The 56740-nt window shown below is 59.8% G+C and carries 52 protein-coding genes, 1 tRNA gene, 1 pseudogene and 1 riboswitch (2 of these 55 cut by a window edge); of the genes and pseudogenes, 26 read left to right on the top strand and 28 right to left on the bottom strand.

The window, feature by feature from the left end; all coding sequences use genetic code 11:
• On the bottom strand, positions 1 to 69 hold the 5' end (the start) of the coding sequence (locus LVY75_28775) for a hypothetical protein (GenBank protein ID XAZ22765.1). The gene continues 159 nt to the left of window position 1, outside the view; 69 of the gene's 228 nt are visible here — the first part of the coding sequence; it begins with the start codon at positions 67 to 69; the stop codon falls past the left edge of the window.
• 262 nt (positions 70 to 331) lie between these two features.
• Between LVY75_28775 and LVY75_28770 the strand changes: the two genes are divergently transcribed.
• Positions 332 to 2413, top strand: coding sequence for an EAL domain-containing protein (locus LVY75_28770; GenBank protein XAZ22764.1), 2082 nt, complete (start codon positions 332 to 334; stop codon positions 2411 to 2413).
• Here the strand turns inward: LVY75_28770 and LVY75_28765 are convergent.
• A complete protein-coding gene (locus LVY75_28765; protein XAZ22763.1) occupies positions 2405 to 3283 on the bottom strand; it encodes a LysR substrate-binding domain-containing protein in 879 nt (292 codons plus the stop codon). The genes LVY75_28770 and LVY75_28765 overlap by 9 nt on opposite strands.
• Positions 3284 to 3390: 107 nt before the next feature.
• On the opposite strand from LVY75_28765, the gene LVY75_28760 reads away from it, so the two are divergent.
• Together LVY75_28760 and LVY75_28755 are read left to right on the top strand one after the other, a co-directional pair.
• Complete coding sequence (locus tag LVY75_28760; protein ID XAZ22762.1) at positions 3391 to 4515, top strand: TDT family transporter; 1125 nt, start codon at positions 3391 to 3393, stop codon at positions 4513 to 4515.
• A 300-nt stretch (positions 4516 to 4815) separates the two neighbouring features.
• Entirely contained in the window at positions 4816 to 5916 is a 1101-nt protein-coding gene (locus LVY75_28755; protein ID XAZ22761.1) for a mechanosensitive ion channel family protein, read from the top strand.
• A gap of 2 nt (positions 5917 to 5918) precedes the next feature.
• Here LVY75_28755 and LVY75_28750 read toward each other — a convergent pair whose 3' ends face one another.
• On the bottom strand, positions 5919 to 6875 hold the full coding sequence (locus tag LVY75_28750) for a DMT family transporter (GenBank protein ID XAZ22760.1): 957 nt from the start codon (positions 6873 to 6875) through the stop codon (positions 5919 to 5921).
• Between the two features lie 265 nt (positions 6876 to 7140).
• On the opposite strand from LVY75_28750, the gene mnmA reads away from it, so the two are divergent.
• From mnmA to LVY75_28735, 3 genes are all read left to right on the top strand, one after another.
• Entirely contained in the window at positions 7141 to 8340 is a 1200-nt protein-coding gene (gene mnmA / locus LVY75_28745; protein XAZ22759.1) for a tRNA 2-thiouridine(34) synthase MnmA, read from the top strand.
• 131 nt (positions 8341 to 8471) lie between these two features.
• Positions 8472 to 8548 (top strand) — tRNA-Met (locus LVY75_28740).
• Between the two features lie 91 nt (positions 8549 to 8639).
• Positions 8640 to 8891 carry a hypothetical protein gene (locus LVY75_28735; GenBank protein ID XAZ22758.1) on the top strand — a complete coding sequence of 84 codons (252 nt, stop codon included), beginning with the start codon at positions 8640 to 8642 and terminating at the stop codon, positions 8889 to 8891.
• Positions 8892 to 9283: 392 nt separating this feature from the next.
• Here the strand turns inward: LVY75_28735 and LVY75_28730 are convergent, their stop codons facing one another.
• Positions 9284 to 9538, bottom strand: coding sequence for a recombinase family protein (locus LVY75_28730; protein ID XAZ22757.1), 255 nt, complete (start codon positions 9536 to 9538; stop codon positions 9284 to 9286).
• A 531-nt stretch (positions 9539 to 10069) separates the two neighbouring features.
• Here LVY75_28730 and LVY75_28725 point away from each other — a divergent pair.
• On the top strand, positions 10070 to 11128 hold the full coding sequence (locus tag LVY75_28725; protein ID XAZ22756.1) for a hypothetical protein: 1059 nt from the start codon (positions 10070 to 10072) through the stop codon (positions 11126 to 11128).
• Between the two features lie 163 nt (positions 11129 to 11291).
• Here the strand turns inward: LVY75_28725 and LVY75_28720 are convergent, their stop codons facing one another.
• Positions 11292 to 13292 carry an acyltransferase gene (locus LVY75_28720; protein XAZ22755.1) on the bottom strand — a complete coding sequence of 667 codons (2001 nt, stop codon included), beginning with the start codon at positions 13290 to 13292 and terminating at the stop codon, positions 11292 to 11294.
• A 238-nt stretch (positions 13293 to 13530) separates the two neighbouring features.
• Between LVY75_28720 and LVY75_28715 the strand changes: the two genes are divergently transcribed.
• Positions 13531 to 13782, top strand: a complete 252-nt coding sequence (locus LVY75_28715; protein XAZ22754.1) for a hypothetical protein — start codon at positions 13531 to 13533, stop codon at positions 13780 to 13782.
• Between the two features lie 118 nt (positions 13783 to 13900).
• Positions 13901 to 14338: a universal stress protein gene (locus LVY75_28710; protein ID XAZ22753.1), complete on the top strand. Its 438-nt coding sequence runs from the start codon at positions 13901 to 13903 to the stop codon at positions 14336 to 14338.
• A gap of 4 nt (positions 14339 to 14342) precedes the next feature.
• On the opposite strand, the gene LVY75_28705 is transcribed toward LVY75_28710, so the two are convergent.
• Complete coding sequence (locus LVY75_28705) at positions 14343 to 14528, bottom strand: hypothetical protein (GenBank protein ID XAZ22752.1); 186 nt, start codon at positions 14526 to 14528, stop codon at positions 14343 to 14345.
• 105 nt (positions 14529 to 14633) lie between these two features.
• Complete coding sequence (locus tag LVY75_28700) at positions 14634 to 15536, bottom strand: LysR family transcriptional regulator (protein XAZ22751.1); 903 nt, start codon at positions 15534 to 15536, stop codon at positions 14634 to 14636.
• A 158-nt stretch (positions 15537 to 15694) separates the two neighbouring features.
• Between LVY75_28700 and LVY75_28695 the strand changes: the two genes are divergently transcribed.
• On the top strand, positions 15695 to 16087 hold the full coding sequence (locus tag LVY75_28695) for a hypothetical protein (protein ID XAZ22750.1): 393 nt from the start codon (positions 15695 to 15697) through the stop codon (positions 16085 to 16087).
• A 76-nt stretch (positions 16088 to 16163) separates the two neighbouring features.
• Here the strand turns inward: LVY75_28695 and LVY75_28690 are convergent, their stop codons facing one another.
• Together LVY75_28690 and LVY75_28685 are read right to left on the bottom strand one after the other, a co-directional pair.
• Positions 16164 to 18551 carry a phosphoketolase family protein gene (locus LVY75_28690; protein XAZ22749.1) on the bottom strand — a complete coding sequence of 796 codons (2388 nt, stop codon included), beginning with the start codon at positions 18549 to 18551 and terminating at the stop codon, positions 16164 to 16166.
• Positions 18552 to 18619: 68 nt separating this feature from the next.
• Positions 18620 to 19798 carry an acetate/propionate family kinase gene (locus LVY75_28685; protein ID XAZ22748.1) on the bottom strand — a complete coding sequence of 393 codons (1179 nt, stop codon included), beginning with the start codon at positions 19796 to 19798 and terminating at the stop codon, positions 18620 to 18622.
• Positions 19799 to 20007: 209 nt separating this feature from the next.
• Here LVY75_28685 and LVY75_28680 point away from each other — a divergent pair, with 209 nt between their 5' ends.
• Positions 20008 to 21603 carry an inorganic phosphate transporter gene (locus LVY75_28680; GenBank protein ID XAZ22747.1) on the top strand — a complete coding sequence of 532 codons (1596 nt, stop codon included), beginning with the start codon at positions 20008 to 20010 and terminating at the stop codon, positions 21601 to 21603.
• A gap of 12 nt (positions 21604 to 21615) precedes the next feature.
• Here LVY75_28680 and LVY75_28675 read toward each other — a convergent pair whose 3' ends face one another.
• Complete coding sequence (locus LVY75_28675; protein ID XAZ22746.1) at positions 21616 to 23187, bottom strand: EAL domain-containing protein; 1572 nt, start codon at positions 23185 to 23187, stop codon at positions 21616 to 21618.
• Positions 23188 to 23422: 235 nt separating this feature from the next.
• Here LVY75_28675 and LVY75_28670 point away from each other — a divergent pair, with 235 nt between their 5' ends.
• From LVY75_28670 to LVY75_28655, 4 genes are all read left to right on the top strand, one after another.
• A complete protein-coding gene (locus LVY75_28670) occupies positions 23423 to 23665 on the top strand; it encodes a hypothetical protein (GenBank protein ID XAZ22745.1) in 243 nt (80 codons plus the stop codon).
• Between the two features lie 60 nt (positions 23666 to 23725).
• Positions 23726 to 24076, top strand: coding sequence for a hypothetical protein (locus tag LVY75_28665; protein ID XAZ22744.1), 351 nt, complete (start codon positions 23726 to 23728; stop codon positions 24074 to 24076).
• 112 nt (positions 24077 to 24188) lie between these two features.
• Positions 24189 to 25682 (top strand): CHASE3 domain-containing protein, encoded by a 1494-nt coding sequence (locus LVY75_28660; GenBank protein XAZ22743.1) that lies wholly within the window; start codon positions 24189 to 24191, stop codon positions 25680 to 25682.
• Positions 25679 to 26119, top strand: coding sequence for a response regulator (locus tag LVY75_28655; protein XAZ22742.1), 441 nt, complete (start codon positions 25679 to 25681; stop codon positions 26117 to 26119). Before LVY75_28660 ends, LVY75_28655 begins: the two co-directional genes overlap by 4 nt.
• A 279-nt stretch (positions 26120 to 26398) precedes the next feature.
• Here LVY75_28655 and LVY75_28650 read toward each other — a convergent pair whose 3' ends face one another.
• Complete coding sequence (locus tag LVY75_28650; GenBank protein ID XAZ22741.1) at positions 26399 to 26944, bottom strand: histidine phosphatase family protein; 546 nt, start codon at positions 26942 to 26944, stop codon at positions 26399 to 26401.
• A 106-nt stretch (positions 26945 to 27050) separates the two neighbouring features.
• Positions 27051 to 27125: riboswitch (cobalamin riboswitch) on the top strand.
• 50 nt (positions 27126 to 27175) lie between these two features.
• Here LVY75_28650 and LVY75_28645 point away from each other — a divergent pair.
• From LVY75_28645 to LVY75_28635, 3 genes are all read left to right on the top strand, one after another.
• The gene (locus LVY75_28645; protein XAZ22740.1) at positions 27176 to 27385 is read left to right on the top strand and encodes a CbtB-domain containing protein; all 210 of its coding nucleotides are present in this window, start codon (positions 27176 to 27178) and stop codon (positions 27383 to 27385) included.
• A 117-nt stretch (positions 27386 to 27502) separates the two neighbouring features.
• Entirely contained in the window at positions 27503 to 28237 is a 735-nt protein-coding gene (locus tag LVY75_28640) for a CbtA family protein (protein XAZ22739.1), read from the top strand.
• 73 nt (positions 28238 to 28310) lie between these two features.
• Positions 28311 to 28916, top strand: a complete 606-nt coding sequence (locus LVY75_28635) for a hypothetical protein (protein XAZ22738.1) — start codon at positions 28311 to 28313, stop codon at positions 28914 to 28916.
• On the opposite strand, the gene LVY75_28630 is transcribed toward LVY75_28635, so the two are convergent.
• Positions 28901 to 29563, bottom strand: coding sequence for a sulfite oxidase-like oxidoreductase (locus LVY75_28630; GenBank protein XAZ22737.1), 663 nt, complete (start codon positions 29561 to 29563; stop codon positions 28901 to 28903). The two genes, LVY75_28635 and LVY75_28630, sit on opposite strands and share 16 nt — an antisense overlap.
• A gap of 251 nt (positions 29564 to 29814) precedes the next feature.
• On the opposite strand from LVY75_28630, the gene LVY75_28625 reads away from it, so the two are divergent.
• The 4 genes from LVY75_28625 (at position 29815) to LVY75_28610 (ending at position 33849) form a co-directional block, all read left to right on the top strand.
• Positions 29815 to 31548 (top strand): sensor histidine kinase, encoded by a 1734-nt coding sequence (locus LVY75_28625; GenBank protein XAZ22736.1) that lies wholly within the window; start codon positions 29815 to 29817, stop codon positions 31546 to 31548.
• Positions 31545 to 32900, top strand: a complete 1356-nt coding sequence (locus LVY75_28620; GenBank protein ID XAZ22735.1) for a sigma-54 dependent transcriptional regulator — start codon at positions 31545 to 31547, stop codon at positions 32898 to 32900. The genes LVY75_28625 and LVY75_28620 overlap by 4 nt, the downstream gene beginning before the upstream one ends.
• Positions 32901 to 33021: 121 nt before the next feature.
• Positions 33022 to 33345: a metalloregulator ArsR/SmtB family transcription factor gene (locus LVY75_28615; protein ID XAZ22734.1), complete on the top strand. Its 324-nt coding sequence runs from the start codon at positions 33022 to 33024 to the stop codon at positions 33343 to 33345.
• Between the two features lie 57 nt (positions 33346 to 33402).
• Entirely contained in the window at positions 33403 to 33849 is a 447-nt protein-coding gene (locus LVY75_28610; GenBank protein XAZ22733.1) for an SRPBCC family protein, read from the top strand.
• Between the two features lie 38 nt (positions 33850 to 33887).
• Here LVY75_28610 and LVY75_28605 read toward each other — a convergent pair whose 3' ends face one another.
• Positions 33888 to 34076: a hypothetical protein gene (locus tag LVY75_28605; protein ID XAZ22732.1), complete on the bottom strand. Its 189-nt coding sequence runs from the start codon at positions 34074 to 34076 to the stop codon at positions 33888 to 33890.
• Between LVY75_28605 and LVY75_28600 the strand changes: the two genes are divergently transcribed.
• The 4 genes from LVY75_28600 to LVY75_28585 all read left to right on the top strand — a co-directional run bounded on the left by LVY75_28600 (position 34057) and on the right by LVY75_28585 (position 38385).
• A complete protein-coding gene (locus LVY75_28600) occupies positions 34057 to 35040 on the top strand; it encodes a tripartite tricarboxylate transporter substrate binding protein BugD (GenBank protein XAZ22731.1) in 984 nt (327 codons plus the stop codon). The genes LVY75_28605 and LVY75_28600 overlap by 20 nt on opposite strands.
• Positions 35041 to 35140: 100 nt before the next feature.
• Positions 35141 to 35602 carry a tripartite tricarboxylate transporter TctB family protein gene (locus tag LVY75_28595; protein ID XAZ22730.1) on the top strand — a complete coding sequence of 154 codons (462 nt, stop codon included), beginning with the start codon at positions 35141 to 35143 and terminating at the stop codon, positions 35600 to 35602.
• Between the two features lie 9 nt (positions 35603 to 35611).
• A complete protein-coding gene (locus tag LVY75_28590; protein ID XAZ22729.1) occupies positions 35612 to 37117 on the top strand; it encodes a tripartite tricarboxylate transporter permease in 1506 nt (501 codons plus the stop codon).
• A 92-nt stretch (positions 37118 to 37209) separates the two neighbouring features.
• Positions 37210 to 38385 (top strand): M20 family metallopeptidase, encoded by a 1176-nt coding sequence (locus tag LVY75_28585; GenBank protein ID XAZ22728.1) that lies wholly within the window; start codon positions 37210 to 37212, stop codon positions 38383 to 38385.
• Between the two features lie 6 nt (positions 38386 to 38391).
• On the opposite strand, the gene LVY75_28580 is transcribed toward LVY75_28585, so the two are convergent.
• The 15 genes and pseudogenes from LVY75_28580 to LVY75_28510 all read right to left on the bottom strand — a co-directional run.
• Complete coding sequence (locus LVY75_28580) at positions 38392 to 40179, bottom strand: adenine deaminase (protein XAZ22727.1); 1788 nt, start codon at positions 40177 to 40179, stop codon at positions 38392 to 38394.
• Positions 40176 to 41096 (bottom strand): nucleoside hydrolase, encoded by a 921-nt coding sequence (locus tag LVY75_28575; protein ID XAZ22726.1) that lies wholly within the window; start codon positions 41094 to 41096, stop codon positions 40176 to 40178. Before LVY75_28575 ends, LVY75_28580 begins: the two co-directional genes overlap by 4 nt.
• A 4-nt stretch (positions 41097 to 41100) precedes the next feature.
• Positions 41101 to 42126: an ABC transporter ATP-binding protein gene (locus tag LVY75_28570; protein ID XAZ22725.1), complete on the bottom strand. Its 1026-nt coding sequence runs from the start codon at positions 42124 to 42126 to the stop codon at positions 41101 to 41103.
• Positions 42119 to 42898 (bottom strand): ABC transporter permease, encoded by a 780-nt coding sequence (locus LVY75_28565; protein ID XAZ22724.1) that lies wholly within the window; start codon positions 42896 to 42898, stop codon positions 42119 to 42121. The genes LVY75_28570 and LVY75_28565 overlap by 8 nt, the downstream gene beginning before the upstream one ends.
• Entirely contained in the window at positions 42895 to 43722 is an 828-nt protein-coding gene (locus tag LVY75_28560) for an ABC transporter permease (protein XAZ22723.1), read from the bottom strand. The genes LVY75_28565 and LVY75_28560 overlap by 4 nt, the downstream gene beginning before the upstream one ends.
• A 63-nt stretch (positions 43723 to 43785) precedes the next feature.
• On the bottom strand, positions 43786 to 44808 hold the full coding sequence (locus LVY75_28555) for an ABC transporter substrate-binding protein (GenBank protein ID XAZ22722.1): 1023 nt from the start codon (positions 44806 to 44808) through the stop codon (positions 43786 to 43788).
• 1 nt (position 44809) lies between these two features.
• The gene (locus tag LVY75_28550; protein ID XAZ22721.1) at positions 44810 to 45853 is read right to left on the bottom strand and encodes a LacI family transcriptional regulator; all 1044 of its coding nucleotides are present in this window, start codon (positions 45851 to 45853) and stop codon (positions 44810 to 44812) included.
• Positions 45854 to 46022: 169 nt separating this feature from the next.
• Positions 46023 to 47456 (bottom strand): efflux transporter outer membrane subunit, encoded by a 1434-nt coding sequence (locus tag LVY75_28545; GenBank protein XAZ22720.1) that lies wholly within the window; start codon positions 47454 to 47456, stop codon positions 46023 to 46025.
• A 154-nt stretch (positions 47457 to 47610) separates the two neighbouring features.
• Complete coding sequence (locus LVY75_28540) at positions 47611 to 50721, bottom strand: efflux RND transporter permease subunit (protein XAZ22719.1); 3111 nt, start codon at positions 50719 to 50721, stop codon at positions 47611 to 47613.
• A 50-nt stretch (positions 50722 to 50771) separates the two neighbouring features.
• The gene (locus LVY75_28535; protein ID XAZ22718.1) at positions 50772 to 51989 is read right to left on the bottom strand and encodes an efflux RND transporter periplasmic adaptor subunit; all 1218 of its coding nucleotides are present in this window, start codon (positions 51987 to 51989) and stop codon (positions 50772 to 50774) included.
• Positions 51990 to 52140: 151 nt separating this feature from the next.
• Positions 52141 to 52744: pseudogene (locus tag LVY75_28530) on the bottom strand (TetR family transcriptional regulator).
• Between the two features lie 97 nt (positions 52745 to 52841).
• Positions 52842 to 53786 carry a phosphoribosylaminoimidazolesuccinocarboxamide synthase gene (locus LVY75_28525; protein XAZ22717.1) on the bottom strand — a complete coding sequence of 315 codons (945 nt, stop codon included), beginning with the start codon at positions 53784 to 53786 and terminating at the stop codon, positions 52842 to 52844.
• Positions 53787 to 53967: 181 nt separating this feature from the next.
• A complete protein-coding gene (locus tag LVY75_28520) occupies positions 53968 to 55710 on the bottom strand; it encodes an SLC13 family permease (GenBank protein ID XAZ22716.1) in 1743 nt (580 codons plus the stop codon).
• Between the two features lie 108 nt (positions 55711 to 55818).
• Positions 55819 to 56502, bottom strand: coding sequence for a phosphoribosyltransferase (locus tag LVY75_28515; GenBank protein XAZ25850.1), 684 nt, complete (start codon positions 56500 to 56502; stop codon positions 55819 to 55821).
• A gap of 11 nt (positions 56503 to 56513) precedes the next feature.
• Positions 56514 to 56740: the end of an rRNA pseudouridine synthase gene (locus LVY75_28510; GenBank protein XAZ22715.1), read on the bottom strand. Its footprint extends 580 nt past the window's final position; 227 of the gene's 807 nt are visible here — the last part of the coding sequence; its start codon lies beyond the right edge, outside the window; its stop codon occupies positions 56514 to 56516.

Raw genomic sequence — 56740 nt, 5'->3', positions numbered from 1 at the left:
GCGGGCTTCGATCCATTCCCGGATTTTATCGTGATCTGTCATTGCGGATGTGCCCATCATCGCCTCCATCCAGATGGGTTGTATTTTCAACCAGAAATAACGCCCTGAAAATGATTTGGTTCCGCCGGACAGTTACGCATGCGTTCGGCCTTTTGGCGCAGCCAATTGTTAGGACTTTCAACCGCGCCGCGAAACGGTGGCTTTTGGAAACTTTCACTGCTTATTTTGCATGCGTGCGCTTAAAGTTTAGGCCTCTTATGATTGTGATTTTATTTAGTTTTCTCGGCTACACCACTTCCGATATTGGTTCTAATTTCGCGTGAATTTCTCGATGGCCTCGTTTCAGACGAATTCCGGGCAGCCCGAAGCTCTTGTTGATGATTTCCGTTCGCTGTTTGCCACGCATCCCTCTCCTATGTGGGTCTACGATCCGGATACGCTGCGCTTCCTGATCGTCAATGATGCGGCGCTCGTGCTCTATGGCTACAGCGTCGAGGACTATGAAGGCATGACCGTGCTTGATATCCGCCCGGCTGCCGAACGGGAGCGGATGCTTAGCGCCATCCATGAGCGTACCGACATGGAGAGGGCCGAGCGCTGGACACATCTGAAGGCCAATGGCGAAGCGATCGAGGTTCTGACATACGGCCGGGAAGTACGGTTCGAAGGAAAGGCTGCAATCCTGGCGATCGTGCAAGATCGTACCGAGGTCAATGCCGCACAGCGCCAGATAACCAGTGCACGCTCGCTGCTGGACAGCATCGTCGACAACCTGCCGGTCGGCGTCTTCGTGAAGGATATGGAAGAGGATGGCCGCTACATCCTGCTGAACGAGGCGTGCGGCGATATCATGGGCTATCGTGCCGGAGACGTGGTTGGACGGGTGGATCGGGATTTCTTCCCCTTTGAGCAGACTGTCGTCTTCCGCGAGCAGGATCACGAGGCGTTCGCCGCCGGTACGACGATCAGCTTCGAGGAGACGATGGAGCGGGCCGATGGCGGCAAGCGAATCCTTCGCACCGTGAAGCGCGCGCTGCCGGCGCCAGAGGGCAAGGAGCCGCGCTATCTGCTCGGCATTTCTCACGATGTGACCGAAGAGCGTGCGGTGGAGGCTAAGCTTGCACATCTTGCCACGCATGACTCGCTGACGCGCCTGCCGAACCGCGCCGCCTTCTCCAAGCATATCCGCAAGCAAACCATTGCCGCTTCCACCGAAAAGCCGGTGGCGCTGCTCTACATCGATGTCGACCATTTCAAGACGATCAATGACAGCAAGGGCCATGCCGCTGGCGATGCTCTGCTGTGCCAGGTGGCGGAGCGTCTGCTGGCGCTGGCCGATGAAGGCGACCTCGTTGCGCGTCTCGGCGGTGACGAATTCGCAGTCGTGCTGCAGCTTGTCGAAGCCGGCCGGGCAGAGCGTTTTGCCGATCTGCTGCTCAAGTCGCTTGCGAAAGCCTTCGATCTCGACGGCGCACGGGAGCATGTCACCTGCAGCATCGGCATTGCGTTGGCACCAGTCGATGCCGGCGAAGCCGACGTGCTGATGCGCCATGCCGACCTCGCGCTTTATGCCGCCAAGGAAAGCGGGCGCTCAACCTACCGCTTCTATGAGCCTGCCATGCGGCTCGAAGCAGAGCGCCGGCATCATCTGACTGGCGAATTGCGCGACGCGCTGGAATACGGACAGTTCGAGCTTTACTACCAGCCCATCGTCCAGCTCGAGGATGACGGCATCGGCGGCTTCGAGGCGCTGATCCGCTGGAGGCATTCGGTGCGTGGCATTGTGGCGCCGATGGAATTCATTCCGCTTGCCGAAGAGACGGGGCTTATCGTTCCGATCGGAGACTGGGTCCTGCGCGAGGCGTGCCGCGTAGCTGTCACATGGCCGGACCATCTGAAGATTGCGGTCAATCTCTCCGTTAGCCAGTTTCGCCACGCAAGTCTGTTCTCGAGCATTGTCGGCGCGCTCGATGAGACCGGACTTCGCCCCGAGCGGCTGGAGATCGAGATCACCGAATCCGTCTTCCTGGCTGATGTGGCACAGAGCCTGCCGCTGCTTCGGGCGCTGAAGGAACTCGGCGTTCGCATCGCGATCGACGATTTCGGCACGGGCTATTCTTCACTCAGCTACTTGCGGGCCTTCCCCTTCGACAAGATCAAGCTCGATCGCAGCTTTGTTTCCGGGATAGAGACCGACCCCGGCAATCTTGCCATCGTGCGGGCCGTCGCCGGTATCGGCTCCGGCTTCAACGCGGTTACACTTGCCGAGGGTATCGAAACCGAGGAACAGCTGAAAAAGCTCAGGGACGAAGGTTTCGGTGAAGTGCAGGGATATCTTCTCGGCAGACCCATGCCCCAGCGTGAAGTCGAGGCGCTGATTTACGGCCGTCAGTTGAAGAAAGCATCAGCCTGAGATCATCGCGTCAAAAGCATCTGCCGCCTTGCTGCGATAGCGCTCCTCGTGCCGCAGCAGGAAGAAGGGGCGGGGCAAAGGCGGGATGTTCACCTCGGTGAGCAACCCGTTTTCCAGCTTCATCGCAACGACGCTGCGCGACATCAGCGTCGCGCCGATGCCGGCTTCGACAATACCGACAAGTGGTTCGTTCTCAGGAAGGACCATTGCCACATCAAGCGCATCGATATCGAGACCGGCCTTCTGCAAAAGGCTTTCGAAGGCAAGGCGGGTGCCCGAGCCCCGTTCGCGCAAGACCCACTGCGCTTGGGGAAAATCGATCGGGCTGCGTGGTCTGCCGTCCGCCCAAGGGTGATCTGGAGCAACGACGACGATCATCTCATCCAGTGCAACCTGCCTTGCGGATATGCCCCGCCGTTCGTTTGGCCACTCGATGAGGCCGAGTTCCACCTCGCCATGTGCAACGGCATCCGACACTTCGGCAGTGTTGCCGATGCGTATTGTCAGCTCGATACCCGGATAGTTTCGCCGGAATGCAGCAAGCCGTGGTGAGAGCCAATAACCGCCGATCGTCTGGCTCGCCATAAGTGACAGCTCGCCATGCATCAGCCCTGAGAGGTCCATAAGTGCTGCTTCCGCTGCTCTGGCGCTGGCGAGGACGGCCTGCGCTTCCTTCAGAAACAATTGGCCGGTCCTGTTCAAGACGATCGAGCGGCCGACGCGGTCAAAAAGTGTCACTCCATGTCTTGTCTCCAAGGCTGTGATCGCCGCGCTGACGGCCGACTGGGTCATATTCAGATGGGCAGCTGCTTTCGTGATGTGCTGTCGCGCTGCCACTTCGGTGAATATTCTCAGTTGTTCCAATGTCATGTTGCCTCCATCGATTATTCGATTTTATCGAATGGAATGACAAAGATAAATCGTTGGAAGCGATTATTTTGCGGCGATATGAAAGCGGTCAACGAAAGGAATTCGCCATGACCGTCCTTCAGTTTTCTCAGTCCGTGCCGACCGTTCATACCCGGGGGCGGATTCTGCGCCACTTCACGCCCAACTGGTTTGCAACGACAATGGGGACCGGCATTCTTGCTGTTTGTCTCGCCCAGTTTCCCGGCGTGCCGGCGCTCCATACGGCAGGCGAGGCGCTTTGGCTTGCAAATATCGCCTTGTTTGCAGTGCTGACCTCTGTTTACGCCGGCAAGTGGCTACTGCATCCCGGTGCTGCGCTCAGGGCCTTCGATCATCCTGTCGTCTCGATGTTCTTTGGCTGCATTCCCATGGGGCTTGCGACCATCGTCAACGGCTTCCTGATCTTCGGGCCATCCCTGTTCGGCGATACTGCTATTACCATCGCTGCGCATCTGTGGTGGGCCGATGCGGCGCTCGCGGTTCTGGCGGGCCTTGCCATTCCGTTGGTCATGTTCACGCGGCAGCAGCATGCAATCGAGCATATGAGCGCCATCTGGCTGTTGCCGATCGTTGCCTCCGAGGTCGCCGCTGCAAGCGGCGGATTATTGGTGCCGCATCTTGCCGAGGGCGCGCAGCTTCCGGTGCTTTTTGTAAGCTTCATGCTCTGGTCCTGTTCGGTGCCTTTGGCGCTCGGCATTCTCGTCATCCTCTTTCTGCGGATGGCTCTGCACAAACTGCCGCCGGCCAGCATGGCAGCGACGAGCTTTCTGGCCCTAGGCCCCGTTGGCACGGGAGCGCTTGGTCTTGCACTGTTTTCTGCCAATGGCGGGCAGGCTCTTGTCGCCAGCGGCCTTGGTCAGCTAGCTCCGGCGATTTCGGGTGCGGCTTTGCTTGGTGCTCTCCTGCTTTGGGGCTATGGCCTGTGGTGGCTCGGCCTGGCGGTCGCCATCACCATCAACCACCTGCGGCGGGGCTTGACCTTCAACCTCGGCTGGTGGGGTTATACTTTCCCGATCGGCGTCTATGCCGTCGCGACGCTGCGGCTTTCCAGCATCTTCCCATTGCCGGCGCTGACCGTGTTCGGGGAGGTTCTGGTCGTAGCCCTCGCTGCTGTCTGGGTTGTCGTTGTCGTCCGCACGAGCCGCGGCGCCTATAATGGCTCTCTCTTCGTCGATCCGAGCCTGGAGAGCTGATAGCCGGCGCGCTGATGCAACTGCCTCAATCATTCGTTATTTTGAGAATACTGGTCAGCATTGCATACTCTCCACGGGGCTGGAGAAGGAGGATGCAGATGAAACGCTACACGTTCTCGATGATCGGTTTGGCGATCGTGACGGCCATCATCGCCAATCCGGGCATCGCACTTGCCTGCAACAAATTGATCGGCACATGAGCCGATAGCACCCACCTCTTACCTGAAGGCGCAGCTTCGGCTGCGTCTTTTTTGATGGCGTTCCCTTTCCCATGCTGCATCGCACCCTAACTGCGAGCGCATGACGGAATTCCTGGACGATATTCGCGCCGAAGGCATCTGGCTGCCGGACTGGCTTGCAAGCGCCATCATCTTTGCAGTGGTCATATCGGTCACGCTCTTTGCGCATCGCCTCCTCTTCCGGCTGCTGACACGGGTGATCGAGGGCAAGGACCTACTATGGCGCTCGCTCGTCTCGCGCCTGAAACGGGTCGTGCGGCTTGCCATGCTGGTGGCAGCACTTTCCTTCGGCGCGACAATTGCGCCGCTGACGGATCTGCAGTCGGCGACCGTGCGCCATATCCTCTTGATCTTCTTCATCGTGCTCGTCGCCTGGATGGCGAAGATCGTCAAGCATATCTGGATGACGGTCTACCTCCGCCGCTTCAAGCTCGATGCCGAGGACAATCTTCTGGCGCGCAAGCATGTGACGCAGACGCGCATCATGGAGCGTATTGCCGATCTCCTCATCGTCGTGGTGGCAATATCGGCCTGCATGATGACCTTCGATGCCGTTCGGCAATATGGCGTCAGTCTGCTCGCGTCTGCCGGCGTGGCCGGTATCGTCATCGGCCTTGCGCTGCAGCCAGTGCTGAAAAACCTGTTTGCCGGCATCCAGCTTGCCATCACCCAGCCAATCCGCATCGACGACGCACTTTTGGTCGAAGGAGAATGGGGCAAGGTGGAAGAGATCACCTCCACTTACGTCGTCGTGCAATTGTGGGACTGGCGACGATTGATCCTGCCGCTCAGCTATTTCATCGAGAACCCGTTCCAGAACTGGACGCGCGAAAGCTCGGCGCTGATCGGCACCGTCATGATCTATCTGGATTACAGCGTGCCGCTGGAAGTGATCCGCAGGAAGGTCGAGGAGATCGCGAAGGGCTCGCCGCTATGGGATCGCCGCGTCGTCAACATTGCTGTGACGGATTTCCGCGAAGCGGTGATGGAAATCCGCATTCTCGTCTCGGCATCGAATTCCGGCCGCACCTTCGATCTGCGCTGCGAAGTGCGTGAGAAGCTGATCGATTTCATCCAGCGCGAATATCCGGCGGCCTTGCCGCGCATGCGCGCTGTCATGAACGAACCGGCGGTGCGAGGTCGGCGAGAAGCGGCGGAATAGATCTACCGCTTCGGCGCTCCCGCATCGCCTTCTACCGGTGTCGTGGCGATCGGTGACTGTGCATCGCCCGAAGCGACGGCGGCTGGCAGCGGCACACGGCGCTTGCGTTCGCGGATCAGTGTCAGCAGACCGGAGCAGATGATAAGCACGATGCCGAAAGCCATCGGCAGATCGACGCTGTCATTGAAGAAAAGATAGCCGAAGGCAATCGCCCAGATCATCTGGCTATATTGCGGCGTCGCCACCAGGGTTGCCGGAGCAAGCCTTGCTGCTGTCATCAGCATGACGTTGCCGGCGGCCCCCAGCAGGCCGTAGCTTGCGAGAAACAGCCATTGCTGCGGGCTTGGTGCCACCACCTCAGAAAGCATGAGCAAGCCGCTGACGACAAGGGTGCCCAGCAGCGACGCGCCAAACAGCGAGAGGCGTTTTTCAGCCGGACCGAGCTTGCGCAGGATAACGATGGCGATGGCAGCGCTGATCGCGCCGATCGTCGCCGCCAGATGGCCAATCGACAGCTCGCGGAAACCGGGCCTCAGAACCACGAGCACACCCAGAAAACCGACGATGACGGCCGCCCAACGCTGCCAGCGCACATCCTCTTTCAGGAAGATGACCGAGAGAATGGTGACGAAGGAGGGAAGCAGGAAGAGCAGGCAGAAGGCCTCGGCCATCGGCAGCTTGGTGAAGGTGATGATAGAGGCGATCGCGCCGATCGCGCCCGCGGCAAAGCGCACCATCCAGAGCGGCCGGTTCGTCGTCCTGAAAATGTCCAGCCATGAATCGCTCGGTCCCTTGATGAAAGGCAGCGCGGCAATGCTGAGGATCGCGCCTGTGAAGGCGACCTGGAAGGAAGGAACTGTACCGTGCAGGGCCTTGATGGATGCATCGCTGAAGGCAAAGACGGCATAGGCCGCGAATGCGACTAGGACGCCACGAAGCGTGGTGGAGGCGGCTGTCATTTATCCGAATCTTAAAGAGGTGGGTCGTTTCATCTACGGGATGAAATGCGGTCTATCAAAGGTTGATTGCGAATAGCTGCAATGCATGACCCGCGCATGACGCCATCGGAAGCGCCGGAAAAGCCGGGTCTTGCGTCGGAGCCCAATAGTTTCTATATCCGTCGCCCATGCAGGCTGGCGGCCGATCCCGCCGGAAATACAGGAAATCCGCCACATTCCGACGTGAGAAAGGCGGATCGAAACAGCACAGAATTTGGCAGCACCCGTGAACACACTGGATTTTGACAAGAAGCCGGAAGACACCCGTGTCGTCGTCGCCATGTCTGGCGGCGTTGACAGTTCCGTCGTGGCCGGGCTTCTCAAACGCCAGGGATATGATGTTCTGGGTATTACGCTGCAGCTATACGACCATGGCGCTGCGGTCCACCGCGCCGGCTCCTGCTGCGCGGGCCAGGATATCGACGATGCCCGCCGTGTCTGCGAAACGCTCGGTATTCCGCATTACGTGCTCGACTATGAGAAGCGGTTCCGCGAAACGGTCATCAATCCCTTTGCGGAAAGCTATGTTGCAGGCGAGACGCCGATCCCCTGCGTTGCCTGTAACCAGACCGTCAAGTTCGCCGACCTCCTGGCGACTGCCAAGGAGCTTGGCGCCGACGCGCTGGCGACCGGCCATTATATCCGCTCGCGTCCAAATCCGTCGTCCTGCAATCCCGGCCGCCGCGCACTCTACCGACCGGCCGATGCCGATCGCGACCAGAGCTATTTCCTCTTCGCGACGACACAGGAACAGATCGACTATCTGCGTTTTCCCCTTGGTGGGCTGCCGAAGGCAGAGACCCGCCGGCTGGCCGAAGATATGGGGCTCGTCGTCGCCAAGAAGGCCGACAGCCAGGACATCTGTTTCGTGCCGCAGGGCAAATATTCCGACATCATCACCAAGCTGAAGCCGAATTCGGCTTTGGCCGGCGATATCGTCCATCTCGACGGCCGCATCCTCGGCCAGCACGAGGGCATCCTGCATTACACGATCGGCCAGCGGCGCGGCATCGGCATTGCTACCGGCGAGCCGCTCTATGTCGTCTATCTCGACGCCCGCTCGCGCCGCGTCATTGTCGGCCCGAAGGAGGCGCTCGAGACGCACCGCGTCTATCTGCGCGATGTCAACTGGCTGGGCGACGAGACGCTTCAGGTTGCAACGTCAGGCGAAGGCTTTGCCTGCTATGCCAAGGTTCGCTCGACCCGCGCCCCGGCGCCGGCTGTGCTGCACATGGATGCGAGCGGCACCTATGTCGACCTGACGGTCGGCGAAGCGGGTATTGCGCCGGGCCAGGCCTGTGCGCTCTATTCGGCTCCCGGCGACGACGCCCGCGTCTTCGGCGGCGGCTTTATCGAACGTTCCGAGCGCGAGCCCGATGCAGAGGCCTCGCTGAAGGCGCTTTTGAGCCAGCCGGCGGCCGCGTAAAATTCCCGGGGAAAGGCGATGCGGCGGCACGGCCTTTTTCTCCATCATATGCTTGACACAAAGCTGCTACGCTCTTAATAAGCCGCTCATCCGACGGGCTGAGCGCTTCGCGAAAGGCTCGTTTGAATAATGGCTGGGTAGCTCAGTTGGTGAGAGCGCAGGATTCATAACCCTGAGGTCGGCGGTTCAATTCCGCCCCCCGCTACCATCTTTATCAACGACAAAAAACAGTCGATGCGCACGGGTTGCGTAACCGGTATAATGGTGCCTCACGGCATATCGTTGCCCGGGGATCCACCATGAAATACGCTTGTGTCGCAATTCTTCTCCTCGCCGCCGGCTGTAGTACGACGACGGAGGATCAGCCTATTCCCGGTAGTCTGACCTATGGCGGCAAGGTTATTCACTCGCCTTACAAGCCGGGCACCGTGATCAAACATACTTTCCTCGGCGACTTCGGCCTTCGGCAATTCGAGCGTTATGTCGTTCAGCCAGACGGCACGCTCAAGCTTGCTTCCCGTATTGAAAGCGAGGACTTCCTCTGGAATTGAGTGAGGTGCTTTAGAAATCCGTCGTCTCAGTCCGGCGTTGACCTGCGTCAAGGCGCGGGATTACGATTGTGGTTGAATTCCTGCCTTATTTGAATTCAGCCATCAGAACGGATCTCCCATGTACAATCGCATATTGCTGCCCACCGACGGCTCGGCGCGTCGATTGTCTCGATTTTCGAATCGTCATTGATGCTAGGCACCGCTTTTTTTGTCGAAGGATCTTTGACCATATGGACGCGGTTTCAAACTATCTGACCCGCATAGATCGGATTCCGCAGCATACTGTTCCCGCGCATGCTATTTCCGTTGAACGTCGAGCCTTACCATTGTTTTCTTCAAGGTGTGGGCACGCCCTCATTGTTCAGTGCCCTCGCGACAAGCCGCAACGTCGGTCATTCCGCGCTTGACCTTGTACCCTCCTCGCGTTGCATCTGCCCAGCGATGTCATACATGCCTGTCTGAACGGTATCCATCCGGCCGCCACTGACGCATTGCATGTCGATACTGCGGAACTTCAAAACCTTGTGGACGTGGGCAAGGTCGGCAATGTCACGTGATACGCGGTCGGCGGATCCGGCAACGAGGATATTGAATTCGCCGCGCTCGGCCGCCATCATCGGATCCGCCACGCCGGGGCGACCGAACATTGGCGCGGCGGACTTTTACGAGAAGTACTTGATGACCTTAGCCCCCAGTCGGCCGGCGAAGCCCTAGCATAGGCTCCTAGCTGGTGACTAGATAGAAATCCGAATCCCGGTCGAACTCAACGACTGGGCAGGCTGGGTATATATTGATGGGTCAATCCACCAACGGTCCACATCGGCAACACCGAGACCGTCATGGGCGGTCGCTGTACGACGGGCAAACTTTCGACGGGCGCAACCGCTCGCTCATCAGCGGTTCGAAACTCTGGCTTCCTAGGGGGCGGACGATGACCAACATTTGCCTCGACAATCTCATTGTCCTTCGTCACCTTTACGACATAGGCAGCACCGGAGTTGCCAAGATCGAGGCGCCAATCATTTGCAAGATTTCGAGCCCGCGGGCGGCACGGAATATGGTGGCCTAACCCCGCCGCCCCATCATTAATAGGTGGATGAGACCATTAAAGCTTAGGGGTGAGTGAATTGGCAACTATGGATAGAATGGGGTACGTCCAATACTTAGAGGTACAAATCATGCGTTCATTTGCCAGGAAAATCCTTTATCTTTGTCTTTTCCTCGTGTTCGGCATCTGTCTTTTCATGGGCTGGCTGGCTGCCGGCTCGCCGGGAATACCTGCTCCGAGCCTCAAGCGAATAGCTGTTGCCGAGTGGCAGCCGAGAGACTCTGCTGGAGAGTTTGTATTTCAGGACAAGCTTTGGATTCTGGGGGGCTGGAAAACTAATCCTACAGAGTTGTTGCGGGATGTCTGGAATTCGGCGGATGGCGTCAAATGGAACATGGTTCAAGAGAAACTGCCATTCCACTACACAGACCTTCCCATGACCATCCCGTTCAAAAACAAGATCTGGGTAATGGGCGGAACGACACTTTCTGATCCTGCCAATTTGACAACCAATGCAGTTTGGAACTCAGATGATGGCGTTATATGGAACAAGGCGAATCCTGCAGCGGCCTGGTCGCCGCGTACAGGAACTCCTATCGTTGAATTTAATGGTCGCCTTTGGATATTCGGCGGTCTCGAGATCATTGATGGCAAGCAGACGTTCAAGAATGATGTGTGGAGCTCTGTCGATGGAGTGAACTGGGAAAAAGTGACTGAACATGCCCAGTGGACGCCGCGCGCGTTCCATGGGGCGATAGTTTACAACGGGAGACTTTGGGTCCTGGGTGGAGGATCTTACACGCCAGATTATATTGCTCTTAATGACGTTTGGAATTCTGTGGACGGTGTAAACTGGGTCAAGGTGTCCAATGCTCCATGGCACGGTCGCATCTGGTTCTCCGCCATCACCTACCAGAACCGAATGTGGGTGATTGGCGGATGGAGCAAAGAAACGCTAAATCGAAATGGCATCTGGTACTCAGACGATGGTGAGAGGTGGACTCGCCTGGCCTTATCCAAGACGTGGCGCGCGCGACATGAGCAGTCGACCTATGTTTTTCATGGAAAGGTATATTTTGCGGGAGGGCACGCCGACCCGCTTACCGGTGATGTGTGGGAGTTGGAGGTTCCTTCAGTCTGGTTGAAGGTAAACCGCATTGCCGATCTTGTTTTGCCGTACCGCCATTGAGCGATGTACTCGGCACCTACGAACAATGGATATTTACAAGCCGATCGTCAGCCAGTTATAGCCGTCGGACCGGGTGACAAGATGCCTTCGGCCTTTTCCAAGGCAGTGGGGCATTCGCGAAGGTCCCGGTCTCCGGCGCATTCACTCACCAGTCGCCTTACCGTCAGGTTTTTGGGCGATCGATAAGGATCTTGAGCAGTTTTCGCCCCACAAATTGGCCCGCGCCAGTCGTTAGGTGACCATAGTCCCACGTCAGGAGATCGGACGGATTGTCAGACCATGAAGTGGCGCAACTGTTGTCTCTGCAGAATATGTCGATCAAGGAGAGATAGGGGATATTCCTCGCCTCGGCGAGCGCCTGCAGACTGCGCTCGGCAGCCGCCGAATCGGCCCGCGGAAGGTCATTGATGCGGTTTGGTATCCCGCGCGATTTGTTAGACAGCCATTGATTGAAGATGAGGTCTGGAAGTTGCCCGCTGTATTCCGGGAACGGCCCTACAATGGCGACGGATATTCCTGCATTTTGAAGCGCGTCCAGGTAGAACTTGAGGCCGTCACCGACTGCCCCAGTGGCATAGTCCGCAGAATAGAACGACCAGCGAGCGAAGAGGACAACGATGTCAGGCTTGTTTCTGATAATCGCCGAGAGTGCATCGTCTGTGAACTTCGAACATGCCCCGAAATTATTGATCGGCGGGCAAGAGTCGGCCGCGAATATGGCAACCGATGCTTTCCCTTCTGCTGCTAGCGACAGCCCGGGGAAAAGCCGGCCGGCGTGCGAGTCGCCCCAGACGGCTATTTTCGGTGAACTAGACCCAGAAGCGAAGTCGCATTCCGGGTGATATCGTTGATCTGGCATATAGAGCGGCTTGTAAAGCCAGCATGTGCCGATCCTTGCATTCGACCGGAAGTCGTAATGGCCATAAGCAAGAATATCGCGCATCTTTTGGGGATAGGTGAGCGATTGAAAATCGAAATGGCTCGCAGCCGCTCCGAAGCCACCTAGAGCGACCAGAGCAATGAACAGGGGAACGACAACCTTTTCCAGTGGGATTTGCCGCAATGGATGTTCAACTAGGGTGTACGTGACTGTCGCCAGCACGCCGGAAACCCCGACAAGCGCGAGCGTCCAGTTGTTCGAAAAAGGGGCGTCTCCCCTCGCAAGTACCAATATTGGCCAGTGCCAAAGGTAAAGGGGATAGCTGATAAGCCCGATGGCTACCATCGGTCGGCACGCCAAGAATCTCTGGGCGATATCGCTATTCGGTCCAGAGGTGATAAGGAGGCCAGCACCTGCTACGGCTGCAACCATATATATAGGCGAAGAGATGGAATGACTCGCAAACACCATTGCGGCCGCAATGAGGATGACGCCGAATCCGCTCGCGAGTGTGTTCGCGTTCCTCGTCCTGAAACCAATTGGAAAGCAGGAAATAAGGCCGCCTACGGCCAATTCCCATGCCCGACTCAATGGGGAATAGAATGCCGCAGCCGGGAGGGTAAAAGAGAGATAGATGTTGTAAGCCAACGAAAGAGCGACAACTGCCGCGAGGCCATGGGCGAGACGTATCGGGGTCCGCTTCACCAGCAAGATTAAGACTGGCCACAGGATATAGAACTGCTCTTCGACCCCGAGCGACCAAAGATGAAGGAGCGGTTTCGTCAGAGATTCGGCGTCGAAATATCCGGACTCGTTCCAAAGCAGCAAGTTCGGGATGAACAGAGCGGCGCCCATTATGTGCCACCCGAGTCGATGCATTGGCGTTGGCGGCAGTATGAAAAAACCAACGAGCAACGTAGCTGTCAGGACGAGGATGAGGGTCGGATAAATCCGGCGGATGCGTCGTTGATAGAAGCTTAATAGCGAGAACGTCCCCTGGTCGATGCCGCCGGAGATAATCCCGGTGATCAGAAACCCCGAGATCACGAAGAAGACATCAACGCCCAAGAACCCGCCATGCAGAGCGTGTGGGAAAGAGTGGAAGATAAGGACCGCAACGACTGCAATCGCTCGCAGTCCGTCTATGTCGGCGCGGTAGGTGTGTCTCGCGGCCGTGTTGTTCTGCATCAGCATGGCGGGTGGCTTCTTCCTCAGTTCGTTGCCTTTTTGAATAGCTGCGACTGCATGCCTTGACAATCTGAACGCGTTGATTCTGAGCGGCATTCTTTTTCATCGGAGATATCACCAGTAGACCGATCGCATTTCTAAGATTTGGTGTCAGCCTCGCTGTTTGAGGCACGCTCTCGCGAGATGAAGTCGCACGGATGGAGCGGCTGTTGGACGCGTCATGGCAAGAACGGACCTCCGCTACCAATTATCCCCGAAACCAAAACTATCAGTGCGCGTTCGTCACGCAGGCGGTATAATTTTGGCGCAAACGCTTCGTAGCCGGGGATCCACCATGAAATACGCTATTGTCGCAATGCTTCTCCTCGCCGCCGGCTGTAGTACGACGACGGAGGATCAGCCTATTCCCGGTAGTCTGACTTATGGCGGCAAGGTTATTCATTCGCCCTACAAGCCCGGCACCGTGATCAAACATACTTTCCTCGGCGACTTCGGCCTTCGGCAATTCGAGCGTTATGTCGTTCAGCCAGACGGCACGCTCAAGCTTGCTTCCCGTATTGAAAGCGAGGACTTCCTCTGGAATTGAGTGAGGTGCTTTCGAAATCCGTCGTCTCAGTCCGGCGTTGACCTGCGTCAAGGCGCGCGATTACGATTGTGGTTGAATTCCTGCCTTATTTGAATTCAGCCATCAGAACGGATCTCCCATGTACAATCGCATATTGCTGCCCACCGACGGCTCGGAACTTTCCGCCCGGGGTGTCGATCATGGTCTTGCGCTTGCCAAGGCGCTCAACCTTCCCGTGACGGTCATCAGCGTCATCGTGCCGCTGACCGGTTTTGCGCTGCAGGGGATCGTGCAAGCGGAAGCGATGGACAGCTATAACGAGGGCCGCCGGAAAGAAATCGAGGACCTGGAAAAGATCATCGGCGAAAAGGCCAGGAATGCCGGCGTCATCGCCGACTTTGTCAGCAAGGTGCACCTGTCGCCAGCCGCCGCAATCCTGGAAACGGCGGCAGAGCAGGGCTGCGGCCTGATCGTCATTTCTTCGCATGGCCGTCGGGGGATCTCGCGGCTCATGCTCGGCAGCCAGACATCCGAGGTGCTGTCCGAGGCCGGTATTCCGGTTCTGGTCGTAAAGTAGCGATTCAGTTTTCCGTCAGCGCGGGATGGGGTGCTGAGCGCTCGGCGATGTAATCGGCCTTCTTTGCGGATGATCCGCTGTTTTCGCGGCGCTCGTCGGCTTCTTCGCGGCTGCCAGCCTCCGGCGCCATATAGAAGGCAAGCATTTCCTCCAGGCGGGAGGCGGTGAGGTTGGCGGCGAAACCCTTCATGGCTTTCCTCGGCGGTGTTTCCGGTCGGGGGAATTTCATAGCTTAGGTCGCGGCAGGTGCGGAATATGGGGCAGAAGGTTGTCACCAACTTTCGAGCTCGCGCATCTAACGGCTGATAACTTCGAGGCAGAATTCGATAAAAGCGTTGACCTTGGCCGGCACGTGATGCCGGGATGGATGGACGGCATAAAGCGGGAAAGTCTCGCCCGGCCAGTCCGGATAGAGTTCGGCAAGGCGTCCCTCTGCAAGCAGATCCTTGACGCTGAGGGCGAGAACCTGGGCGATGCCGGCGCCCGCGAGGCAGGCATCAAGCATGGTGCCGGCATCACTCATCAGAAGCGGACCACGGGCGTCGAGCGGCACGATCTTCTTGCCCCTATGCAGTTCCCAGCCGAAGGTTCGGCCCGTCAGCGGATCGCGAAACTGAATGCAGAGGTGACCGGCGATTTCGGCAGGTGTCTTCGGTGTGCCGTGTTCAGCGAGATAGGCAGGAGTTGCGACCGTCAATACACGGGTTTCCATCAGCTTGCGGGCGATGCGCGAGGAACTCGGCTGCTGGCCGAAGCGAATGGCGATATCGATACCGTCGGCGACAAGATCGCTCATCAGGTCGCGGGTTATCAATTCGAGTTCCAGCGCCGGATAGCGGGTCATAAACTGCTTCAGGTGTGGCGCCAGCACCATGCGGGAAAAGATTGGATCGACATCGACACGCAGGCGCCCGCGGACGGTCGACAAGGCGCCGGAGGCACGTGTGGCGGCATCTTCGATGCCATCCAGATGCGGAGCGACCTGTTCGTAGAAGCGTGCGCCTTCATCCGTCAGTCTCACCGAGCGGGTGGTGCGGTCGAGCAGGCGCACACCGACACGTGCCTCCAGCCTCGATATCGCGCGGCTGACGCCGGAGGCCGAAAGGCCGAGCGCGTCCGCCGCCTTGACGAAGCTGCCGCTTTCGACCACCGCGGCAAGCGTGCTGACACCGGAAAGAAGGCGGCCGTCGAATGCCATGGATCACTCCTGATTTGATGTCATGGATGATGTTGGGCAAGTGCCGGCGGGTCAAGAAAACAAATGTCTATCGCGGGCCGCTCAGATCGAGAAAACCGGCTCGATGGAACAACTTCCCGCCGTTTTGGTTTCTACGTTACAGATTGGAGGATCAAGAGATGACCCAATATGGAGACGAAAAGAACAGAATTGTGGATGAGAACACCGGCATGCCACTCGGGCAGGCCTCCTATGAAGAGGAAAAAACGCTTGCCGACGAGCGGCGTAGCGTCTCGCTCTGGGGCGTGCTCGCCGCCGGCATTCTGGTCATTCTGATTGCTGCGGCAAGTTTTGCCATCTGGCCAGGTTCGACCAATGAACCGGCTTCGACCGCATCGACGACCCAGGACCCGATCAACGCACAGCCCTCGGGCCAGGGAACGTTCGACAATAATCCGGCAACCGGCTCCATCAAGCCGCCGGAAGCCACAGACCGCGATCCGACACCTGACGGCAGCGGCGGTGGTCCGACGGGCGTGACGACGCCGAGCGGTACGCAGAACGGACAGTAAATTGTGATCTTGCTCCACGGCTGGGGAAGGGCTGCGCGGTTTCCGCGCGGCCCTCTTCATGTCCGCTGACCTCGTCTCAGGTTGCGGGCCATTTCCAGTTGCGCACGTCGGGCATGTCCTCACCATATTCCCGGACATAGGCATGATGCTCGACGAGCTTGGCTCGCAGGCTCTCCAGCGCTTCTGGCACTTTCTCCTTCAGGCCCGGCACACGTTCGATCGCCTCGATGGCAAGGTGGAAGCGGTCAAGTTCGTTGAGCACCGTCATGTCGAATGGCGTGGTGGTCGTGCCTTCCTCGATGAAACCGCGCACATGGATATTGCGATGGTTGGTGCGCTTATAGGTCAGCCGATGGATGAGATAGGGATAGCCGTGATAGGCGAAGATCACCGGCCTGTCCGACGTAAAGATCGCGTCGAAGGCTTCGTCCGTCAGGCCGTGTGGATGCTGATCCTTTGATTGCAGAGCGAGCAGGTCTACGACGTTGACGGTGCGGATCTTAAGCTCCGGAATATGCTGGTGTAGCAGATCGACGGCGGCGAGCGTCTCCATGGTCGGGACGTCGCCGGCGCAGGCCATGATGACGTCGGGCGCCACCGTATCGTCTTCATGACTTGCCCAATCCCAGATGCCGATGCCGGTCTCGCAGTGTTTTACCGCCTCGTCCATCGTCAGCCATTGTGGCTCCGGCTGCTTGCCAGCGACGATGACGTTGATGCGGTCATAGGTTTTCAGGCAATGGTCGCCGACCCAGAGCAGGGTGTTGGCATCCGGCGGCAGGTAGATACGGACGATGTCGGCCTTCTTGTTGGCGACGAGGTCGACGAAGCCGGGGTCCTGATGCGAAAAGCCGTTGTGATCCTGCCTCCAGACATGGGAGGTCAGCAGATAGTTCAGCGAGGAAATCGGCTTTCTCCACTCCAGTTCGCGGGTGACCTTCAGCCATTTGGCGTGCTGGTTGAACATGGAATCTATGATGTGGATGAAGGCCTCGTAGCAGGAGAACAGGCCGTGCCGGCCGGTCAGCAGGTAGCCCTCCAGCCATCCCTGGCAAAGATGCTCGCTCAGCACTTCCATGACACGGCCGTCCCTGGAGAGGCTGACGTCATAAGGTTCGATTTCTTCCATCCATACACGATCGGTGACTTCGAAGACGCTGCCGAGGCGGTTCGATTCCGTTTCGTCAGGGCCGAAGATGCGGAAATTCGCATTGGCTTCGTTGAGTTTCAGCGTGTCACGCAGGTAGTGTCCGAGGATTTCGGTGGATTGCACCATGCTATCACCGCGCTTTTCCACTTTTACTTCATAGGCGCGGATATCGGGAGCATTCAGCTCCTTGCGCAGAATACCGCCATTGGCGTGCGGGTTGGCGCCCATGCGACGCTGGCCTGACGGGGCGAGTGCCCGCAATTCCGGCTTCAGTCTACCGGAAGTATCGAAGAGGTCTTCCGGATGATAGCTGCGCATCCAGTCTTCGAGGATTTTCCGGTGCCCGTCGTCGTCGCGGCAATTGGAGACCGGCACCTGATGGGCGCGCCAGAAACCTTCGACTTTCTTACCGTCCACCTCTTTCGGTCCGGTCCAGCCCTTGGGGCTGCGCAGTACGATCATTGGCCAGCGCGGGCAGGCCTGTGGCGCCTTACCGTCACGGGCTTGTTTCCGAATGGCGCGGATACGATCGAAGACTTTCTCGAAGGTTGCCGCCATCTGCTGATGCATCTTTGCAGGCTCATGGCCTTCGACGAAGAAGGGCTCATAGCCATAGCCCTCGAACAAATGTGCCAGGTCATCGTCACTCGCACGGCCGAGGATGGTCGGGTTGGCAATCTTGTAGCCGTTCAGGTGCAGGATCGGCAGAACAGCGCCGTCGCGGGCAGGATTCAGGAATTTGTTGGAGTGCCAGCTTGCTGCAAGCGGGCCGGTTTCGGCCTCACCGTCACCGATAACGCAGGCGACGACCAGATCGGGATTATCGAAGGCGGCGCCATACGCGTGAACGAGTGCATAACCGAGTTCGCCGCCCTCATGAATGGAGCCCGGCGTTTCCGGTGCTGCGTGGCTCGGGATGCCGCCGGGGAAGGAGAACTGACGGAAGAGCTTGCGCATGCCATCCTCGGTCTCGGCGATATGGGGATAGATCTCGCTGTAGATGCCTTCGAGATAGGTATTGGCGACCATGCCCGGTCCGCCGTGACCGGGGCCGCACATATAGATGATGTCGAGATCGCGGGCGCAGATAACGCGGTTCAGATGTGCATAGATGAAATTGAGACCTGGCGTCGTACCCCAGTGGCCGAGCAGGCGGGGCTTGATATGTTCTGGTTCCAGGGGCTGGCGCAGGAGAGGATTGGAGAGGAGATAGATCTGCCCGACCGAGAGATAATTGGCTGCGCGCCAGTAGCGGTCGATGAGAGCGAGTTCGGCGTCGGACAGAACTGCTGGAGTCGAGACATGCTTTTCCATGGATTCTCCCATTTAAACTTGTTCAACGTCAATTCTAGCTGCTAGCGCCCGCGTGCCTTTGATCTGGATCAGCCGGAGCGAACTATTGCGAGCGCCTCCTGTGCGATGATCTGTTCCTCGTCCGTGGCAATGACATGCGCCGTTATGCGGCTTGCGGGTGTCGTGATTGTGAAGCCGTTGGCGCTGTTTGCCTTGTCATCAACCGTAACGCCGAGCCAGGCGAGACGCTGGAGGACGGCGGCGCGAATCTGGGGCTGGTGCTCGCCGATGCCAGCGGTAAAGACGATGGCGTCGAGCCCGCCGAGCGTCACAGACATGCGGCCGATTTCGCCGGCGATGCGCAACGTGAAAAGGTCGAGCGCCTCTCGGGCCTCTGGACGGCCGTCCTCGAGAAGATCGCGCGTATCGGCATTGATGCCGGAGACGCCGAGCAGACCGGCGCGATGATAGAGCATATCTTCCACCTGATCGGCAGACAGCTTCTTCTGCTGCAGGAGATGCAGGATCACGCCGGGGTCGAGCCAGCCGGGCCGTGTCGCCATCGGAATGCCGTCGAGCGTCGAAAAGCCCATGCTGCAGTCGCGGCTGACACCTTTTTCCAATGCGCAGAGGCTTGCACCGCTGCCGAGATGGGCGGCGGCGATCCTCGGCTTGGTCGACAACCTGCGGCTCACTTCACCGGCAATGAACTTGTAGGAGAGACCGTGAAAACCGTAGCGCTTGATGCCTTCCTCATGAAGTGCACGAGGGATGGCGAAGCGGCGGACGAGATCGGCCTGAGTGGCGTGAAAAGCGGTATCGAAGGAGGCCGTCTGGGCAAGATGCGGCCTCAAGTGCCTGAGCGCGCGAATGAAGCGTAGCGCCTGCGGCTGGTGAAGGGGAGCGAGCGGGATCAGTGCGTCGATCGCGTCGATTGCGGCATCGTCGAGCGATATCGCTTCGGTAAAGCGGTCGCCGCCATGGACGACGCGGTGGCCTGCCGCACGGACAGCGGCGATATCGAAGTGGTCCGCCAACAGCTCGAACGTCTCGTCGATGACGGAATGCAGATCGTCGGTCAGCGCGGCTTTCAGGGGCATGTCGAAAGTCTTCGGGCCTTCGGTCAGGCTGAAGGCCAGCGGCGCGGCGCGAAAATCGATTACGCCCTTGCCGATCCGCCGCACCCTCGCATCCTCGATGGCGAAAATGCCGATCTTCACCGTCGAGGAGCCGGCATTGAATGTCAGGAGAAGATCGGTTGATGGCATGTTGCTTGATGCTCCCCGGCAAGCGTGACGTTGAGCGAACTTAGCGTCATTGCGCCGAGTGGGAAGCCTCTTGCCTTCCGGGCAGGCGATTTTCGGTTGTCGATTTCGGGCCAGACCAGGACCAAGCGCGGATCGCCGCGTCATGAGAGTTTCACGCTACGGATTTATTAACAAATGGCAAATTTGCAAATGGAACAAGGAACTATGCCATGGCCGATATTGCCCCCAGCCATAGCGACGCTTCCCATCCGCTGCATCACTCGAACTCCTCCGGCAAATGGTTTCTGCCGGTGTTCGGGCTCGTTGTTGTTTGCGGTCTCGGATATGTCGCCTATGCCCTCGCCCGTGATCTGACTGCCGCAGTTGCCGTTCCCTGGTTACTTCTCGGTCTTGCGCTGTTGATCGCGCTCGGCTTCGAGTTCGTCAACGGTTTTCACGATACTGCGAATGCGGTGGCAACCGTCATCTACACGCGCTCCATGCCGGCGGAGTTTGCCGTCATCTGGTCGGGTTTCTTCAATTTCCTCGGCGTTCTGACGTCGACCGGCGCCGTCGCTTTCGGCATTCTGGCGCTGCTGCCGGTCGAGCTCATCCTGCAGGTCGGTTCCGGGTCCGGTCTTGCGATGGTCTTTGCACTGTTGATCGCGGCGATCCTCTGGAACCTCGGCACCTGGTATCTCGGCCTGCCGTCATCGAGTTCGCACACGCTGGTCGGCTCGATCATCGGCGTCGGCCTCGCTAACCAATTCCTGGCGCCGGCAGGGTCCGCTACCAGTGGTGTGGACTGGTCGCAGGCGACGAATATCGGTCTGTCGCTGCTGATCTCGCCGGTCATCGGCTTCGGTCTCTCCGCCATTCTGCTGCTGGTCCTGAAATTCCTCGTGCGCAAGCCCGAACTCTATCAGGAACCGAAGGGCAACCAGCCGCCGCCGTTGTGGATCCGCGCCATCCTGATCTTCACCTGCACGGGCGTCAGCTTCGCCCACGGCTCGAATGACGGCCAGAAGGGCATGGGCCTCATCATGCTCATCCTCATCGGTCTCGTGCCGACCGCCTTCGCGCTGAACCGCACGCCTGACGTCAACTATCTCGAAGCCTACAAGTCGGCTTCGGCACAGGTGGAAACGGCACTCGGCAAGTATGTGAAGCCGGGTGTGACTGTTGGCGATTACAAGGCCGAGATCAGCAATGCCGTCAAGAACAAGGTCTGGACGGATGCGACCACGCCGGCGCTGCAGGAATATATCCATCAGACAAGCGCTGAAGCGGCTGCCTTCCCGACGCTGGAAGCCGTTCCGACAAATCTTGTCGGCAACATCCGCAACGACATCTATCTGATCGGCGAAGCGCTGAAGCTCATCGACAAGCAGAAGCTGTTGCCGATGGACGCGACCGATCTGAAGGCGGTCACCGCCTATCACGCCTCGGTCGACAATGCGACGAAGTTCATTCCGCTGTGGGTGAAGGTCGCGGTGGCGCTGGCTCTCGGCCTTGGCACGATGGTCGGCTGGAAGCGCATCGTCGTCACCGTTGGCGAAAAGATCGGCAAGACGCATCTAACCTACGGACAGGGTGCTGCTGCGGAAGTCGTCGCCATGGTGACGATCGCCTCCGCGGACCACCTCGGCCTGCCGGTTTCGACCACGCATGTGCTGTCGTCGGGCGTTGCCGGCACGATGGCTGCGAATGGGTCGGGCCTGCAATGGTCGACCGTGCGCAATATGATCATGGCCTGGGTGCTGACGCTGCCGGCCTCGATCGCGATCGCCTTCCTGCTGTTCGTGATCCTGCGTCAGGTTTTCTAGGTCTGAGCCTGGTCAGGCCGTAGAGGCCAGACCAGCATTTTGACTTTCGATAAAGATGCCCGCCTCTGCGGCGGGCATCGCCTTGCCGAAGAGATAGCCCTGGCCGATATCGCAGCCGAGCTGCAGCAGATACGCGAGCTGGACGTGCTCCTCGATACCTTCCGCCGTTGTCTTGATGTTGAGGCTCCTGCCGAGTGCGAGCATGGCACGGACGATCTTGTCCTGCTTTTCGTCCTCGCGGCAGGTTGCGATGAAGCTCTTGTCGATCTTGATTTTGTCGAAGCGGTAGCGGGCGAGCTGCGCGAGGCTCGAATAACCCGTGCCGAAGTCGTCGAGTGCGATCTGCACACCTGCCTCGTGCAGTTCATCGAGAATATGGGCAGCGATCGCCGGATCCTGGATCAGCGCGTTTTCGGTAATTTCCACCTCGAGCCGTTTCGCCGGCAGACGACTTGCTATCAGCACCTTGAGAATGCGCGAGGTAAGCAGCTTGTCTTCCATCTGCACCGGCGAAACATTGAAGGACAGCCTGACATGGTCGGGCCAGTCCAGCGCATCGTGGCATGCCTGGGTCAGGAGGTTTTCGAACAGTTCGGTGATCATGCCGGTTTCTTCGGCAATGCCAATGAAGACAGGCGGCGGGATGTTCATGCCGTCTTCATCGGTCCACCGCGCAAGCGCCTCGAAGCCGCAGAGCCTGCCGCTCCTAAGATCGATCAGCGGCTGGTAGTGGATCTTGATGGCCTTGCTTTGAATGGCTCCGCGCAGTTTTGTTTCCAGCGATGCGCGTTCCGTCACCCTGTCCTGCATGGATGGTTCAAAGATCAGATTGTGATTGGGGCCGCGCGATTTCGCCTCGTACATGGCAAGATCGGCGCGATGGGCAGCATCCTCCAAAGGTTCGGCGCCCTCGTTCCAGCGATCGTAGCCGACGCTGGCACCGACCTCGACAGCAAAGCCATCGATCAGGATCGGGCGGGTAACCGCCTGGATGAGCACTTTGGCGAACCATTCCTCGCGGGCTGCTGTAAGGCCGAGGGCAATGATGATGAATTCATCGCCGCCGAAACGATAGACGCAATCGGCATTGCCAAGTGCACAAATGCGCTTGGACACTTCCACCAGCAAGACGTCGCCGCCCTTATGGCCGACAAGATCGTTGACCTTCTTGAAGCCGTCGAGGTCGACGGAGAAGATCGTGACATTGCTGCTGGATTCTTCGGGAATATTGCCCTGTGTATCGGAGAGCTTCGGCAAAATCTTGCGCTCGAAGGCGTAACGGTTCGGAAGCTTCGTCAGATGATCATGGGTGGCCGTCCAGTCGGCGCGCGCCTGGGCGGCATCGCGAAGCTGCATCTCCTTGCGAAGGTCGGCGATGCGCAACACGGAATAGATGAAGCTCATACCGCCGGCGATGCCGAGAGCGAGCACAAACTTGTCTGCGCCGTAATTTTCGAAACGGCTCATGAAGGTGACGAGCCAGCTATCGACATCAAGCAGGGCACCCGAAATCCACAACGCCGCACCAAGCGCCATGATCGTCAGGCATTGCCTTCCCGCCCTGCTCCTGAAGAACTCCAGCATCCGTTTCTCCATCTCCACCCGGCGCCGGAAATATCATCAAATTCTGAAATGTTTATTGAAACCTGAAGGCGAATTGTCGGGGCTCTGCCAGCAGCCGACGGCGAATCCGCGGACAATGAGGCTACATTTCGTGCCGGGAAACGGCTTTCGAGATACGAAGCCGGATGCCAAATTTACTGCTTGTTGAAACCTTTGACCGCTTGCCGCTTTATGCTTTCGCAACGGATGCAAGCGGATGTCTCTCTTCTATTTCAAGACTATAGACAATGACGGCACGGTTCCCGGTGACCTGCCGTTCGAATTTGCCGACCTATTCGCCGCCGTGGAGGAGGCAAAGCATGTGCTGGCGGAAATGGCGCTCGACGGCTTGCCGCAATGGCCGGGCGGATCGCTGGGCATCGAAGTGCAGAACGGCGACCGCTCTCCGATCGTGCGGCTGAAGCTGGAGCTGAAAGTCGACTACATCCGGCCGCCCTGAACGGAACCAATGTTGCTTCCAAGCCGTTGACCGGGACCATCCACGAGAGAGGACAATCTCATGCAACTTGTCGGCACTCAAGTCATACCCGCCTATGGCGGCAAGGGCGGTTTCACGGTCGAGTTCGTGGGCGACGGCGGCGAGGTCGTCTCCGTGCAGATCAAGAACGACCGCGGGCAGCAATTGAACCGGCTGAACGCGGTTGAAAAGGCGAGGGAAGTGATGAGCCGTTTTGCTACGGCGGAGATCCGCGACGAGGACACTCGCCCCAGCGTGCTCCGGACTGCCCGTGCGGCGGGTGATCAGGGAACGATGGAAGAGCAGCTTGACGAAGGGCTGGAAGGCACATTCCCCGCCAGCGATCCAGTCTCGGTCACCAACACCGCAATCCCCAAGGGCAGCAAGCACTGATCTGTCCATTCATGGCCGCACCGGCAGAAGGCGCCCTGTGATCATCAGCTTGATCGCAGGGCGTTTTTCGGTCACAGGTACTTTAGAACCAGAAGCTCAAAGATCGCTCTTTATGCCCTCCTCAAATGCCCCTTTCGTGCGCTCCGCGCTGATCATGCTTGCGCTCGGTGTGTTGATCCTGACGTTGATTGTCGGGACCTCGCTCTGGCTTGTTCGGGAAAACAGCGTCTATTCCGATGAGGTGGCGCAGATACGTCAGGTGCGCAGCGCGGCCGCCGATCTGCTATCGACGCTGCAGGACGCCGAGACCGGCCAGCGCGGCTTTCTGCTGACGCTGGATCGGAAATACCTCGATCCCTACAATGCAGCGATTGAAAGTCTCTCGGAGCGGCGTCAGCGGTTGCGGGACGCCACCAATGATGCCTTGCGCTACAGCGGAAGCATGGCTTCTCTTGATAATGCGATCGACGCCAAGCTCAAGGAGCTTTCATCGACCATTACGCTCGCCTCGCAAGGGCAGATGGCGGATGCACTTGCCATCGTCCGCGGCGATGCCGGCAATGCAGCAATGGCGGTGGCACGCTCGACGCTCACCGGTCTCATCGCTTCGACAGACGATCGGCTGCGGGTTGTCGTTACGGAACAATTGAATGGGGCCGCCAATCTGCAATGGGTCACGGTTGGCGGCGCAATTGCCATTGTCATCGTCGTCGGTGGCGCCATCCTCATCATCGTCCAGCACGTGCGAGAACTTTCGCGGGCGCAGAGGGAGCTCGAAGTGCTCAATGTCGGGCTGGAAGAGCGCGTGAGCGAGCGCACCGAAGATCTTATGCGGGCGAACCAGGAAATCCAGCGTTTCGCTTATATCGTCACGCACGATCTCCGCGCGCCGCTCGTCAACATCATGGGCTTTCTGAGCGAACTGGAAACCAGCCTGAAGGCCGTAACCGCTTATGTTGTTGCAGATGACAGAGCGCCGAGCGAAGAGGAAATCAGGGAGGCGCGGCTTGCGGTGCAAGAAGACCTACCGGAGGCAATGAATTTCATTCGCTCCTCCACGCGCAAGATGGACTCGCTGATCAATGCCATCCTGAAGATTTCGCGAGACGGCCGGCGCAAGCTTGCTCCGGAGCGCATCGATCTCAAAGCGTCGCTCGAAACGGCGGCCGCGAGCGTCCAGCATCAGATCGCCGCTTCCGATGGAACGGTGGAAATCGACGTGCGCGTGCCTTCGCTTGTGACGGACCGCTTCTCGCTCGACCAGATTTTCGGCAATATCTTCGACAACGCAGTAAAATATCGTTCGCCGGCCCGGCCGCTCGATTTGCGGGTGAGGGTAGTGCCGGCAGGCAAAGGGCGTGTCCAGGTCGACATCAAAGACAATGGCCGCGGTATTGGAAAGGCGGATCTGGAGCGGGTATTCGAGCTTTTCCGACGCGCCGGCGAGCAGGACCAGGCGGGTGAGGGCATCGGGCTTGCCTATGTGCGCTCGTTAATACGAAATTTGGGAGGCGATGTTACGGTCGATTCGGCCGAAGGCGTCGGAAGTACATTTACACTCGTACTGCCGGCAGACCTCAGCGCGATTATAAAGGCAGAAACATGAAAGCTACCGGCAAAGAAGTCACCATCGTCATGATCGAGGACGATGAGGGGCATGCCCGTCTCATCGAGAAGAACGTGCGCCGCGCAGGCGTCAACAACGAGATCGTGCCGTTTACCAACGGCACCAGCGCTCTCGATTTTATTCTCGGAGCGGATCGCAGCGGCGAAGTGAGCCGCGACCGCTATCTTCTCGTTCTGCTTGACCTGAACCTGCCGGATATGTCGGGCATCGATATTCTCGAGAAGATCAAGGGCAACGAGCATACCAAGCGTCTGCCGGTGGTGATCCTGACGACGACCGACGATGAGCGTGAAATCCAGCGCTGCTACGATCTCGGCGCCAATGTCTACATTACCAAGCCGGTCGATTACGACAATTTCGCTCACGCGATCCGCCAACTCGGCCTGTTCTTTGCGGTCATCCAGATCCCGCAATAAGCCGGCAAAGAGAAAGGCGAGCAGCCTTAGCACGCTCGCCTTTGACGTACTCTGACAGTTCAGGCGACATTGATCAGCAATGGTACGCTGATCATGATGCCGACGAGAACGGCGACGACAGTTGCGACACGCACGATGCGAATACGCCGCGTGCGCTCCCCACTCCAGTCATAGGTCATTTTTCGTCTCCTCGGGGAAGGGCGTAGAGTCCGGAACTCCGGGTTCAATATGTATGACTGTGTTTGCTTGTGTAAGGCTGGACTAATTTACGAGGATTGTTCAGAAACGCAGTGACCAGCGGCGACCGTCATGCGTCATGCGCACCATGCCGAGCGGCTGGACATCGATGGTCCAGAAGGAGGCGAACGGCGCCTTCAGCACGTCCAGGATCGCAGCGCGGATGACGGTTGCGTGGGTGACCGCAACGACATGGCCGCCGAGCGGCATTTCCTCGTTCATCCAGCCGGCGACGCGCTTGCAAAGCTGTTCCAGGCTCTCACCCTGATGAGGAGAAGCCTCGGGATCGGACATCCAGAGGGCAAGATTTTCCGGTTCTTCGGAGTGAAGGCTCATGAGCGGCTTGCCGGTCCAGCGTCCGTAGTCGCAATCCCTGAGCGAAGGGGCACGGGTCGCGTCGAAGCCCAGCATCTGCGCCGTCTGCAGGGCGCGCAGCGCCGGGCTCGCGAATACCCTATCCGCCCGCCCAGGCGCCGGCAACATGGCCTCGCTCAGCGCCTGTTCCTCCAGCGGTTCGTCCGTGGGAAACGAAGCGGTGCGATTTGCCGCCGTGGCACCGTGGCAGATCCATGTGAGGCGGGTGGTCACTTTGCTCGGCGCCCTCCGGATATAGGGCGGGATGACCGCCGCCCGCATATGAAGTTTCGTTGACAGTATCTTTGACGAACAGATATAACCGTGACGTTGCGGGTTTGGAAGCCGGTGAAAGTCCGGCGCGGTCGCGCCACTGTGACCAGCGTGTCGAAATTCTTCGCGTTGGAAGTCAGACCCTGCCGCACGCAAGATCTTCGACTGAACGCGTCATTCCAGGAGGAATACATGTCTGACACCACTTTTGCGCCCGTCGCAGCCCCCGCACCGATTCCGCTTGGCCAGATCATGCCCTGGGCGATCTTCGGCGGCCTGCTGATGTTGATTGCCATCTATTTCGTCGGCACCGAAGAGGGTGCGATGGCGCTCTTCAACGGCATGTATGTGCATGAATTCGTTCATGATGCTCGCCACCTTCTCGGCTTCCCCTGCCACTAAAGCGCGTCGCGATCTTCCGGATCCGCCCGATACGTTATAGATTTTTGTTTTCTTGCATGTCGTCATCGCAAAGCCGATGAACGCTTTTGCGCGACATGCTTTAGGGGAGTGTCTCACATGGTTGGAAATCTTCTGCTTCGCGGCATGATCGCGGGCGCGATTGCCGGCATCCTCATTTTCGCCTTTGCGCGCCTTTTCGGCGAACCGCTCGTCGATGCGGCGATTGCCTTCGAGGAAGCGACGGCGCAGGCTGCAGGTACCGCTGCCGAGCCTGAAATCGTCAGTCGCGCCATCCAGGCAGGGCCTGGGCTTCTTGTCGGCGTCATGGCCTATGGCGTTGCCGTCGGCGGGTTGTTTGCGCTTGTCTTCGCCTTCGTGCATGGCCGCTTCAGCAGCCTCTCGGCACGCGGCACGTCAGCCGTTATCGCCGCAGCTGCTTTCGTCGCCATCGTTATCGTTCCGGCCATCAAATATCCGGCCAATCCGCCGGCTGTCGGAAACTCGGATACGATCGGCGTGCGCACCGAGCTGTTCTTCCTGATGATCGTCGTTTCGATTGCTTCGCTGGTCGCGGCCGTCGCAATTGCCCGCAGTCTGGCGGCACGTTACGGCTCATGGAATGGGGCGATCGTTGCGGGTGTTCTCTTCGTCGTCTTCATTGGTCTGGTGGAATATTTGCTGCCGCCAATCAATGAAGTGCCGGAGAATTTCTCGGCGACGGTCCTATGGCGCTTCCGCATGACCACGCTCGGCATGCATATGATCCTCTGGTTGGTGCTCGGTCTTGCTTTTGGCGCACTGGCTGAGAAGCGTCTTGGAGCGAAGAGCGGGTTGCGCCCCGCCTATCGATAAGGTGCGGTAGAGGGAGCTTGCTGCTCCCTCTTTCCTCGCGAGCCAGCGGCTTGTGCTCGGAGTTAGACCCTTTATGAAGAACGTGTTGCGCGCCTTCTGTTTCGGCCTTGCCATGCTCACTGCGGGCGGTGCATTCGCGCATGGCCCCAGTGGCGAGGGCAGTCATTCCGGCCTGCCGGTGCCCGAGATCTCGCATGGCGAGATGGCGGTAATCTCCGGCTATCGCAGCCGTATCATGGATCTCGCCTCACGGGCGGTGTATACAAGCGAGCCATTTCGGCGTGTGCTGAACTATGCGGAAATCCAGTATTCCTACTGTCTCTGGGGCCGGATGCCGGGCAGCGTTACGGATGAGGAAAGCCCGTTCAACGAATGTGCCCATGCCTACCTGGCAGCGACCAAGGCGGTGCTGCTCGCCATGCGCGGCATGCCCCAGCAGGCTATGGCGGCTGGTGAAATCGCGTCGGCTGTCGATGTCGATATGGTCCAGCGCGGGCTCTCGCTCGTGACCTGCCGGTTCAGTGGCGAGGGTTTCAACACGGCTGATGTCGTGCGCCCGCGCTGGAGCGAAATTCCACTTCATCCGGCGAGCATGGCCTCGCTCACCGGATTTGCGTTGATCCTCGTCGCGGGGGTCTTTCTTCTCAGACGGCTTCTTCGGGTTCAGTCATCGGAATAGCGCTGCTCGCGCCACGGATCACCATACATATGGTAGCCGTTCTTTTCCCAGAAGCCGGCCTTGTCTGCTGGCAGCAGATCGATGCGGCGCAGCCATTTGGCGCTTTTCCAGAAATAGAGATGCGGCACGACGAGACGCATCGGTCCGCCGTGGTCACGGGTAAGCGGCTGACCCTCCCATGATGTGGCGAGAATGGCATCCTCGGCGGCGAAATCGGAAAGCGGCAGGTTGGTCGTATAGCCGTCGTAGCTTGTCAGCATGACGTAACCGGCTTCCGCCTTCGGCATTGCGAGATCGAGCAGGTCCCGGGTCGAAACACCCTTCCACTTGTTGTCGTAGCGCGACCATGTCGTCACACAATGGATGTCGGAGACTATCCTGCTTTGTTCCAGTTTCTGGAAGGCGGCCCAGGAAAGGTCGAGCGGCGTCTCGACCAGTCCGCGAACTTCCAGCTTCCAGCTATCGACGGAAACGATCGGCTGCTGGCCGAGGTCGAGCACCGGCCAGTTCTTGACCAGATGCTGGCCCGGCGGCAGGCGCTCCGTTTCCGGGCGGCTGATACGGCCGGTCAGGAATTTTCCCTCCGCAGCCCAGCGGCGTTTGGAGGTGGTGAGCTTGCTGTCTTCGGGAATCTGGTCGTCGCTCATGGCAGTCTCCTTGCGGCGCGGCAATCAGACATGCGCATCTGACATGTGTCAAGTTTCGGCACCTCTTGGAAATCTCCACCGCGCTCATTACAGTTGAAGCCGCCGGGTTATGCCTCCACGGGGAGCGGAGGCGGAAAGGGAGGAGCGAGACCCTGTCTTCGCGCTATCGTATCATTGCGGCGCTTTGCGCCGCACCCCTACTGATTTTCGCTTTCTTCTATTATGGGAGCGCCGTCGCCACGCGCGCCTATATGGGTGAAGCCTCGGCACAGGCGGGTACGGCGCTCCGGCTCGCTGTCTCGGCGCTGAGTGGACATCTCAGCCGTTACGAAGCCCTGCCGGCACTGATTGCCGACCACGAGGATATCAAGGAGCTGGTGAGCCGGCCGGACGACCGTCCTTTACGGGACAATGCCAATCTCTACCTCAAGGAAATCAACGGGCTGCTGAAATCCTCCGATATCTACGTGGTGCGGCCGGATGGGGAGACGATCGCCGCCAGCAATTATGATGGCCCGGGCAGTTTCGTCGGCGAGAATTTCAGCTACCGTCCCTATTTCCAGGAGGCGATCGGCGGGCATCAGGCCCGTTTCTATGCCCTTGGTACAACCTCGCTGAAGCGCGGCTATTATTTCTCCTCGCCGATCCGGGTGGATGGCGAGATCCGCGGCGTCATCGTGTTCAAGGTTGATATCGACGTCATCGAATCCTCCTGGAGCGGCGGTGAATATCGCATCTTCGTCTCCGACCCCGAGGGCATCATCTTCATGTCCGATAGTCCGGACTGGCTCTATGGGGCGATCCTGCCGCTGAGTTCGGATCGGGTGGCACGCACCGAGGCCTCGCGGCGCTATGCCAATGCGCGGCTCGTCGAACTGCCGGTTATCCGCCATCGATTCGAAGAGCATGATCTGATGACGTTGGCGAGCGATCGCGGTCAAAGCGAATATCTCGTTCTTTCGCACTACATGCCGGCTGAAGACTGGACTGTAAACGTGCTCATGGACACGAGTTCCATCCGTGCGCAGGCCCGAACCGCACTTGTTGTCATCTTCCTCATTCTCTGCATTGCTGCTCTGACATTTGCCATTCTTCGGCAGCGCCGGATGCGTCTTGCAGAGCGGCTACAGCTGCAGGCCGAGGCGCGAAACCAGCTGGAACGGCGTGTCGAGGAACGCACGGCGGATCTTGCCCGCGTCAACAGCCGCATCGAGGAAGAGATTGCCGAGCGACGCCTGACCGAGCAGCAGCTGCGCCAGACACAGGCTGACCTCATCCAGGCTGGAAAGCTTGCCGGCCTCGGTCAGATGTCGGCGGCGCTTTCGCATGAGTTCAACCAGCCGCTCGCCGCCGCCAAGACCTATACGGACAGTGCCGCCGTGCTGCTGGAGCGCGGGCGCACGGAGGAGGCACAGGACAATATCCAGCGTATCGGCGGCCTGATCGACCGTATGGCTTCGATCAGCCGGCACCTGCGCAATTTTGCACGCAAACCCAATGAGAAGCTCGGCCCCGTGCCGCTCGACGAGGCGATCCGCGACACCCTGGAGATCATCGCCTGGCGGCTCAAGGCCGCGGATGCCGATCTGCGGCTGCATCTTGGAGCCCGGCCGCCAGTGGTCAAGGCCGGCTCGGTGCGTCTGCAGCAGGTGTTGGTCAACGTGATTTCGAATGCTGCGGATGCCGTCGAGGGGCTGGAAAACCGGTGCATAGAGGTTTCGGCTATCGAGGAGGCAGGCAGGGTGGTGTTGACCGTTCGCGATCATGGACCTGGTGTGCCGGCGGCAATTGCCGAGCGCATCTTCGATCCGTTCTTCACGACCAAGGGCGTCGGCAAGGGGCTCGGCCTCGGGCTCTCCATCTCCTACAACATCATCAAGGATTTCGGTGGCAGCCTGACCGTCTCCAACCATCCGGAGGGCGGGGCCGTGTTTCGCATCGAGCTTTCGGCTGCGGCGGGCTCGATGCCGGAGGCGGCTGAATGAACGAACAGAAGATATTGCTCGTCGATGACGAGGAGGAGTTACGCCGCTCGACGGCACAGGCACTGGAACTTTCGGGCTTTAACGTCGAAACCTTCTCCAATGCGGATCATGTGCTGGAACTGATCGGCTACAGTTTTCCCGGTGTCGTCGTGACCGATATCCGCATGCCGGGCATGGACGGCATGACGTTGATGCAGAAGATCCGTGAACTCGATACCGAGGTGCCCGTCATTCTCGTCACCGGCCACGGCGATGTGCAGCTTGCCGTGAAGGCGATGCGCGAGGGCGCCTATGACTTCATCGAGAAGCCGTTCACGCCGCAGATGCTCGCCGGCGTCATCCGCCGTGCCATGGAACGGCGTAGCCTCGTGCTGGAGAACCGATTGCTTAAGGCCGTTGCCGGCAAGCGCGACGATATTGAGGCAAGGCTGCCGGGGCGAACGCAGATCATGGTCGATCTGCGCTACCGTATCCGTGCAATCGGGGCGAGTGACGCCGATACGCTTGTGGTCGGCGACACCGGCGTCGGCAAGGAAGTGGTGGCACGCGCGATGCACGATATCAGCGCACGGGCCAGTCGACCCTTTATCGCCATCAACTGTGCGGCACTTCCGGCAAACCTGATCGAAAGCGAGCTCTTCGGGCACGAGGCCGGTGCCTTTCCGGGGGCTGTGCGACCGCGTTACGGCAAGTTCGAGCATGGGCGGGGCGGCACCATCCTGCTTGACGAGATCGGCTCCATGCCGTTCGATCTGCAGGCGAAGTTCCTCCGCGTGCTGCAGGAGAGAATGATTTCCCGCCTCGGATCGAATGAAACCGTACCGCTCGACGTGCGGTTCATCGCCACAAGCAAGGTCGATCTTGAAGCGGAAGTCGCTTGCGGCCGATTCCGCGCCGATCTCCTCTACCGCCTGAACGTTGCGACCATTCATGTGCCGTCGCTTTCGCAACGCCGGGCCGATGTGCCGCTGCTCTTCATGCAACTCGTCAGGGAGGCGGCCGCGCGTTATGGCAAAGACGACATGGCCGTGCCGCCGGATGTGATTTCGGATGTCGCCCAGCGTGACTGGCCAGGCAATGTCCGTGAATTGCGCAACGCCGCTGACCGCTTCGTGCTCGGACTCGATGGCGGCGGCAGGCAGGCCGAAGCTGCGGGGCTTGCCGAGCGTGTGGCGGAATTCGAGCGCGGCGTCATCGCCAGTGCACTTGTCGCACATAACGGCAGCCTCAGGCCGGTCTATGAATCGCTCGGCATTTCGCGCAAGACGCTTTACGAGAAGATGCAGAAATACGGCCTCGACAAGAAGCTTCTGGCCAATGAGATGGCCGGCGAGATGCGCCGCGAGCTTTGATCCCGTGAAGACTTGATCCTGAACGCGCCTGTTTAGGTGTCTTTCGTGATTCCTATCTTGACAGGCAACCATTTGGTTGCCTATAAGATCGCAATAGGCAACCAAATGGTTCCATATCTAGATGGATGAAGATGCGGTTTTTCGAGCTCTGGCGGATGGCAGCCGGCGACGGCTACTCGATCGCCTGCATGCGCGCAACGGCCAGACGCTCGGCGAATTGTGTGAAGGGCTGGAGATGACGCGTCAGGCAGTGACGAAGCATCTCGGCATTCTCGAAGAAGCAAACCTCGTCTCCACGCGCCGGCAGGGGCGCGAGAAGCTGCACTACATCAATCCGGTTCCGATCAACGAGATCGCGGACCGCTGGATCAGCAAATTCGAGCGCCGTGCATTAGAGGCGCTCTCCGATCTCAAGAAGAGCCTCGAAGGCAGCAAGGACGAATGAGACGTCCAGCCTGCCGGCGAGGGTGTGACCAAGCCTTGGCCAAAAGGGAGTATCATCATGGCAGGCAGCGCATTCAACTACGTCACCTATATCCGCACCACACCGGATCAACTCTGGTCGGCCCTTACGACGACGGAATTCATGAAGAAATTCTGGCTCGGGGTGCAGTTCGAAACCGATTGGAAGGCCGGTTCTGCCTGGCAGATGCGCTATTCCGACGGAACTGTCACCGATACAGGCGAAATCCTTGAATTCGATCCGCCCAAGCGGCTCGTCCTGAAGTGGCATAACGAGTTCAGGCCGGAGCTTAAGGCAGAAGGATTTTCTGAATGTGTGATCGAACTCGAGCCGGTCGGTGAGGCGGTAAGGCTAACGCTGACGCATTCGATGCCGGTAGAGGGCTCCAAGTTCATCGGCGCGGTCTCTGGCGGGTGGCCACAAATTCTCTCCAACCTCAAATCGCTGCTCGAAACGGGCGAGGTCGTTCTGCCGCCGAACCGGTGAGCAGCGAGCGATGGGTGGATTTCCACCCATCGCTTTAATCATTTGTTTCCAAATCGACCCATGTTGCGGCGCACTGGCGCAAAATCCTTATTCCTTCCTGCGTGCGGCAATTGAAGGCGCAGCGTCACGGCCTGCAAATGGGTCATCCGGGCCGGTGCGGAGGATGCGCCGGCGGGACGAATCCATTTTTCATCAGGGAGGAAAACGATGAAAATCCTGAAGGCCATGCTCGGCGCCACTGCCGCCGCTGCCGTTTCGCTTCTTTCGTATGCCGCTTCGGCCCAGACCTATCCTGAGCGCACGATCACCATGGTTGTCCCTTTCGCCGCCGGCGGCCCGACAGATACTGTTGCGCGCCTTGTTGCTGAATCCATGTCGAAGGATCTCGGCCAGCAGATCGTCGTCGAAAACGTCGGCGGCGCCGGTGGCACGCTTGGCGCCGGCCGCGTTGCCGATGCTGATCCCGATGGCTATACGATCCTGCTGCATCACATCGGTATGGCGACGAGCGCCACGCTTTACCGCAAGCTTGCCTACGATACGCTTGGAGCGTTCGACTATGTCGGTCTCGTCACCGATGTTCCCATGACGATCGTTGCCCGCAAGGATTTCGAACCGGCCGATCTCAAGAGCCTGATCGATTATGTGAAGGCGAACAAGGACAAGGTCACCGTCGCCAATGCCGGTATCGGCGCCGCATCCCACCTGTGCGGCATGATGTTCATGAGTGCCATCCAGACGCCACTGACGACCGTTCCCTACAAGGGAACCGGCCCGGCGATGACCGATCTTCTCGGCGGCCAGGTCGATATCATGTGCGACCAGACGACCAATACGACGAAGCAGATCAAGGGCGGCACGATCAAGGCCTATGCCGTGACCTCGCCGGCTCGCCTCGATGTGCTCAAGGACATCCCGACCGCTGTCGAAGCCGGCCTGCCGGGCTTCGAAGTCGGCATCTGGCACGGCATCTATACGCCGAAGGGTACGCCGGCTGAAATCAACGAGCGCCTGTCGAAGTCGTTGCAGGTCGCGCTGAAGGATCCGAACGTCGCTGCTCGCTTCGCCGAACTCGGCACGGCTCCCTCTTCGGACGCTGAAGCAACGCCGGCTGCACTGAAGGCGAAGCTCGAGAGCGAAATCGCCCGCTGGAAGCCTGTCATCGAAGCAGCCGGCGAATACGCGGACTGAGCCTGACTGCGACATTCGCACCCTCCTCCCGGCCGGGAGGAGGGTGTTTGCGCAGTCCGATATCAGCGGCGACGCTCCATCTCCAACACCAGGAGACACTATGAAATCCCTCAGTTTCGACACCACCAATGTCATCTGCGGCGCATTGCTCGCCGCAACCGGTGCCTTCTTTGCCTATCAGTCGCTGGACCTCGATCTCGGTACGGCGTTGCGCATGGGCCCGGGTTATTTCCCACTTGTTCTCTCGGGCATTCTCGTCCTGCTCGGCCTTGTCATTCTCGTTCAGGCCGTGCGGGTTCAGGGTGAGCCGATCGAACCATTCGCCTGGCGCGGTATGCTCTTCATCCTGCCGGCACCGGTCTTCTTCGGATTGACGGTGCGTGGGCTCGGTTTTGCTCCGGCAATTTTCCTGACGGCCTTCATCGCTTGCTTTGCGTCCAGTCGCATGAATGTGCTGTTAGCGCTGGTTCTTTCGCTGCTGCTGACGATCTTTTCGGTTGCGGTTTTCAGCTATGCGCTCGGGCTGCCTTTCGAACGTTTCGGCCCTTGGGTTCGGTTCTAGGAGGCGGGTATGGAACTTTTCAGCAATCTCGCTCTCGGTTTCTACACGGCGGCAAGCCCGGAAAATCTGCTTTTCTGCCTGATCGGTGTGCTGCTCGGCACGCTGATCGGCGTGCTCCCGGGCATTGGTGCGACGGCAACGATCGCCATGCTGCTGCCCATCACCTTCCAGCTTGAACCGGTCTCCTCGCTCATCATGCTGGCCGGTATCTATTACGGTGCCCAATACGGCGGCTCGACGACGGCGATCCTCATCAACATGCCGGGCGAATCCTCTTCTGCCGTGACTGCCATCGATGGCTATCAGATGGCGCGGAAGGGCAGGGCCGGCGCGGCGCTCGCCATTGCTGCGCTCGGCTCCTTCTTCGCCGGCTCGGTCTCGACCTTTCTCGTGGCGGTTTTCGCGCCACCGCTGACCGCGATCGCGCTGCAATTCGGCTCGGCGGAATATTTCTCGCTGATGATCGTCGGCCTCGTTTCTTCCATCGCGCTTGCGCATGGCTCGGTCGTCAAGGCGCTGGCGATGGTGGCGCTCGGGCTGCTGCTCGGTCTCGTTGGCACGGATATCTATACCGGCACGCCGCGCTTCACGCTCGGCATTCGCGAATATGCCGACGGACTGAACTTCGTGGCGCTTGCTGTCGGTGTCTTCGGCATTGCGGAAATCCTGCGCAATCTGGAAGGGGAGAAGACCCGCACCGTGCTGATGGCAAAAGTCTCGGGGCTGTTGCCATCCAAGGAAGAATTCAAGGAGATGATCGCGCCGATCATTCGCGGCACGGTGATCGGCTCGGCGCTTGGCATCCTGCCGGGTGGCGGGGCAATCCTCGCTTCTTTCGCTTCCTATACAGTTGAAAAGCGCGTTTCCAAGAAGCCGGAGGAATTTGGTCACGGAGCGGTTGCGGGCGTCGCTGGGCCGGAATCGGCCAACAATGCGGGCGCGCAGACCTCGTTTATTCCGCTCTTGACGCTCGGCATTCCAGCGAACCCTGTCATGGCGCTGATGGTCGGCGCGATGATCATCCAGGGCATCGTGCCGGGACCGAACGTGGCGACGGAACAGCCGGCGCTGTTCTGGGGCATCATCGCTTCCATGTGGATCGGCAACCTGATGCTCGTCATCCTCAACCTGCCGCTAATCGGCCTGTGGGTGAAGCTGTTGACGGTGCCTTACTACGTGCTCTTCCCCATCATCATGGCCTTCTGCTCGATCGGGGTCTACAGCGTCAATTCCAACGTCTACGACCTCTATGCCGTCGCCTTCTTCGGCCTCATCGGTTATGTGCTCGCAAAACTCCGCTGCGAGCCGGCGCCGTTGCTGCTCGGCTTCGTGCTCGGGCCGCTGCTCGAGGAAAACCTGCGGCGTGCCATGATTCTGTCGCGCGGCGACGCGACGACCTTCGTCACACGGCCGATCAGCGCCATCCTGCTGACGATTGCAGTAGCTGTGCTAATCATCGTCTTCCTGCCGAGCGTCAAGCGCAAGCGCGAAGAGGTCTTCGTCGAAGAGGCATGAGGGCTTGCGCTCCAGGCCCGTTTGTTGAAAAAAGAACGATCTGATGCGGGCGCCGTCGGGCGCCCGTTTCGCTTGACAGGATATCCAGGCTCATGAGCATTCCCGCCCGGATCAGCAACGATCTGCCTTTTCTCACCACCCTTCGCCGCGATCTGCATGCCCATCCCGAGCTGGGATTCGAGGAGGAGCGCACCAGCGATATCGTTGCCAAGCTCCTCAAAGAGGCGGGCATCCAAGTGCACCGCGGCCTCGGTGGAACCGGTGTCGTCGGAACGCTGCAGATCGGCAATGGCACGCGCACGATAGGGCTGAGAGCAGACATGGATGCGCTCGCCATGCCGGAGACGTCGGATCGTCCTTACAAGTCGACCGTGCCGGGCAAGATGCATGCCTGCGGTCATGACGGGCATACGGTGATGCTGCTTGGCGCGGCACGGCATCTGGCTGAAACGCGCGGTTTTTCCGGCACTGTCCATTTCATCTTCCAACCGGCCGAAGAGGGCCGTGGCGGTGCGAAGCGCATGGTAGAGGAGGGTTTGTTCAAGCAATTTCCCTGCGATGCCATCTATGGGCTGCACAATATGCCGGGGCTCGCGGTCGATGAAATTGCCGTTGTCGAGGGGCCGCAGCTTGCGTCTTCGGACAGCTGGCGCGTCCGCTTCCGTGGGACGGGCACCCACGGCGCAAAGCCGCATCTCGGCCGCGACCCGATTACCGCTGCCGGAACCTTCCTGTCATCGCTACAAACTATCGTCGGGCGCGTCGTTGATCCGCTTCAGCCAGCCGTCGTCAGCGCCTGCTCGGTCCAGGCCGGCAACCCGAAGGCCTTGAACGTCATCCCCGACATTGTCGAGATCGGCGGGACGGCGCGGGCTTATGCGCCCGAAGTACGCGATCAGCTTGAGGCCGAAATCGGCCGTCTGGCGCGCGGCACGGCCGCCATGTTCGGCATTTTGGCAGATTATGAATTCGAGCGCCGCATTCCGCCGGTCGTCAATGATGCGGATGCGGCGGCGCGAGCGCTTGGTGCCGCACAGGCAGTGTTCGGCGAAAAGGTGCGTAGCAGCTTTCCGCCGTCGACTGCCGGGGATGATTTCGCTTTCTTCGGAAAAAATGCGCCCGGCTGTTATGTCTGGCTCGGCAATGGCCCGGCCGTCGATGGAGCACTGCATCACAATACGGCCTACGACTTCAACGACGAGGCGCTGGGATATGGTGTGGCTTACTGGGTGTCACTGGTGGAGCGAGAGCTCAAGGCTGAGGCGTAGGTCGCCTCAGAAGGTTTCCAGAATTGGGTTTTCCAATACCTTGCCAGTGGTGACATCGGCAATGCCGCGGTCGGTCTGGTGGGGGCCGATATTGCAGGCAAGCGTGGCCCCGAAGCACGCCTTGAAGACCAGGTAGGGCGGCTGCCAGTCGACGATTTTCTCCATGGCCTTGCGGATGCCGGCGAAGCCTTCGGCGGTTACCTGCAGGCGGGCATCAGTTACAAGGCCGGAGAGCGGCAGGGGCAGCAGGGCCTCTATGCGGCCGTCCTTTGCGACGGCCATGCCGCCGCCGGCTTCGATGACAGCGTTTGCCGCAATCGCCATATCTTGCGCATTTCCGCCGAAGACGGTGAGGTTATGGCTGTCGTGCGAGACGGTGGTACAGAAGGCGCCGCGCCACTCACCCCAGCCGGTCAGGAAGCCGACACGCGGCTTGCCGTCAGCCAACCCGTGACGATGTGCAACTGCTATCATGGCGCTGCCGGCCGGCGGCACAACGAAGCCGTCGCGGACATCGGCAACTGCTTCGCCCCACTGCGTAAAACGTGGACGGTCGATCGTCGCAAGGCGGAGTTTGGTGCCGTTGGCGGGAATGCGGAATTCGTCTTCGGCAAGCGCTGCGAGCTTGACCGAATGCATGAGCGGTGTGGCATCGAGCGGTTGGATCGGATCCTTGACCGCGCCGTTCTCGGCAACCAGCCGACCGCCGGCGATGACGGCCCGGGCGGTAAAATCGGTCATGTCCTCGAATAGTACGAGATCGGCGCGGCGACCGGGTGCGATCAGCCCGAGGTCGGTACGCTTCATGCGCTGTGCGGCGTTGAAGGTGGCGGCGCGCAGTGCCCATTCCGGGCGCATGCCGTAGCGGACGAGGCGGCGCAGGACATCATCGAGGCCGCCATTCTGATAGAGTTCATCGGGAAAGACATCATCGGTACAGAGCGTGACCGTCGGCGGAAGGTGGCCGATGTCGTTCAACGCCTCGACGAATTCCTCCAGCAGATGATCGTGCGAGCCGCGCAGCTCGATCGTCAGGCCGGCGGCCAGCTTCTGCAGCAGATCGGCGCCTGATGTCAGCTCGTGATCGGAGGTGATGCCGGCGGCCATGAAAGCGTTGAGGTCGGCACCGTCAAGCCCGCGGGCATGGCCGCAGACGAGCTTGCCGGAGGCAAGACCTGCATTGACGATATCGGTCATGCGCGGATCGCCGTCGATGACGCCCCGCATGTTCATGACCTCTGCCACGCCGCCGATCGCCGGTGAGCGCAGCAGCTCGGCGATAACGGCGGCGTCGAAGTCTGCTCCTGCCAGCTCAAGTCCGGGTGCTGACGGCACGCAAGAAGGGGCAAGCAGGATCATGCGCAGCGGCAGATTGCGTGAGGCTTCGATCGCCCAGCGCACGCCGTCCAGGCCGTGGACGTTGCCGAATTCATGCGGATCCCAGACGATCGTCGTCACACCGCGCGGCAACACAGCTTCGGCATATTCAGCCGGCGTAACCATCGAGCTTTCGATATGCATATGCGTATCGATGAGGCCGGGAGAGATGATGGCGCCCGTTGCATCGAGCACTTTCGCGGCATCGGTGCGGCTTGCCGGCGCATGAACACTTGCGATCATCGCACCGACGAGGCCGATATCAGCCTCACGGATCAGGCCGGTGACGGCATCGAGGATGCGGCCGCCGGTGACAAGCACATCGAAGGCACTGTCGCCGCGCGCGGCCGCCACGGCGCGGGCGCGCAATGCCGGTTCGTTGAGATCGGCGGGTTCCTGGCGCGGGTTTGCAGTCATTTGCGGGCCTCATTGACCAGGGCGGCGAGAATTATGACACGCGCCATATCGGCATCGATGTCAGCGGCGAACTCAGCGTTGAACGCTGCGTGGGTGGCGCGGGTTTCAACGACGGTGCGACCGCGCGTATATTGCCCCTGCAGTTCCGCATCGATGCGGGCAGGGCGAAAGCTCACCGCCTGCGGGGCGACGAAGGCGACGGCGGCAGAGGGATCGTAGATCGCCATGGCAGGACGGCCGCGGCTGGTGCCAATCCTGATGTAGCCGGCAAACATATCGGCGATCAGCTCGGCATTGACACCACCGGCGGTACGGACCGGATCGGCATCCTCAGGTTTTGCCAGAACCTTGCGGCAAAGGTCGAGATCGACCATGCGCAGCGGCAGATTGTGGGCGATGACGATTGCCAGTGCTTCGGGGTCGGCGAGCGCATTGAATTCCGCCGAGGCCGTGTGGTTGCCGATGGTGACGCCGCCGCCCATCCAGACGAGTTCGGTGATGCGGGCGGCGAGATCGGGGCGGGCGAGCGCCAGTGCGGCGATATTCGTCAGCGGCCCGAGCGCCAGGATACGATGAGGGCCTTCCAGTTCAAGCCAGCGGCAAAGGGCGATAAAGGCGTCGCTGTCTGGCAGGCTCGGGGCCGGCGGCAGGTGCCTGCCCGTTGTCGGGATACCGCTCTCGCCGAGCACCGCCTGTGCCGTCTCGAGCTTGCCGAGAACGGGCATCTCGCGGCCGATGTGGATTGGGAACGTCCACCCGAAAGCCTTGGCGGCTCCCGCCGCATTGGTGCACACCTGCGACAGCGGCGTATTGCCGAAAACCAGCGAGACACCATCAATGTCGAGTTCGGCGTTCGTCACCACCATGATGGCGGCGATATCGTCGAACCCCATATCCGTGTCGATCCAGACGCCCATGATCTCACCCGAAACGCTTGAGGCTTGCGGAAGCCGCGACCGGCAGGTCGAAGGCGATGGAGCTGCCGAGTTCGTGTTGCGGCAGGGCTGCGTCCACTTCGGCCTTGATCGGGCCGAGCGAGCTGTCCAGCAAATATTCACGGCTGTTGCCGGCAAAGGACGTGCCGCGCACGGTGCCCTGGAAAGGACCAGAACCAAGGATCACCGCACGCGGCCGCCAGGCCAGGCCCGCCGCACCGTCGGGTGCCGCGGTCGAAAGGGCGACTGCGCCACCAGGCGTCGCGAGCTTTCCGTCCGTCAGCGCAAAGACATTCTCGAAGCCGACGAAATCGGCAACGAAAGAAGAAACAGGTTTGTTGTAGATATCTTCGGGCGTGCCGATCTGCTCGATGCCGCCGTTCAGCATGACGATGATACGGTCGGCAAGGGCAAGCGCTTCTGCCTGGTCATGGGTGACGAAGATCATCGTCACGCCCGTCTCCTTCTGGACACGCTGCAACTCGGCGCGCATTTCGAGGCGCAGGCGGGCGTCGAGGTTGGAAAGCGGCTCGTCGAGCAGCAGCACCTTTGGCTCCATGACCATGGAGCGCGCGAGCGCCACACGTTGCTGCTGTCCGCCGGAGAGCTCGCCCGGTTTGCGGCCGGCGAATTTTGCAAGGCCGACGGATTTGATGCCGGCATTGACCTTGCCGTCCAGATCATCACCACGAAGGCCCTTCAGCCGCAGTCCGAAGGCGACGTTTTCATAGACGGTCAGATGCGGGAAAAGCGCGTAGGACTGGAAGACGAGGCCGACAGCGCGTTTGTTGGCGGAGACGCGGGTGATGTCGGCGCCATCGAGATTGATGCGGCCGGAGGCCGGATTCAGCAGGCCGGCGATGGCGCGCATCGTCGTCGTCTTGCCGCATCCGGAAGGGCCGAGAAGCGCCACCAACTCGCCCCTGGCGATCGACAGGTCGAGGTCCTTCACCGCGACCGTATCGCCATAGGCCAGCGTCAGCTTGTCGAGTTGAAGGTAGGCATCAGACATAGCGAGAGAATCCCAGGAAGCGTTCGGCGAGGAAGACGATGCCGATCGAAAGGAAGGCGAGCAGCGCCGAGAGCGCCGCAATGGAGGGGTCGTAGGTGGTTTCCATGTAGCCCAGCATGTCGATCGGCAGCGTGCGCACGCCGGGGCCGGAGAGGAAGAGGGAGACCGGAACCTGATTGAAGCTGGTGACGAAGCCGAGGATGAAGGCAGCCAGAATGCCGCCGCGGATATTCGGCATCACGACGCGGAAGAAGGCGCCGAGCCGGGAGGAACCGAGCAGGACGGCCGCTTCCTCGATATCGGAGCGCAGGTTACCGAGGCTTGCGGACACGACACGCACGGCATAGGGCAGCACCAAGGCGGTATGGGCGAAGAAGAGCGCCAGTGTGATGTTGAAGCCGAAGGGCACGACGAGATAGCGCAGCAGCGCCAGACCGACGATGATGCCGGGCACGATGATCGGCAGCGAGACGATGGTTCTGACCGTTTCCGAACCCGGCAGCCGATAGCGCGCTAGCGCATAGGCGGCGGGAATGCCGAGGATGAGGGCCGCAAGCGTCCCGAAGACCGCCAGGAACATCGACATGGCAAAGCTGTCGCGGAAACTGTCGATGGTGAAGACCTTTGCAACCCAGCGCAGCGACAGGCCCTGGGGCGGGAAAGCCAGCGTGTCGCCGGCGGAAAGCGAAGCCGCGATGATGATCAGAAAGGGGCCGATCAGGAAGACCAGCAGCAGGAACAGCACGACAGGCGAAAGGAGGCGGATGCTCATCGGCGGTTCCTCGCGGTCGCAAGGCGTTTCAGCAGGATATTGGCGGTAAAGCTCATGACGATCAGGATGAAGGCGATGACACTCGCCGAGACGAAATTATTGGCGACGGAAACCTGCTGGTACATCAGCGTCTCCAGCATCAGCACCTTGGAGCCGCCGAGAATGGCGGGCGTGATATAGGCCGTCAGCGAGCCGGTGAAGACCAGCGTGCCGCCGACGACGAGGCCTTCCCTGGTGAGCGGCAGAATTACCTTCCAGAAGACCTGGAACCAGTTGGCGCCGAGCACGCGGGCGGCCGGAATGGCATCCTTCGGCATGTTCTCGAGTGCGCTGATGAGCGACAGGATCATCAGCGGCAGGAAAAGCTGCAGGAGGCCGATAAAGACGGCAGTCTCGGTGAAGAGCAGGCGCAGCGGCTCTGCGCTCAGGCCCAGGCCGGTGATCGCTTCATTGACGATGCCGGTGCGGCCGAGAATGACAATCCAGGCATAGGTGCGCGCAACCGGCGAGATCATCAGCGGCAGAGTGACGAGCCCGATCATGCGGCCCTTGCCCTTCGGAGGAAGATTGACGATCGCAAAGGCGGCGGCATAACCGATGATGGCCGACACCGCCGTCACTTCCAGGCCGAGCCGGAAGGTGCGGAAGAAAACGGTCCGGTTCAGCGTTTGCGAGAAGAAATCCGTATAGGCGGCAAGCGTCCACGCGCCGTCGCTGCGGAAGCCTTCGGAGAGCAGGATCGCGACGGGCAGCAGAAAGACTACGGCAGCGAAGATCGCGGCCGGCAGGGCAAGCGCCAGGGCTTCTGCTCGGTTCTGGAACATGAGACGCCTTTCGAGCGGGGAAGGGCGGTCCCGGTGGGTGCCGGGACCGATGTCAGCAGAGGCTTACTGGCCGACCTTTTCGTTCCATTCCTTCAGCCAGCCATTGCGGTTGTCGAGTGCGGCTGCGGACGGGATCAGCTTCAGGTTCTTGGCGGTGTCTTCGCCATAGGTGATGTTGTTTGCGACCTTGTCGGAGACCTTGACCTCCTTGTTCGCCGGGCTGTCGATGAGCTTTTCGGCGAGCTTGGTCTGGACGTCGGTCGAGAGCCAGAAGTCCATGAACTGCAGGGCGAGATCCTGGTTCTTCGAACCCTTGGTCATGACCAACACGTTCATGCCGCCGGTCTGGCCTTCCTTCGGGGTTGCCCAGGCAACGGGAAGGTCGAGCTTGGTGAAGCCTGCCCAGGAGAAACGGCCGATCGGAGCGGCCCAGATCTCCTCCTGCTGCATCAGCTGCACGAGCTGGGAAGACTTTTCATAGAAGGTAACGATCTCGTCCTTCTTTTCGCCGAGCGCTTCGATCGGCGCCTTGAGATCAGGCGTGTCCTTGCCGAGTGCGAGACCAAGCATGTAGAGCGCCGGCGGGCCCTGGTTGGTCGTGACGTTCGGGAAGGCTACGTGGCCGACATATTCCGGCTTCAGGAGATCGGCCCAGGACTCGATCTTCATCTTGTCCGAGCGGTAGGCAATGGAGGTGGCATAGAAAGTGTAGCCGACGCTCATGCCATCACCGTTCGGATCCTTGGCGACATCGTAGAGCCTGGAGAAATTTTCAAGCTTGGAGGTATCGATCTTGTCGATCAGGCCGGCGCGGGAAGCCGCAAGGCCATCGGCCATGGAGACGGCAGCAAGATCGACGACCGGATTGGCCTTGTTGGCTTCCATCTTGGCGAGGCGCTCGACGCTGTTGCCGGTTTCGACAACGAGCTTGCAGCCGCACTTGGCTTCGAAGGGGTCATAGACGATCGTCTTGTAATCGTCCTGCGCAAAGGCATAGACGGAAATGGTCAGCGTGCGTTCCTGTGCCGCTGCACCGAAAGGGAAAAGCGCAACCAGCGCCACTGATGCAACAAGAGCTTTTTTCATTCTACAGGTTCTCCATCTCTGAGGTTTTTCGTGCCGGGTTCACGAGCCCGGATGACTGGCGGATGATCAGCTGCATGGGCACGCGTTCGGTGTCCGCCGTAACCAGCACGCCCTCCCGTGTGCCACTATCGTTTATTCTGTCGACCAGTGCCGAAACGGCAATTTCGGCGATGGTGTCCATGTCCATCCTCACGGTCGTCAGCGACGGGGTGACGACCGGCGACCATATGAGATCGTCGAAGCCCGTGACGCTGACATCGGCGGGCACGCTGATGCCGTCTTGCTGCAGTTCAGTCAGCGCGCGCAGAGCCTGCAGGTCGGAAAGGGCCGCAAATGCCGTGAAGCCCTGACGCGCCTTTTCCGCAAGCCCCAGCCTGCAACCGGCGCCCGTCTCGTTTTCCAGCCGCTCGATCCAGAGTATTTCGGAGCGCATGCCATGTTGCAACCCAGCCCTGATGCCGCCGGCTCTGTCGTTCTGGACATTGGACTCGTGATTATTGCCGATGATGAGGATCTGCTGGTGGCCGAGGCCCGCCAGGTGGGCGGCAATTTCCTTTCCGCCCTGCCAGTGATCGGCGGCGACCGTATTGCCAGGTGTGGAGGCGGTATCGATGACCGCGACCGGGCAGCTTGCGGCGGAAATGCGGGTGGCGCGGCGAGGCACGACCACCATGCCGTCGACGCCACGTTCCACCAGCCGGTTGATCGCTTCCGTCTGGGCCGTGATATCGCCGCGGGAGTCGGCAATCAGCACGCCGTAGCCTGCTACGGATGCGGCATATTCGATGGCCTGGGCGATCTTCGGAAAGAGGGGATTGGCAATATCGGGCAAGACAAGGCCGAGCACGCCGCTACGGCCAGTACGCAGAGCTCTGCCGGCCTGGCTCGGCACATAGCCGAGTTCGGCGGCATGCGTGCGAATTCTTTCGATCAGTGCGTCGGAAACCCGGCCTTTGCCGGAGAGCGCATTGGAGACCGTGGCAACCGAGACGCCGAGCGACGTTGCTATCCTGCTGAGATTGGGTCCCGGGCGTTGTGAGGCCATTGTTTTGAAGCGCCGCGCTTAATCGTTTAATCAACTGCATAGCGTAGCGATTACGGCTTGTCGAATCCAAATCCTTCCTGTGCGCATATTATCTGTTCCGGCAGATATTCAGGCAAAGAAAAAGCCCCGCGGAAACCACGGGGCTTCGGAATGACGCTATGCGAGGACCTTAGCTGCCCTTGGCAGCTTTGACCGGTCCCGGACCGGTGGTCTTGCCAGTCGGCGCGAAGCCGCCGCCGGTTGCGATGTTAAGCGCAGCGTAATCCTTTGCCATCTGCTGAACGGCAGCCGCGAGGCTTGCCTGAGCGAGAGAGACCTGACGCTGGGCGTCGAGAACGTCGAGCAGCGAGGAAGCGCCGTCCTTATAGGATGCCGTCGAGAGTTCGAGGGTTTCCTGCGTCGTCCTCACCTGGGCGCGCAAGGCGTCGACCGTCTGGGCGTCACGGCGAACGGCCGAAAGGGCATCCTCGACCTGCTGGATTGCCGTCAGAACGGTCTGCTTCCAAGCGAGGTAGGATGCGACGGCGTTGGACTTGGAGACGTCGACATTGGCGCGCAGACTGCCGCCGTCGAGGATCGGCAGGTTCAAGGTCGGGCCGAAGGACCATGCCGACAGGCCGCCGTGGATGCCGCGCTGGTTGATGTAGCTCGGCGAGATCGAACCGGACAGCGAGATCGACGGGTAGAGCTGAGCTTCGGAGACACCGATCTGGGCGGTGGCAGCGGCGAGGTTACGCTCGGCCTGGCGAATATCCGGACGGTTGCGGATCAGGTCGGCCGGAACGCCGGAATTGATGCCGCCGCGGAAAGTCGGCTGGCCGGAGCCACGCAACAGTTCATCGACCATCGAACCGGCCGGCTGGCCGAGGAGGGTGGCGATTTGATGGGCCGAAACGCGGATGTTGGTTTCGAGACCGGGGATTTCTGCGAGCGTCGACTGGACGAGACCTTCAGCCTGGACGACGTCGAGGCGGGAGGCCGCGCCTGCGTCGAGCTGGAACTTGGTCAGGTCGTAGGTTTCCTGACGGGACTTCAGGTTGGCTTTCGAAAGCGCCAGGCGCTGCTGGAAGAAGCGCAGGTCAATATAGGTTGAAACAAGGTTCTGGATGTAGGACAGCTTGGCGATGTCGGCACCCGCATAGGCGGAATCAAGAGAGGCGAGGGCGCTTTCCTTGCTGCGCCTGAAAAGACCGAACATGTCGAGCAGCCAGGACAGGGAAAGCTGTCCGGCGCTGGTGTTGCGGGTGTTGAACTGGGTACGCAACTCGCCGGTCTCGCCGCTGACGGTGTGAGAAGCGCCAACATCGAGAGCAGGTAATGAACCGGCGCCAGCGATGGTCACGTTGGCGGATGCGGAATTGATGCGCTCGAGCGCCTGTTGAATCGTCAGGTTCTGGCTAAGGCCGGTCTGGACAAGGCTGTCGAGTTTGCGGTCGTTATAGGCTGTCCACCAGGCCGTGGTAGCGACGTCGCCGATGCTCTTTTTGCCACCTTCACTGAATTTTCCAGGAAGCGCCATTTCCGGAGGTACGTGATCAGGGCCTACTACACAGCCCGACAGCAATAACAATAGCGCCGGTGTGGCATAACGAAGAGATACCATGCATTTCATCCTGTAACTCGAGCAAGTCAATTCTTGTCCGAAGCGTCATGCTTCACTATCGGCCCGACGCGCCTCGATCCTTACGCTAAACACATGCCGAAGCAGTCCGCGCGCAATGTAGCAATCCGGAAAGCTTTCTCACAGTGCATTTATATCACACTCCCGCCTCATTTTTTTGCCGTGTGACAAAGATGCGGCGGATCACGACGAAGAAAGAGGGCACGAAGAAAATGCCGAGCACCGTCGCCGAAAGCATCCCTCCGAGCACGCCGATACCGATCGCGTTCTGGGCAGCGGAACCCGCGCCCGTAGCGATGGCCAAAGGCACGACGCCGAGAATGAAAGCCAGAGATGTCATGATGATCGGGCGCAGGCGCAGCCTTGCTGCTTCCAGCGTCGCCTCGAAGAGCCCCATGCCCGTCTCCGTCCGGTCCTTCGCGAATTCCACGATCAGGATCGCGTTCTTGGCGGCAAGGCCGATGGTCGTGAGCAGGCCCACCTTGAAATAGACGTCATTCGCCTGCCCGAATAGCGTTGCTGCGGCAAGTGCGCCGAGCACGCCGACCGGCACGGCCATGATGACCGAGAACGGGATCGACCAGCTCTCGTAGAGGGCAGCCAGGCAGAGGAAGACGACGAGAACCGAAATCGCGTAAAGCATCGGGGCCTGCGAGCCCGAGAGCCGCTCCTGATAGGAGATGCCCTGCCAGGCAACCGTGTAGCCGCCGCCGAGCTGTTCGGTCAGGGCTTCCATCTCGTTCATGGCTTCACCCGATGAGACGCCAGGGGCTGCCGCACCGTCGAGCGGGATGGCGCTGACAGCATTGAACCGGGCGAGCGAGGGCGCGCCATCGACCCATTGGGTTGTCGTGAAGGCGGAGAAAGGCACCATCTCGCCGGCGTTGTTGCGGGCATACCAGTGGTTCAGATCGGTCGGCTGCATGCGGAAGGGAGCGTCGCCCTGCACGTAGACCGGCTTGATTTCGCCGTTCAGCGTGAAGTCGTTGACGTCGCGGCCAGTGAAGATGATCGACAGCATGGAGTTGACCGAGGCGAGGTCGACACCCATGGCGCCGATCTTCTCCTGATCGATCAGGATTTTCATCTGCGGCTCGACTTCCTTGTTGTTCGAGCGCAGCGCGACGACCTTGCCGGTGGCGCCGGCCATCTGGATGAGCCGCTTGGATGCAGCCGTCAGGGCTTGATTGCCATGGCCGCCGGTGTCCACCAAATACATGGAGAAGCCGCTCGAGACGCCAAGACCCTGGATCGCCGGCGGCAGCAGAGCGAAGACCTGCGCCTCGCGGATCGTGAAGAAGTTCTTGAGGGCCCGGTTGACCACCGACTGAGCACTGAGATTGTGATCGGTGCGCAGTGAGAAATCCTTGAGCTTGGTGAAGACGATGGCGCTGTTCTGGCCGGAACCGTTAAAGCCGAAGCCGAGCGCGCCGAATACGGAATCCACCGCATCCTTCTCGTTTTCGCGGAAGTATTTTTCGACTTTTTCAACGACAGCCTGCGTCTGCTGCGTGGTCGAGCCAGGGGGCGTGGTGACGATGGTCAAAAGCACGCCCTGGTCTTCTTGCGGAAGGAACGAACTCGGCAGACGCGCGAAGAGATAGGCGCAGCCGGCGCCGACCAGCAGGAATACCAGCATGACGCGGATCGGGCGCTTCAAGAGGTAGCCGATGGTGCGCACATAGCCGTTGGTCGAACGGGTGAAGTTGCGGTTGAACCAGTCGCCGATGCGATGCTTCTTGTGCTCGTTGACCGGCTTCAGCATCGTGGCGCAGAGCGCCGGCGTCAGCACGATGGCGACGAGGGCCGAAAGCAGCATGGCCGAAACGATGGTGATGGAGAACTGGCGATAGATGATGCCGGTCGAGCCACCGAAGAATGCCATGGGAATGAAAACGGCGGTCAGCACGAGAGCGATGCCGACGATGGCGCCGGTAATTTCACCCATCGACTTCTCGGTCGCTTCAAGTGGCGATAGCCTTTCCTCCGACATGATGCGTTCGACGTTTTCCACGACGACGATGGCGTCGTCGACAAGAAGGCCGATCGCCAGCACCATGGCGAACATCGTCAGCGTATTGATCGAATAGCCTGTTGCCGCAAGGACGCCGAACGTGCCGAGAAGCACGACGGGTACGGCAATGGTCGGGATCAACGTCGCGCGCAGGTTCTGCAGGAAGATGAGCAGCACCACGAAGACGAGCACGATCGCCTCGATCAGTGTGTGCACGACCTTCTCGATCGACAGCTCGACGAAGGGGGTCGTGTCGTAGGGATAGGTGATCTCGACGCCTTCCGGCAGGCCACGACCGATCGTTTCGAGCGCGGTGCGGACACGGGTGGCGGTATCGATGGCGTTCGCGCCAATTGCAAGGTTGACGGCGAAACCAGACGACGGCAGACCATTATAGCGCGAGCTGCCGCCATAGCTCTCCTGCCCGATTTCGACGCGGGCGACATCGCTCAGACGGACTGTAGAACCGTCCTTTTCGACCTTCAGGATGATGTGCTCGAAATCCGCGACCGTGGTCAGCTGGCTCTGTGCCGTGATGGTGACGTTGATCTGCTGGCCCGGGACGGCAGGCTGGGCGCCAAGCGAGCCGACGGAGACCTGCGTATTCTGGGCCTGGATAGCCGAGGTCACGTCGCCCGGTGTGAGCTGAAACTTCTGCAGTTTGAACGGGTCGAGCCAGACACGCATGGCGTAGCCGGAGCCAAATACGTTGATGCTGCCTACGCCTTCCAGGCGCTGGATCTGGTCCTCGATCGAGGTCGACATGATGTTGCCGAGGTCAACGGAGGTGCGTTTGCCATCTGTCGAGACCAGCGAGCCGACGAGAAGAATGCTCGACGTGGAGCGCGTGACGCTGATGCCAGCATCGATGACGTCGCCAGGCAACTGCGACTGGACAAGCTGCAGCTTGTTCTGAACCTGTACCTGCGCGATGTCAGGATTGATGCTCGTCCCGAAGGTCAGCGAAATGCTGGCCGAGCCTGTCGACGAGGTCGAGGTCATGTAGGTCAGGTCGTCGAGACCAGTCATGCCGTCTTCGATGATGGTGGTCACCGATTTTTCGACCGTTTCCGCGCTCGCGCCGCGATAGCTGGTGTTGATGCGGACCGTTGTCGGCGCAATATCAGGATATTGCGAGATCGACAGCGTGAAGATCGCGAGCAGACCTGCGAGCATGATGGTGATCGCAATGACCCAGGCAAATATCGGTCGTCGGATGAAAAACTTGGCCATCGGTTATTCCTGTACGGCTGGGACGGTGACGATACGGGAGTGCCTGCGCATTACTTTGCTGCGGGCTTCTGTTCGCCTCCGGCCACGGGCTGATCGGCAGGGACAACCACGCCGTTGTCATTGATTTTCATTGGAACCGGTTTTACCGGCATGCCTGATACAATCGACTGCAGACCGCTGACGATGAGCTGGTCGCCATCCTTTACGCCCTGGGTCACGAGCCAGGAATTGTTGGAAGGCGAGGCATTCTCGAACACGCGGGTCTCAACTTTGCCCTCGGCGGAAATGAACTGCGCGGTCAAACGGCCGTTGGCGTCACGGGTGGTGGCAAGCTGCGGCAGGGAATACCCGGTTTCGTTACCGAGTTCGACTGTGGCGCGTACGTACATGCCGGGCAGGACGACGCGGTCGGGGTTCGGGAAAACAACACGGATGATGAAGGTACCGGTCGTTTCGCTGACAACCTGCTTCGACATGTCGAGCTTGCCCTTCTGATTATACTCGCGGCCGTCTTCGAGGATCAGGCGGAACGCGACATTGTTGTCCTCGCCCTTGACGTCGCCGGCAGCGATCGCATCGCGCAATTTCAGCAGGTTGGTGCTCGATTCCGTCAGCGAAATGTAGATCGGATCGAGCTGGCGGATGGTGGTCAGTGCGGTCGTCTGGTTGGCCGCAACGACGTTGCCGATGTTGTAGGCGGTCTGGTCGATGACGCCGTCGAAGGGGGCTGTGATCTTCGTATGATCGAGATCGATCTGCGCTGCGGTCAACGCCGCCTTTGCGGCTTCGACTTCTGCATTCGCTTGTGCAAGGGCCGTTCGGGCGGTTTCGAATTCGATCTGCGTTGCGCCGCTGCCGACCAGCCGCTGGTAGCGGTCGAAATTGCTTTGGGCGCTTGGCACGCCGGCCTCGGCTTTGGAAATCGCGGCCTGGGCCTGCTCAACGGTTGCGCGGTAGGCGGCGTCGTCGATCTGGTAGAGCAGATCGCCCTTCTTGACTTCGCCGCCTTCCTTGAACGCGATTTCACGGATGATGCCGCTTACCTGCGGGCGGATATCAGCCACCTGGAAGGCCTCGGCGCGGCCGGGCAGGATCGTGGTAATCGGATAGGTATCCTTTTTCAGCGTGACCACACCAACCGGGGCAGCCTGCTGGGCAGCACCGCCCGCGCCTGGATTGCCAGCGGGCTTGCTGCCGCCCTCGTTGCAGGCGGCGAGACCGATAACAAGCAAGAGGGTCGAGGTTACGATGAGGGCGCGCCTGGTCATGCTGAATTTCCTGTGCGGTTGGCAGTAGCGGTTCAATCGCCGGCCCTTGGAGGCGCCGCTCTATATAAACGTGGTGATTGATCCGGTAACAGGTGCCGTTATCCGATATTAAGAAAAGCTTTATGAAGTGACGTAATTCAGCAATCGTCACTTAGCAAGGTTTATTTTGCAGTGCGGCATCCACGAAACACACGATTTTTTTCCGCACGGTGCACAAGCGTGTTCTTGTCGTCCTTGGCAATGAGAATGGGATGCAGAACACAGGCTAGAACATCTGCAACGGTGCGCGCTGCCATGTCCGTATTGTCGCAATGGTAGTTGCCTTCGGCGACGCCTTCACGAATGATCTCGCCGAGCTTCTGTTCTATCCGTTCACGATAGCGCTGGCCGGCATCGAGCTTGGCATCGATCGTCGAGATCACCATCTCGAAAATGTAGGGGTTCTGCTGGATATCCCGCAGATGGCTGTCGAGCAGGCGCAGGACGAAGCTTAGCAACTGCTCTTTCGGCGGCAGGCTGGTGTCAACGGCGGCGAAGCGCTCGGTCGCATTGCCGAGATGACGCTCGGCGATCGCATCGACGAGCACCGCCTTCGAATGAAAATGCTTGAAGACATTGGCTGGCGACATGTGCAGCGACGAGGCGATATCGGCGATGGAAACCGCGACGAAGCCGCGCTGGCGAAACAGCGTATCCGCCATCGAGAGGATATCCTCCCTGGTCTCTTCGGCCTTGCGTCTGGGCCTGCGTGCCATGTGTCCCCCGCCGGGCTTGGCCCGGCACCCCTTTTTTCCGATGCTAGCGCGATTGGTTGAAAGCCTGCAACAGGCTTGCAACTCCGGCTTCAAAGGTTCAGGGAAAATAGGGCTCGAGATTTGCCCGGACACGTGCCGCGGGCGTTTCGCCACGGTCGTCGGGTACGAAGCGTTCCCCGGTAATCCATTCATAGGCTTTGATATAGACGGCTGACGTCTGCTCGATCAGCTCGAGAGGAATTTCCGGAATCGCGTCCTTGTAGGGGTCGCAGCGTTCGACGACCCAGGCGCGGACGAAGTCCTTGTCGAAGCTTTCAGGCCGCTTGCCCGCTTCGAAAGCGGCGGGATAGGTTTCCGCCACCCAATAGCGGCTGCTGTCTGGCGTGTGGATCTCGTCGGCGAGAATGATGTTGCCGTCCTTATCGGTACCGAATTCATATTTGGTGTCGACGAGGATGAGGCCACGCTTTGCCGCCATCTCCTGGCCACGGGCAAAAAGCGCCAGCGCATATTTCGACAGCGTTTCCCACTGTTCCTTCGTCAGCAATCCGCGGCTGACAATCTCTGCCGGGGTGAGCGGCTCGTCATGCCCGCCGTCGAATTCCTTGCTGGTCGGCGTGATGACCGGCTCGGGAAGGATCTGATTGTCGCGCATGCCGTCGGGCAGGCGCATCCCATACATCTCGCGCTCGCCCTTCTTATAAAGTGTCAGGATCGAAGTGCCTGTCGTGCCGGCGAGATAGCCACGTACGACGATCTCGACCGGAAGGATATCGAGCCGTTTGCCGATGACGACATTCGGGTCGGGATAGTCGAGGACGTGATTGGGGCAGATGTCCTTCGTTGCCTCGAACCAGTATCGGGCTGTCTCGGTCAGCACCTGTCCCTTGTAGGGAATGCAGGTCAGGATGCGATCGAAAGCGCTCAGCCGATCGGTGCTGATGATGATGCGCCGGCCATCCGGAAGATCGTAATTCTCACGCACCTTGCCGCGGTAGTAGTTCGGCAGTTCCGGGAAATGGGCTTCGGAGAGAATACGCACGACGCCTGGTTATCCTTCTATCGGCTGAGACTAAAGCGTGCCGCGATCATTGGGGTCCGCTTCGCACGCCTCAGGTCTTTGTTTTACGCATGTCGTTATCGCAAAACCGCTCCACACTTTTGCGCCGCATGCTCTGGCCCTGCTCTAGTTTCATTGCTGTGGAAGTCAAGCAAAGGCTCGTTCAAAGCCAGAAGACGGTGACGAGAATGAGCGTGAGTATATAGCCAGTGAGGGTCAGCGGCCAGCCGGCGCGTAGGAAATCGCGGAAGCGGTAGCTGCCGATGCTCATCGACAGAGTATTGTTGTGATGGCCGAAGGGGGTGAGGAAATCCTGCGATGCTCCGGCTGCCACCGCGATCAGGTAGGCCTGCGGCGGTTGCTCACCGGCGCGCGCAAACTCCAGCGCAATTGGTGCAAGCACGATCGCAACCGTCGCGTTGTTGACGAAGGGCGTCAGCGCCATGGCGAGAAACAAAACGAGTGCGATGCCCCACAACGGATTTACGATGGGGAATACAAGGCTAAGCCAGGTTGCAATGGTCTCGGCCATGCCTGTCGTGGCAACTGCCTGACCGATCGGAATCATTGCCGCCAACATGATGATGATCGGCCAGTTGAGATCCGCCATCGCATGGCGAATATTCAAATAGCCGGGGAGAGCAAGTGCCAGGAGCACGAAGGCAAGAGCGATGTCGGGGCGTAGACCGAAAGCGGAGGCAGCAACGCCGCAGGCAAAAATAGCAAAAGGTCGCCACGAGGCTGTTGAGGCAGGAGGAGGCGCTGTTGAGGCAAGCGGAAGGCATTCGCACTCCTCAAGCGCTTCCGCGACCGCCGCTTTCGGGCCATCCAGTACCAATATGTCGCCGATCGAAAGCTGCAGATCCGCAAAACGCCCCTCGATGCGAGGAGACCGCATCGACAATGCTGAAACAGTGACCCCGCGATTGCGGAAGACCTCCAGCGATGCGATGCGCGAGCCGACGACAGTGCTTTCCGGCATGACGACGGCTTCGATGCTTGTGAAATCCGGCTGCAGTCCGTGTGGATGGGCGTCTGCCACAAGCGCCTGCGAGGCGGCCAGATCCGCGAAGGCCGAATCCGCGCCCTGCGCCAGCAGGATATCGTTTGGCTGGATGACAGATTGCTCGAGGGGGCCAAAGACGAAAGTCCCGCCGCGGATCAGGGCGTGCGGCTGAATGCCGAAGCGCTCGGGACATTGGGCCAGTGTCGCGCCGATAAGCGAGGAATGTTCGGGGATGCTGCGTTCGACGACAATGCGGCGGATCGGTGGAGTCGGCGCTTCCGTTGTCTCGTCCGGCTCTGCAAACAACCGCTGCACCATCAGCGCGATCAGCATGATGCCTGCTATGGCGACCGGAAGCCCGACATAGGCGAAGTCGAAGAAGCGGAAACCTTGGCCGGTGGCTTTTTCAAGCGCGTCGCTGACGAGAAGATTGGCGGGAGTGCCGATCAAAGAGACAAGACCGCCGAGAAGGGCGGCGAAGGAGATCGGCATCACGAGCTGCCGGCGCGGAATGCTCATGAGCGTGCTGAGCCGGAGCGCCAATGGCAAGGTGATCGCAAAGGCGCCGATGTTGTTCATGAAGACAGAGATGATGCCGGTCAGCGCGGACATGGCTGTGATGACCCCGAAATGCGAGAAACCCGATGCCAGGAAGCGCTCGGCGAGGCTGTCAAAGAGTTTGGTGCGCGCCAGTACCTGGACGATCAGCAGGATTTCGACCACGGTGATGACGACAGGGCTTGAGAAGCCGGCAAAGATGCCTTCGGCGGGATAAAGGCCGAGCACGTAGCCAGCAAGCAATCCGCCGATGGAGATAAGTTCCATGCGCAAGCGGTCGAGGGAGAACAGGAAGAGCATTGCCACCAGCAGGATCAGGAGGGCTGCTTGCTCAAGCGTCATCGGCGGTTCCTGTCTTCGATCACACGCCGAATGTAGCTCTTCGTCTCGTGCTGTATAGCCCGTTCAGACGAAAGAATGATCGGTCTTCACATGTGAGCTCGATGCCGCTCAGGCAAGTCTGCGCCATTTTCCTTCGGCTGTCCGCTCCAGGATGGGCGTGGCGAAAACGCCTTTCGTGCGCGCCTGCCATTGGGGGGCTGCGGCGTCGAGCTTGGCGCGCCAGCGGTCCGATTGCAGCATGGCCGCACCAATGACGATGGGTTCGACGTTGCAGCTCCCGAGCAGATCAAGGCCTGCGACGATCGAAGTTCCGCTCGATATGACGTCATCGATCAGCGCGACACGGCGTCCTTCCAGGAGGGGCAGCATGCGCGGATCTATATAGAGCCGTTTCTGTTGTTCCGGCGTGGTGATCGATGAGAGTGAGACTGACAATTCGTCGCGATACCAGAATTTGCGGGAGGTGCCGAGCGGCACATAGCGGCTGTGGCCGAGCTTCTGCGCGACAGCAGCTGCGAGTGTCAGGCCGAGTGTCGGCAGACCGGCAACCACATCGATGCCTGATGGTTCTATCTTTGCTGCAAGGCTTTCGGCGAGCGCGTCCAGTACTGCAAAGCTTGCCTGGTTGATAATCAGCGAGGCCAGCGCGTGATCGCCATCCGAGAGTACCCGGATCGGCAGCCGCAACTGTCTGCCATCCCCCAGTTCCGCTATAAAGAAGGAGGTGAAATCGCCGCCTGTTTCAAAGCTGCCCGGCGGATGGATCTCCTGCCAGAAATCATGAGGCTTCATCTCGTTCATTCTCAATCCCGTATTGCCTTGCCGTTACCGAGCTTCCGGCGAAGGTCCTTCAGCTCGGATTCAGTCAAGGCCCTGACCGATCCCTTCGGCAGGTCGCCAAGTCCCAGCCCACCGATCGCGACACGCACGAGCCGCAGGCAGGCGATATCGAGCGCTTCCAGCATCCGGCGGATCTGCCGGTTGCGACCCTCCTGCAATTCCACTTCGATCCAGGAGTTGCGGTCGCCCT

Source organism: Sinorhizobium sp. B11 (genome assembly GCA_039725955.1).
Lineage (GTDB): Bacteria > Pseudomonadota > Alphaproteobacteria > Rhizobiales > Rhizobiaceae > Rhizobium.
This window is presented reverse-complemented; position numbering and strand designations above follow the sequence as displayed.

What these genes read in the sequence shown, in the direction of transcription:
- LVY75_28705 (XAZ22752.1), bottom strand. Translation starts at nt 14,528, where the DNA reads ATGAAGGGTTTCGCCGCCAACCTCACCGCCTCCCGCCTGGAGGAAATG.
- LVY75_28605 (XAZ22732.1), bottom strand. Translation starts at nt 34,076, where the DNA reads ATGGCCTTCAGGATTTTCATCGTTTTCCTCCCTGATGAAAAATGGATT.
- LVY75_28585 (XAZ22728.1), top strand. Translation starts at nt 37,210, where the DNA reads ATGAGCATTCCCGCCCGGATCAGCAACGATCTGCCTTTTCTCACCACC.
- LVY75_28695 (XAZ22750.1), top strand. Translation starts at nt 15,695, where the DNA reads ATGACCCAATATGGAGACGAAAAGAACAGAATTGTGGATGAGAACACC.
- LVY75_28715 (XAZ22754.1), top strand. Translation starts at nt 13,531, where the DNA reads ATGAAATACGCTATTGTCGCAATGCTTCTCCTCGCCGCCGGCTGTAGT.
- LVY75_28595 (XAZ22730.1), top strand. Translation starts at nt 35,141, where the DNA reads ATGAAATCCCTCAGTTTCGACACCACCAATGTCATCTGCGGCGCATTG.
- LVY75_28685 (XAZ22748.1), bottom strand. Translation starts at nt 19,798, where the DNA reads ATGCCATCAACCGATCTTCTCCTGACATTCAATGCCGGCTCCTCGACG.
- LVY75_28700 (XAZ22751.1), bottom strand. Translation starts at nt 15,536, where the DNA reads ATGGCATTCGACGGCCGCCTTCTTTCCGGTGTCAGCACGCTTGCCGCG.
- LVY75_28735 (XAZ22758.1), top strand. Translation starts at nt 8,640, where the DNA reads ATGAAATACGCTTGTGTCGCAATTCTTCTCCTCGCCGCCGGCTGTAGT.
- LVY75_28690 (XAZ22749.1), bottom strand. Translation starts at nt 18,551, where the DNA reads ATGGAAAAGCATGTCTCGACTCCAGCAGTTCTGTCCGACGCCGAACTC.
- LVY75_28675 (XAZ22746.1), bottom strand. Translation starts at nt 23,187, where the DNA reads ATGCTGGAGTTCTTCAGGAGCAGGGCGGGAAGGCAATGCCTGACGATC.
- LVY75_28600 (XAZ22731.1), top strand. Translation starts at nt 34,057, where the DNA reads ATGAAAATCCTGAAGGCCATGCTCGGCGCCACTGCCGCCGCTGCCGTT.
- LVY75_28635 (XAZ22738.1), top strand. Translation starts at nt 28,311, where the DNA reads ATGAAGAACGTGTTGCGCGCCTTCTGTTTCGGCCTTGCCATGCTCACT.
- LVY75_28710 (XAZ22753.1), top strand. Translation starts at nt 13,901, where the DNA reads ATGTACAATCGCATATTGCTGCCCACCGACGGCTCGGAACTTTCCGCC.
- LVY75_28665 (XAZ22744.1), top strand. Translation starts at nt 23,726, where the DNA reads ATGCAACTTGTCGGCACTCAAGTCATACCCGCCTATGGCGGCAAGGGC.
- LVY75_28770 (XAZ22764.1), top strand. Translation starts at nt 332, where the DNA reads ATGGCCTCGTTTCAGACGAATTCCGGGCAGCCCGAAGCTCTTGTTGAT.
- LVY75_28655 (XAZ22742.1), top strand. Translation starts at nt 25,679, where the DNA reads ATGAAAGCTACCGGCAAAGAAGTCACCATCGTCATGATCGAGGACGAT.
- LVY75_28645 (XAZ22740.1), top strand. Translation starts at nt 27,176, where the DNA reads ATGTCTGACACCACTTTTGCGCCCGTCGCAGCCCCCGCACCGATTCCG.
- LVY75_28625 (XAZ22736.1), top strand. Translation starts at nt 29,815, where the DNA reads ATGGGTGAAGCCTCGGCACAGGCGGGTACGGCGCTCCGGCTCGCTGTC.
- LVY75_28765 (XAZ22763.1), bottom strand. Translation starts at nt 3,283, where the DNA reads ATGACATTGGAACAACTGAGAATATTCACCGAAGTGGCAGCGCGACAG.
- LVY75_28575 (XAZ22726.1), bottom strand. Translation starts at nt 41,096, where the DNA reads ATGGGCGTCTGGATCGACACGGATATGGGGTTCGACGATATCGCCGCC.
- LVY75_28760 (XAZ22762.1), top strand. Translation starts at nt 3,391, where the DNA reads ATGACCGTCCTTCAGTTTTCTCAGTCCGTGCCGACCGTTCATACCCGG.
- LVY75_28755 (XAZ22761.1), top strand. Translation starts at nt 4,816, where the DNA reads ATGACGGAATTCCTGGACGATATTCGCGCCGAAGGCATCTGGCTGCCG.
- LVY75_28520 (XAZ22716.1), bottom strand. Translation starts at nt 55,710, where the DNA reads ATGACGCTTGAGCAAGCAGCCCTCCTGATCCTGCTGGTGGCAATGCTC.
- LVY75_28720 (XAZ22755.1), bottom strand. Translation starts at nt 13,292, where the DNA reads ATGCCGCTCAGAATCAACGCGTTCAGATTGTCAAGGCATGCAGTCGCA.
- LVY75_28590 (XAZ22729.1), top strand. Translation starts at nt 35,612, where the DNA reads ATGGAACTTTTCAGCAATCTCGCTCTCGGTTTCTACACGGCGGCAAGC.
- LVY75_28540 (XAZ22719.1), bottom strand. Translation starts at nt 50,721, where the DNA reads ATGGCCAAGTTTTTCATCCGACGACCGATATTTGCCTGGGTCATTGCG.
- LVY75_28640 (XAZ22739.1), top strand. Translation starts at nt 27,503, where the DNA reads ATGGTTGGAAATCTTCTGCTTCGCGGCATGATCGCGGGCGCGATTGCC.
- LVY75_28550 (XAZ22721.1), bottom strand. Translation starts at nt 45,853, where the DNA reads ATGGCCTCACAACGCCCGGGACCCAATCTCAGCAGGATAGCAACGTCG.
- LVY75_28750 (XAZ22760.1), bottom strand. Translation starts at nt 6,875, where the DNA reads ATGACAGCCGCCTCCACCACGCTTCGTGGCGTCCTAGTCGCATTCGCG.
- LVY75_28615 (XAZ22734.1), top strand. Translation starts at nt 33,022, where the DNA reads ATGGATGAAGATGCGGTTTTTCGAGCTCTGGCGGATGGCAGCCGGCGA.
- LVY75_28610 (XAZ22733.1), top strand. Translation starts at nt 33,403, where the DNA reads ATGGCAGGCAGCGCATTCAACTACGTCACCTATATCCGCACCACACCG.
- LVY75_28680 (XAZ22747.1), top strand. Translation starts at nt 20,008, where the DNA reads ATGGCCGATATTGCCCCCAGCCATAGCGACGCTTCCCATCCGCTGCAT.
- LVY75_28565 (XAZ22724.1), bottom strand. Translation starts at nt 42,898, where the DNA reads ATGAGCATCCGCCTCCTTTCGCCTGTCGTGCTGTTCCTGCTGCTGGTC.
- LVY75_28560 (XAZ22723.1), bottom strand. Translation starts at nt 43,722, where the DNA reads ATGTTCCAGAACCGAGCAGAAGCCCTGGCGCTTGCCCTGCCGGCCGCG.
- LVY75_28535 (XAZ22718.1), bottom strand. Translation starts at nt 51,989, where the DNA reads ATGACCAGGCGCGCCCTCATCGTAACCTCGACCCTCTTGCTTGTTATC.
- LVY75_28630 (XAZ22737.1), bottom strand. Translation starts at nt 29,563, where the DNA reads ATGAGCGACGACCAGATTCCCGAAGACAGCAAGCTCACCACCTCCAAA.
- LVY75_28515 (XAZ25850.1), bottom strand. Translation starts at nt 56,502, where the DNA reads ATGAAGCCTCATGATTTCTGGCAGGAGATCCATCCGCCGGGCAGCTTT.
- LVY75_28555 (XAZ22722.1), bottom strand. Translation starts at nt 44,808, where the DNA reads ATGAAAAAAGCTCTTGTTGCATCAGTGGCGCTGGTTGCGCTTTTCCCT.
- LVY75_28730 (XAZ22757.1), bottom strand. Translation starts at nt 9,538, where the DNA reads ATGTTCGGTCGCCCCGGCGTGGCGGATCCGATGATGGCGGCCGAGCGC.
- LVY75_28620 (XAZ22735.1), top strand. Translation starts at nt 31,545, where the DNA reads ATGAACGAACAGAAGATATTGCTCGTCGATGACGAGGAGGAGTTACGC.
- LVY75_28570 (XAZ22725.1), bottom strand. Translation starts at nt 42,126, where the DNA reads ATGTCTGATGCCTACCTTCAACTCGACAAGCTGACGCTGGCCTATGGC.
- LVY75_28580 (XAZ22727.1), bottom strand. Translation starts at nt 40,179, where the DNA reads ATGACTGCAAACCCGCGCCAGGAACCCGCCGATCTCAACGAACCGGCA.
- LVY75_28725 (XAZ22756.1), top strand. Translation starts at nt 10,070, where the DNA reads ATGCGTTCATTTGCCAGGAAAATCCTTTATCTTTGTCTTTTCCTCGTG.
- LVY75_28670 (XAZ22745.1), top strand. Translation starts at nt 23,423, where the DNA reads ATGTCTCTCTTCTATTTCAAGACTATAGACAATGACGGCACGGTTCCC.
- LVY75_28660 (XAZ22743.1), top strand. Translation starts at nt 24,189, where the DNA reads ATGCCCTCCTCAAATGCCCCTTTCGTGCGCTCCGCGCTGATCATGCTT.
- LVY75_28545 (XAZ22720.1), bottom strand. Translation starts at nt 47,456, where the DNA reads ATGGTATCTCTTCGTTATGCCACACCGGCGCTATTGTTATTGCTGTCG.